Origin of the sequence: Salmonella sp. SAL-020, assembly GCF_017372215.1 — a bacterium.
In the GTDB taxonomy this organism is placed as follows: domain Bacteria; phylum Pseudomonadota; class Gammaproteobacteria; order Enterobacterales; family Enterobacteriaceae; genus Salmonella; species Salmonella enterica.
In genome coordinates this window covers 3905781-3963451 of record NZ_CP071690.1, presented here as the reverse complement: position 1 = coordinate 3963451, position 57671 = coordinate 3905781, and the positions used below count along the sequence as shown (strand labels likewise).

Annotated in this window: 56 protein-coding genes, 3 tRNA genes and 1 other annotated feature (2 of these 60 cut by a window edge); of the genes, 34 read left to right on the top strand and 25 right to left on the bottom strand. The window is 53.2% G+C overall.

The genetic code is table 11. The features are described from left to right. On the bottom strand, positions 1-109 hold the 5' portion of the coding sequence (locus J1G48_RS19255; protein WP_000211206.1) for a GGDEF domain-containing protein. 956 nt of this gene lie to the left of the window's left edge; the window shows 109 of its 1065 coding nt (coding positions 1-109); the start codon lies at positions 107-109; its stop codon lies off the left edge, out of view. A gap of 250 nt (positions 110-359) precedes the next feature. Between J1G48_RS19255 and J1G48_RS19250 the strand changes: the two genes are divergently transcribed. Further along, on the top strand, positions 360-596 hold the full coding sequence (locus J1G48_RS19250; RefSeq protein ID WP_001679893.1) for a DUF1435 domain-containing protein: 237 nt from the start codon (positions 360-362) through the stop codon (positions 594-596). A gap of 31 nt (positions 597-627) precedes the next feature. Here J1G48_RS19250 and J1G48_RS19245 read toward each other — a convergent pair. From J1G48_RS19245 to rsmC, 4 genes are all read right to left on the bottom strand, one after another. Next, positions 628-714 (bottom strand) — tRNA-Leu (locus J1G48_RS19245). 31 nt (positions 715-745) lie between these two features. After that, positions 746-832 (bottom strand) — tRNA-Leu (locus tag J1G48_RS19240). Positions 833-859: 27 nt separating this feature from the next. Further along, positions 860-946 (bottom strand) — tRNA-Leu (locus tag J1G48_RS19235). Between the two features lie 190 nt (positions 947-1136). After that, entirely contained in the window at positions 1137-2165 is a 1029-nt protein-coding gene (gene rsmC / locus J1G48_RS19230; RefSeq protein WP_001272276.1) for a 16S rRNA (guanine(1207)-N(2))-methyltransferase RsmC, read from the bottom strand. A 102-nt stretch (positions 2166-2267) separates the two neighbouring features. On the opposite strand from rsmC, the gene J1G48_RS19225 reads away from it, so the two are divergent. From J1G48_RS19225 to J1G48_RS19190, 8 genes are all read left to right on the top strand, one after another. Next, positions 2268-2705 (top strand): DNA polymerase III subunit psi, encoded by a 438-nt coding sequence (locus J1G48_RS19225; RefSeq protein ID WP_000203996.1) that lies wholly within the window; start codon positions 2268-2270, stop codon positions 2703-2705. Beyond that, a complete protein-coding gene (rimI, locus tag J1G48_RS19220; protein ID WP_001092431.1) occupies positions 2650-3096 on the top strand; it encodes a ribosomal protein S18-alanine N-acetyltransferase in 447 nt (148 codons plus the stop codon). The genes J1G48_RS19225 and rimI overlap by 56 nt, the downstream gene beginning before the upstream one ends. Positions 3097-3117: 21 nt before the next feature. Further along, on the top strand, positions 3118-3795 hold the full coding sequence (yjjG, locus tag J1G48_RS19215) for a pyrimidine 5'-nucleotidase (protein WP_000870686.1): 678 nt from the start codon (positions 3118-3120) through the stop codon (positions 3793-3795). 91 nt (positions 3796-3886) lie between these two features. Next, positions 3887-5476, top strand: a complete 1590-nt coding sequence (prfC, locus tag J1G48_RS19210) for a peptide chain release factor 3 (RefSeq protein ID WP_000175965.1) — start codon at positions 3887-3889, stop codon at positions 5474-5476. Between the two features lie 401 nt (positions 5477-5877). Continuing rightward, a complete protein-coding gene (gene osmY / locus J1G48_RS19205; protein ID WP_000178963.1) occupies positions 5878-6495 on the top strand; it encodes a molecular chaperone OsmY in 618 nt (205 codons plus the stop codon). Between the two features lie 128 nt (positions 6496-6623). Further along, entirely contained in the window at positions 6624-6785 is a 162-nt protein-coding gene (locus tag J1G48_RS19200) for a DUF1328 family protein (protein ID WP_000490276.1), read from the top strand. Between the two features lie 123 nt (positions 6786-6908). Further along, a complete protein-coding gene (locus J1G48_RS19195; RefSeq protein WP_000531538.1) occupies positions 6909-7982 on the top strand; it encodes a patatin family protein in 1074 nt (357 codons plus the stop codon). Further along, positions 7979-8752 carry a metal-dependent hydrolase gene (locus J1G48_RS19190; RefSeq protein WP_000119020.1) on the top strand — a complete coding sequence of 258 codons (774 nt, stop codon included), beginning with the start codon at positions 7979-7981 and terminating at the stop codon, positions 8750-8752. The genes J1G48_RS19195 and J1G48_RS19190 overlap by 4 nt, the downstream gene beginning before the upstream one ends. 32 nt (positions 8753-8784) lie before the next feature. On the opposite strand, the gene J1G48_RS19185 is transcribed toward J1G48_RS19190, so the two are convergent. Together J1G48_RS19185 and J1G48_RS19180 are read right to left on the bottom strand one after the other, a co-directional pair. Beyond that, positions 8785-9648, bottom strand: coding sequence for a YjjW family glycine radical enzyme activase (locus J1G48_RS19185; RefSeq protein ID WP_001064947.1), 864 nt, complete (start codon positions 9646-9648; stop codon positions 8785-8787). After that, positions 9620-11170 carry a YjjI family glycine radical enzyme gene (locus tag J1G48_RS19180; RefSeq protein WP_001111676.1) on the bottom strand — a complete coding sequence of 517 codons (1551 nt, stop codon included), beginning with the start codon at positions 11168-11170 and terminating at the stop codon, positions 9620-9622. The genes J1G48_RS19185 and J1G48_RS19180 overlap by 29 nt, the downstream gene beginning before the upstream one ends. A 259-nt stretch (positions 11171-11429) precedes the next feature. Here J1G48_RS19180 and deoC point away from each other — a divergent pair, with 259 nt between their 5' ends. The 5 genes from deoC to yjjJ all read left to right on the top strand — a co-directional run bounded on the left by deoC (position 11430) and on the right by yjjJ (position 17366). Continuing rightward, entirely contained in the window at positions 11430-12209 is a 780-nt protein-coding gene (gene deoC / locus J1G48_RS19175) for a deoxyribose-phosphate aldolase (protein ID WP_001519713.1), read from the top strand. Positions 12210-12332: 123 nt separating this feature from the next. Continuing rightward, positions 12333-13655, top strand: a complete 1323-nt coding sequence (gene deoA / locus J1G48_RS19170; protein WP_000477838.1) for a thymidine phosphorylase — start codon at positions 12333-12335, stop codon at positions 13653-13655. A gap of 51 nt (positions 13656-13706) precedes the next feature. Then, complete coding sequence (gene deoB / locus J1G48_RS19165) at positions 13707-14930, top strand: phosphopentomutase (protein WP_000816454.1); 1224 nt, start codon at positions 13707-13709, stop codon at positions 14928-14930. A gap of 209 nt (positions 14931-15139) precedes the next feature. Further along, positions 15140-15859 carry a purine-nucleoside phosphorylase gene (gene deoD / locus J1G48_RS19160; protein WP_000224865.1) on the top strand — a complete coding sequence of 240 codons (720 nt, stop codon included), beginning with the start codon at positions 15140-15142 and terminating at the stop codon, positions 15857-15859. A 178-nt stretch (positions 15860-16037) separates the two neighbouring features. After that, on the top strand, positions 16038-17366 hold the full coding sequence (gene yjjJ, locus J1G48_RS19155; RefSeq protein ID WP_001275365.1) for a type II toxin-antitoxin system HipA family toxin YjjJ: 1329 nt from the start codon (positions 16038-16040) through the stop codon (positions 17364-17366). Positions 17367-17370: 4 nt separating this feature from the next. Here the strand turns inward: yjjJ and lplA are convergent, their stop codons facing one another. Together lplA and J1G48_RS19145 are read right to left on the bottom strand one after the other, a co-directional pair. Continuing rightward, positions 17371-18387, bottom strand: coding sequence for a lipoate--protein ligase LplA (gene lplA / locus J1G48_RS19150; RefSeq protein ID WP_000209763.1), 1017 nt, complete (start codon positions 18385-18387; stop codon positions 17371-17373). Positions 18388-18420: 33 nt separating this feature from the next. Further along, a complete protein-coding gene (locus J1G48_RS19145) occupies positions 18421-19065 on the bottom strand; it encodes a YtjB family periplasmic protein (protein WP_000090067.1) in 645 nt (214 codons plus the stop codon). A 116-nt stretch (positions 19066-19181) separates the two neighbouring features. Here J1G48_RS19145 and serB point away from each other — a divergent pair, with 116 nt between their 5' ends. The 3 genes from serB (at position 19182) to nadR (ending at position 22999) form a co-directional block, all read left to right on the top strand. Then, positions 19182-20150 (top strand): phosphoserine phosphatase, encoded by a 969-nt coding sequence (gene serB, locus J1G48_RS19140; RefSeq protein WP_001132983.1) that lies wholly within the window; start codon positions 19182-19184, stop codon positions 20148-20150. An 83-nt stretch (positions 20151-20233) separates the two neighbouring features. Further along, positions 20234-21616 carry a DNA repair protein RadA gene (radA, locus tag J1G48_RS19135; protein ID WP_001029705.1) on the top strand — a complete coding sequence of 461 codons (1383 nt, stop codon included), beginning with the start codon at positions 20234-20236 and terminating at the stop codon, positions 21614-21616. A gap of 150 nt (positions 21617-21766) precedes the next feature. Continuing rightward, positions 21767-22999: a multifunctional transcriptional regulator/nicotinamide-nucleotide adenylyltransferase/ribosylnicotinamide kinase NadR gene (gene nadR / locus J1G48_RS19130; RefSeq protein ID WP_001519486.1), complete on the top strand. Its 1233-nt coding sequence runs from the start codon at positions 21767-21769 to the stop codon at positions 22997-22999. Positions 23000-23116: 117 nt separating this feature from the next. On the opposite strand, the gene ettA is transcribed toward nadR, so the two are convergent. Next, entirely contained in the window at positions 23117-24784 is a 1668-nt protein-coding gene (gene ettA, locus J1G48_RS19125) for an energy-dependent translational throttle protein EttA (protein WP_000046770.1), read from the bottom strand. Between the two features lie 208 nt (positions 24785-24992). Between ettA and sltY the strand changes: the two genes are divergently transcribed. Together sltY and trpR are read left to right on the top strand one after the other, a co-directional pair. Further along, complete coding sequence (sltY, locus tag J1G48_RS19120) at positions 24993-26930, top strand: murein transglycosylase (RefSeq protein ID WP_000373272.1); 1938 nt, start codon at positions 24993-24995, stop codon at positions 26928-26930. A 57-nt stretch (positions 26931-26987) separates the two neighbouring features. Beyond that, positions 26988-27314 (top strand): trp operon repressor, encoded by a 327-nt coding sequence (trpR, locus tag J1G48_RS19115; RefSeq protein WP_000194249.1) that lies wholly within the window; start codon positions 26988-26990, stop codon positions 27312-27314. Between the two features lie 101 nt (positions 27315-27415). On the opposite strand, the gene yjjX is transcribed toward trpR, so the two are convergent. Next, complete coding sequence (gene yjjX / locus J1G48_RS19110) at positions 27416-27931, bottom strand: inosine/xanthosine triphosphatase (RefSeq protein WP_000554310.1); 516 nt, start codon at positions 27929-27931, stop codon at positions 27416-27418. Positions 27932-27979: 48 nt separating this feature from the next. On the opposite strand from yjjX, the gene gpmB reads away from it, so the two are divergent. Next, positions 27980-28627 (top strand): 2,3-diphosphoglycerate-dependent phosphoglycerate mutase GpmB, encoded by a 648-nt coding sequence (gene gpmB, locus J1G48_RS19105; RefSeq protein WP_000942363.1) that lies wholly within the window; start codon positions 27980-27982, stop codon positions 28625-28627. Here the strand turns inward: gpmB and robA are convergent. Next, positions 28624-29493 carry an MDR efflux pump AcrAB transcriptional activator RobA gene (robA, locus tag J1G48_RS19100; protein ID WP_000371685.1) on the bottom strand — a complete coding sequence of 290 codons (870 nt, stop codon included), beginning with the start codon at positions 29491-29493 and terminating at the stop codon, positions 28624-28626. The two genes, gpmB and robA, sit on opposite strands and share 4 nt — an antisense overlap. 211 nt (positions 29494-29704) lie before the next feature. On the opposite strand from robA, the gene creA reads away from it, so the two are divergent. Genes creA through creD form a run of 4 tightly spaced genes read left to right on the top strand, consistent with a single transcriptional unit; the run spans position 29705 to position 33711 of the window. After that, positions 29705-30178, top strand: coding sequence for a protein CreA (creA, locus tag J1G48_RS19095; protein WP_000875811.1), 474 nt, complete (start codon positions 29705-29707; stop codon positions 30176-30178). Between the two features lie 12 nt (positions 30179-30190). Continuing rightward, positions 30191-30880, top strand: coding sequence for a two-component system response regulator CreB (creB, locus tag J1G48_RS19090; RefSeq protein ID WP_001187046.1), 690 nt, complete (start codon positions 30191-30193; stop codon positions 30878-30880). Continuing rightward, the gene (gene creC / locus J1G48_RS19085) at positions 30880-32304 is read left to right on the top strand and encodes a two-component system sensor histidine kinase CreC (RefSeq protein WP_001219533.1); all 1425 of its coding nucleotides are present in this window, start codon (positions 30880-30882) and stop codon (positions 32302-32304) included. Before creB ends, creC begins: the two co-directional genes overlap by 1 nt. 57 nt (positions 32305-32361) lie before the next feature. Further along, positions 32362-33711, top strand: a complete 1350-nt coding sequence (gene creD, locus J1G48_RS19080; protein ID WP_000920395.1) for a cell envelope integrity protein CreD — start codon at positions 32362-32364, stop codon at positions 33709-33711. A gap of 57 nt (positions 33712-33768) precedes the next feature. Here creD and sthE read toward each other — a convergent pair whose 3' ends face one another. From sthE to arcA, 8 genes are all read right to left on the bottom strand, one after another. Further along, a complete protein-coding gene (sthE, locus tag J1G48_RS19075; protein ID WP_001253766.1) occupies positions 33769-34854 on the bottom strand; it encodes a fimbrial major subunit SthE in 1086 nt (361 codons plus the stop codon). Positions 34855-34894: 40 nt separating this feature from the next. After that, positions 34895-35452: a fimbrial protein gene (locus tag J1G48_RS19070; RefSeq protein ID WP_001056984.1), complete on the bottom strand. Its 558-nt coding sequence runs from the start codon at positions 35450-35452 to the stop codon at positions 34895-34897. 17 nt (positions 35453-35469) lie between these two features. After that, positions 35470-38007 (bottom strand): fimbrial outer membrane usher protein, encoded by a 2538-nt coding sequence (locus J1G48_RS19065; RefSeq protein ID WP_001160707.1) that lies wholly within the window; start codon positions 38005-38007, stop codon positions 35470-35472. 45 nt (positions 38008-38052) lie between these two features. Further along, positions 38053-38736, bottom strand: a complete 684-nt coding sequence (gene sthA, locus J1G48_RS19060; RefSeq protein ID WP_000680522.1) for a fimbrial biogenesis chaperone SthA — start codon at positions 38734-38736, stop codon at positions 38053-38055. 70 nt (positions 38737-38806) lie between these two features. Beyond that, positions 38807-39352 (bottom strand): fimbrial protein, encoded by a 546-nt coding sequence (locus J1G48_RS19055; protein ID WP_000482236.1) that lies wholly within the window; start codon positions 39350-39352, stop codon positions 38807-38809. Between the two features lie 338 nt (positions 39353-39690). Further along, positions 39691-40362, bottom strand: a complete 672-nt coding sequence (locus J1G48_RS19050; protein ID WP_000811635.1) for a winged helix-turn-helix transcriptional regulator — start codon at positions 40360-40362, stop codon at positions 39691-39693. A 384-nt stretch (positions 40363-40746) separates the two neighbouring features. Further along, positions 40747-41061, bottom strand: coding sequence for a hypothetical protein (locus J1G48_RS19045; RefSeq protein WP_000749515.1), 315 nt, complete (start codon positions 41059-41061; stop codon positions 40747-40749). A 266-nt stretch (positions 41062-41327) separates the two neighbouring features. Beyond that, positions 41328-42044: a two-component system response regulator ArcA gene (gene arcA / locus J1G48_RS19040; protein WP_001194357.1), complete on the bottom strand. Its 717-nt coding sequence runs from the start codon at positions 42042-42044 to the stop codon at positions 41328-41330. A gap of 95 nt (positions 42045-42139) precedes the next feature. Between arcA and yjjY the strand changes: the two genes are divergently transcribed. The 6 genes from yjjY to thrC all read left to right on the top strand — a co-directional run bounded on the left by yjjY (position 42140) and on the right by thrC (position 48410). Beyond that, positions 42140-42280, top strand: coding sequence for a protein YjjY (gene yjjY, locus J1G48_RS19035; RefSeq protein ID WP_001541509.1), 141 nt, complete (start codon positions 42140-42142; stop codon positions 42278-42280). Positions 42281-42679: 399 nt separating this feature from the next. Next, a complete protein-coding gene (locus J1G48_RS19030; protein ID WP_001266771.1) occupies positions 42680-43366 on the top strand; it encodes a tRNA/rRNA methyltransferase in 687 nt (228 codons plus the stop codon). 213 nt (positions 43367-43579) lie between these two features. Next, positions 43580-43645 (top strand): thr operon leader peptide, encoded by a 66-nt coding sequence (gene thrL / locus J1G48_RS19025; RefSeq protein ID WP_001575544.1) that lies wholly within the window; start codon positions 43580-43582, stop codon positions 43643-43645. Continuing rightward, positions 43581-43701, top strand: a sequence feature (Thr leader region). Its footprint overlaps the gene before it by 65 nt. Before the next feature lie 25 nt (positions 43702-43726). Beyond that, positions 43727-46189 (top strand): bifunctional aspartate kinase/homoserine dehydrogenase I, encoded by a 2463-nt coding sequence (thrA, locus tag J1G48_RS19020; protein WP_001264677.1) that lies wholly within the window; start codon positions 43727-43729, stop codon positions 46187-46189. A gap of 1 nt (position 46190) precedes the next feature. Next, positions 46191-47120 carry a homoserine kinase gene (gene thrB, locus J1G48_RS19015; RefSeq protein WP_000241685.1) on the top strand — a complete coding sequence of 310 codons (930 nt, stop codon included), beginning with the start codon at positions 46191-46193 and terminating at the stop codon, positions 47118-47120. A gap of 3 nt (positions 47121-47123) precedes the next feature. Continuing rightward, entirely contained in the window at positions 47124-48410 is a 1287-nt protein-coding gene (gene thrC, locus J1G48_RS19010) for a threonine synthase (protein ID WP_000781109.1), read from the top strand. A 93-nt stretch (positions 48411-48503) separates the two neighbouring features. Here thrC and yaaA read toward each other — a convergent pair whose 3' ends face one another. Both yaaA and J1G48_RS19000 read right to left on the bottom strand, forming a co-directional pair. Beyond that, positions 48504-49277 (bottom strand): peroxide stress protein YaaA, encoded by a 774-nt coding sequence (gene yaaA, locus J1G48_RS19005; protein ID WP_000906175.1) that lies wholly within the window; start codon positions 49275-49277, stop codon positions 48504-48506. 78 nt (positions 49278-49355) lie between these two features. Beyond that, positions 49356-50786, bottom strand: coding sequence for a sodium:alanine symporter family protein (locus tag J1G48_RS19000; protein WP_001113812.1), 1431 nt, complete (start codon positions 50784-50786; stop codon positions 49356-49358). Positions 50787-51054: 268 nt separating this feature from the next. Here J1G48_RS19000 and tal point away from each other — a divergent pair, with 268 nt between their 5' ends. Together tal and mog are read left to right on the top strand one after the other, a co-directional pair. Then, positions 51055-52008 (top strand): transaldolase, encoded by a 954-nt coding sequence (gene tal, locus J1G48_RS18995; RefSeq protein WP_000130175.1) that lies wholly within the window; start codon positions 51055-51057, stop codon positions 52006-52008. Positions 52009-52118: 110 nt separating this feature from the next. Next, complete coding sequence (gene mog, locus J1G48_RS18990) at positions 52119-52709, top strand: molybdopterin adenylyltransferase (protein WP_000380373.1); 591 nt, start codon at positions 52119-52121, stop codon at positions 52707-52709. 56 nt (positions 52710-52765) lie between these two features. On the opposite strand, the gene satP is transcribed toward mog, so the two are convergent. The 3 genes from satP to J1G48_RS18975 form a co-directional block, all read right to left on the bottom strand. Then, positions 52766-53332, bottom strand: a complete 567-nt coding sequence (satP, locus tag J1G48_RS18985; protein ID WP_000528525.1) for an acetate uptake transporter — start codon at positions 53330-53332, stop codon at positions 52766-52768. 149 nt (positions 53333-53481) lie between these two features. Continuing rightward, on the bottom strand, positions 53482-54195 hold the full coding sequence (msyB, locus tag J1G48_RS18980; protein ID WP_001103477.1) for an acidic protein MsyB: 714 nt from the start codon (positions 54193-54195) through the stop codon (positions 53482-53484). 35 nt (positions 54196-54230) lie between these two features. Beyond that, on the bottom strand, positions 54231-54635 hold the full coding sequence (locus J1G48_RS18975) for a DUF2541 family protein (protein WP_001258084.1): 405 nt from the start codon (positions 54633-54635) through the stop codon (positions 54231-54233). Positions 54636-54983: 348 nt separating this feature from the next. On the opposite strand from J1G48_RS18975, the gene dnaK reads away from it, so the two are divergent. Together dnaK and dnaJ are read left to right on the top strand one after the other, a co-directional pair. Next, the gene (gene dnaK, locus J1G48_RS18970; RefSeq protein ID WP_000516128.1) at positions 54984-56900 is read left to right on the top strand and encodes a molecular chaperone DnaK; all 1917 of its coding nucleotides are present in this window, start codon (positions 54984-54986) and stop codon (positions 56898-56900) included. An 85-nt stretch (positions 56901-56985) separates the two neighbouring features. Continuing rightward, positions 56986-57671: the 5' portion of a molecular chaperone DnaJ gene (gene dnaJ, locus J1G48_RS18965; protein ID WP_001119009.1), read on the top strand. It continues 454 nt past the right edge of the window; 686 of the gene's 1140 nt are visible here — the first part of the coding sequence; it begins with the start codon at positions 56986-56988; its stop codon lies beyond the right edge, outside the window.

The following is a 57671-nucleotide window of genomic DNA, read 5'->3' as shown; positions in this document are numbered from 1 at the left end:
GGGGGAAAACGAGAGTAAATAGCGCCGACACGGCGTTGAGAAACAAGAAAAGACGTAAAGAAAACTGATACTTCTTAATACGAAGCGACCGCCAGGATGGTGTTGTCATGGGTAATTGTCGTTATTTATCGGTGATATACACGGAATCGGGCGCCAACATGAAAATAACGTATGAGAAAAGGTCGCCTAAAGCGAGGTGTTGTTGTTTTTACGTTAACAGTCGGACAATTTATCACCTTACTGAATACGTGTCATCAACCGTTAAGTAAAACTCATCTCTTTAGCTTTCACTCTGGCTGACAAATGAGAAAATATATCATATGATATTGGTTATCATTATCAATTCCAGAGGTGAAACCATGTTGCAGCGGACGTTAGGCAGCGGATGGGGCGTATTATTGCCTGGAGTGATTATCGTTGGACTGGCGTTTATCGGCCTGTCAGCTGATGCGCTGAAGCTGTTGATTGTATCAGGATTGCTACTGTCTGCGCTGATGTTGTATCACAAACAATTACGGCATTTTGTACTGCTGCCATCGTGTATAGCGCTTATTGGCGGCATGATGTTGGCAATGACGAACTGGAATCAGGGATGAAAATGAAGAGACAAAGGAAGGATAAGATAATTGGTGCGAGGGGGGGGACTTGAACCCCCACGTCCGTAAGGACACTAACACCTGAAGCTAGCGCGTCTACCAATTCCGCCACCTTCGCACAGTTATCTTACTTTTTGATATCGCCTCGTTGGTGCGAGGGGGGGGACTTGAACCCCCACGTCCGTAAGAACACTAACACCTGAAGCTAGCGCGTCTACCAATTCCGCCACCTTCGCCCAGTGCGAGCAATATCAACGTGGTTTTGGTGCGAGGGGGGGGACTTGAACCCCCACGTCCGTAAGGACACTAACACCTGAAGCTAGCGCGTCTACCAATTCCGCCACCTTCGCATACCATCGATTCTTGAAAAGAATCACTACCACGGAGGCGCATTCTAGTGGTTTTCAGCTATTCGTCAATAGTTAATTGCATGGGATAGATTGATTGCTGCAAAAATGGGCGCGAGACGTAGGTTGGATAAGACGCTTTGCGTCGCCATCCGGCACATGCAACCAGATGGCGCTGCGCTTATCAGGCCAACTATTTCTTCGCCTGACGGGTCATCACGGTACGATAAACCTTAAAGCGCCCGGTTTGCGCGATGACTTCATGGAAGCCAAAAGTCTCATCCAGAATCTTAGGATAGGGCAGAAAGGCGTTCGCCACGATGCGTAACTCCCCGCCGCTGTTCAGATGGCGCACTGCGCCGCGAATGAGCGTTTGCGCCGCATCGAGGCTGGTTTGCATTCCGTCGTGGAACGGCGGGTTGGAGATGATCATGTCAAAACGTCCTTTGACTTCCGAAAAGACGTTGCTGGCGAATACCTCGCCTTCAAGACCATTAGCGGCAAGCGTGGCGCGGCTGGCTTCCACCGCCGGAGCGCTGACGTCACACAGCGTCAGGCGCACTTTCGGCGAATGGCTGGCCAGCGCGGCGGAAAGCACGCCAGCGCCGCAGCCGACATCCAGCACTTTACCTTTGGTGTGCGGCGTCAGCGTAGACAGCAGCAGTTGGCTACCAACATCCAGTCCGTCGCGGCTGAATACGCCCGGCAACGTTTTGATGGTCAGCCCGTCGATGTTGTACTCGGCCCACCAGGATTCAAGACTAAACTGCGGCTGCTTTTCCAGACGGCCATGGTAAAGGCCGCAACGTCGCGCGCTATCTACTTTGTTCAGCGGCGCATAGTCCGCCAGCATCGGTTCGGCGCTACGCACGCCGCTGCGGTTTTCTCCCACGACGAAAACATCGACGCCCGACGGCATCAGCGACAAAATATTCATCAACTGGAACTGCGCTTCGGGTTTATTTTTCGGCCAGTAGTAGATCAGCGTATCGCAGTCGGCGACATCGCTGGCTTGCGCGACCAGGCTAAAACGGACGTTATCGCCCATCTGGCGGCTTAATACCTGCCAGTGGTGAAACTGTTGCGTATGCGCGCGGCTGGCGGCGCATTCAAAGCGCGCGGGCAGGTCATCCTGCAAATCTCCGGCAAAAAGAATACGGCTTTGTTCGAAATCATCACTGTGGCGCAGCAAGACTTCACTTGCCGGGGTAAAAGCAGACATGGAATGCTCCTTAATTCAGACTGGCGGCGATTATAGTAGTTTGATGGCGGAGATTCGACAGATTTGCTATATTTGCGCCCCTGATTACAGGAGCGTTTCGCTATGACATCCCGACGAGACTGGCAGTTACAGCAACTGGGTATTACGCAGTGGGCGCTGCGACGTCCTGGCGCGCTACAGGGCGAGATTGCGATTTCCCTTCCCGCGCACGTTCGTCTGATCGTGGTTGCAGAGGAATTACCCGCGCTGAACGAGCCGCTAATGCGCGATATTTTACGCGCGTTGACCGTGAGTCCCGATCAGGTTTTACCCCTGGCGCCTGAGCGCGTCGCCATGCTGCCGCAGGGCAGCCGTTGTAATAGCTGGCGGTTAGGAACTGACGCGCCGCTCCAACTCGAAGGCGCTCAGGTCACGACGCCGGCGTTTAATGAACTCCGGGCAAACCCGGCGGCACGCGCCGCACTATGGCAACAAATCTGCGAACATGAACACGATTTCTATCCTCAGCACGACCGATCTCCCCGCAGCCTGGCAGATTGAGCAACGCGCTCATGCGTTTCCGTGGAGCGAAAAAACGTTTTTCGGCAACCTGGGTGAACGGTATCTCAACCTTAAGCTGACCGCTGATGACAGAATGGCCGCGTTTGCCATTACACAGGTGGTGCTGGACGAAGCGACGCTGTTCAATATTGCCGTCGATCCGGATTTTCAGCGTCGGGGGCTGGGGCGTATGCTGCTTGAGCATCTGATTGATGAACTGGAAAAACGTGGGGTTGTAACGCTATGGCTGGAGGTACGCGCCTCTAACGCTGCCGCCATCGCGCTGTATGAAAGTCTGGGGTTTAACGAGGCGACGATTCGCCGCAATTACTATCCCACGGCACAAGGGCATGAGGACGCCATCATCATGGCGTTACCGATAAGCATGTAATAAAAGAGGCAAGGTGTAATGATGAAGTGGGACTGGATTTTCTTTGATGCCGATGAAACGCTGTTTACGTTTGATTCTTTCACCGGCTTACAGCGGATGTTCCTTGACTATAGCGTCACCTTTACCGCTGAGGATTTCCAGGATTACCAGGCCGTGAATAAGCCGCTATGGGTAGATTATCAGAACGGCGCGATTACCTCATTACAATTGCAGCACGCGCGTTTTCAAAGTTGGGCTGAACGGCTAAACGTTGCGCCGGGGCTGCTGAATGACGCTTTTATTAGTGCGATGGCGGAGATCTGTTCTCCTTTGCCGGGCGCCGTTTCGCTACTTAATGCGATTCGCGGGCAGGCTAAAATCGGTATTATTACTAACGGTTTTACCGCGCTACAACAAACTCGTCTGGAGCGCACCGGGCTGCGCGAGTATTTCGATCTGCTGGTGATTTCCGAGCAGGTTGGCGTCGCGAAGCCCGATCCGAAAATCTTTAACTACGCCCTGGAGCAGGCGGGGAATCCTGACCGCTCGCGCGTATTAATGGTTGGCGATACCGCGGAATCCGATATTCTTGGCGGCATTAACGCCGGGCTGTCGACCTGCTGGCTTAACGCGCATCATCGCGAGCAGCCCGCGGGTATTCATCCAACCTGGACTGTGGCGTCATTAAGCGAACTGGAGCAGCTCCTGTGTAAACACTGATTGCCTCCCCCAGGTTGATGGGTAAAATAGCCGCATTTTTCGTATTCAACATGCGTGGTCAAACGCCGCGCTTACTCAAGAAGATTTGACTATGACGTTGTCTCCTTATTTGCAAGAGGTGGCCAAACGCCGCACTTTTGCCATTATTTCTCACCCGGACGCCGGTAAAACCACCATTACCGAAAAAGTGTTGCTGTTCGGACAGGCGATTCAGACCGCCGGTACGGTAAAAGGCCGTGGCTCCAGCCAACATGCAAAATCTGACTGGATGGAGATGGAAAAACAGCGTGGTATCTCCATCACCACCTCGGTGATGCAGTTCCCATATCACGACTGTCTGGTGAACCTGCTGGACACCCCGGGGCACGAAGACTTCTCCGAAGATACCTACCGTACCCTGACGGCGGTGGACTGCTGTCTGATGGTGATCGACGCCGCAAAAGGCGTTGAAGACAGGACTCGTAAGCTGATGGAAGTTACCCGTCTGCGCGATACGCCGATCCTGACCTTTATGAACAAACTCGACCGTGACATCCGCGACCCGATGGAGCTGCTGGATGAAGTGGAAAATGAGCTGAAAATCGGCTGCGCGCCGATCACCTGGCCGATTGGCTGCGGCAAGCTGTTTAAGGGCGTTTATCACCTTTATAAAGATGAAACTTATCTGTATCAGACCGGTAAGGGCCACACCATTCAGGAAGTGCGCATCGTTAAAGGGCTGAATAACCCGGATCTGGACGCCGCCGTCGGTGAAGACCTGGCGCAACAGCTGCGCGACGAGCTGGAACTGGTGCAGGGCGCGTCTAACGAGTTTGATGAAGAGCTGTTCCTGGCAGGGGAAATTACCCCGGTATTTTTCGGTACCGCGCTGGGTAACTTTGGCGTTGACCATATGCTGGATGGTTTAGTGGCGTGGGCGCCCGCGCCGATGCCGCGTCAAACCGATACCCGCACAGTGGAAGCCTCGGAAGAGAAATTCACCGGTTTTGTCTTTAAAATTCAGGCCAATATGGACCCGAAACACCGCGACCGCGTGGCGTTTATGCGCGTGGTTTCCGGTAAGTATGAGAAGGGCATGAAGTTACGCCAGGTCCGTACCGGCAAAGATGTGGTGATTTCCGACGCGTTAACATTTATGGCGGGCGATCGTTCGCACGTTGAAGAAGCGTACCCGGGCGATATTTTGGGTCTGCATAACCACGGCACCATTCAGATCGGCGATACCTTCACCCAGGGCGAGATGATGAAGTTTACCGGTATCCCGAACTTTGCGCCGGAACTGTTCCGTCGTATTCGCCTGAAAGATCCGCTCAAGCAGAAGCAGCTACTGAAAGGGCTGGTGCAGCTTTCTGAAGAGGGGGCGGTTCAGGTATTCCGTCCCATCTCCAACAACGATCTGATTGTCGGCGCCGTGGGCGTTTTGCAGTTTGACGTTGTTGTCGCGCGCCTGAAAAGCGAATACAACGTTGAGGCGATTTATGAATCCGTCAACGTGGCGACGGCGCGCTGGGTGGAAAGCGCCGATGCGAAGAAATTCGAAGAGTTTAAGCGTAAGAATGAAACGCAGCTGGCGCTGGATGGCGGCGACAACCTCACCTATATCGCCCCCACGATGGTTAACCTGAACCTGACCCAGGAACGTTACCCTGACGTTCAGTTCCGTAAAACGCGCGAACACTGATCCCTTTCCGGGCGCGGCATCCGCCGCGCCTTCGTACTTTCCCTGCCTTTTTAACCGCTTACGGAATGTTCTTAAATCCCGCGTTTTTTCTCCGATCTGCCTGTTTTTTATACGCACCGACAAGCGATTTTAAAATTGTGATCTATATTTAACAAAGTGATGACATAAATGTCGGCTTTAATGCCTGTTCAATGCGTGAATATGAGAGCTTAAAGCTGAGATTTGTTTCAGTCACGATATTAATAACTGAAACGGAAGGGTGGCAGGCGACGCGTCGTTACAAATTCACGAATGTGATGCCAGTCATTGACTTCAGAAACCGGTGAGTTTCACCGCATTCAGCAATGCAACCTCGTGTTGCCTGAGCTCAAATTACGAGCAAACTATACAGGACAAAATCGATGACTATGACAAGACTGAAGATTTCTAAAACTCTGCTGGCCGTAATGTTGACCTCTGCTGTTGCGACAGGTTCTGCCTTTGCAGAAAACGCAACAACGGACAAGGCGCAAAGCGGAACCGAAACCGCAGGGCAAAAAGTCGATAGCTCTATGAATAAAGTCGGTAACTTCATGGATGACAGCGCCATCACTGCGAAAGTAAAAGCTGCGCTGGTAGACCATGACAATATTAAAAGCACCGATATTTCTGTCGAAACCAATCAGAAAGTCGTCACCCTGAGCGGCTTTGTAGAAAGCCAGGCGCAGGCTGAAGCCGCCGTGAAAGTGGCGAAAGGCGTAGAAGGCGTGACCTCCGTTAGCGACAAACTTCACGTTCGCGACAATAAAGAAGGTTCCGTGAAAGGCTATGCCGGCGATACGGCCACGACCAGTGAAGTCAAAGCCAAGTTGCTGGCGGACGATCTTGTCCCTTCCCGTAAAGTGAAAGTAGAAACGACCGATGGCGTCGTACAGCTCTCCGGTACCGTTGAAACTCAGGAACAAAGCGACCGCGCTGAAAGCATCGCGAAAGCCGTTGATGGCGTAAAAAGTGTTAAAAACGATCTGAAAGTTCAGTAATTCGTCGTAATTCGTCCTCCCGACGTTTGTCGGGAGGCGTAATGTGCACCACACTAAAAATATCGCGAATGAGTAGCCTGAGCGCTCATATTTAGCGGTCGACATTAACTATGGTAAAGGAGAGGCTTATGTTTCGTTGGGGCATTATATTTCTGGTTATCGCGTTAATTGCCGCCGCATTGGGTTTTGGTGGACTGGCTGGTACGGCTGCCGGCGCGGCGAAAATCGTCTTCGTCGTCGGGATCGTGCTCTTCCTGGTCAGCCTGTTCATGGGCCGTAAACGACCCTAGCAGGCATCTGTAAAGATATATTGCTATCAAGCCAGTCCAGCGGACTGGCTTTTACGGTTTTAGCCGTTAACGTTTTGCGTTACCTTGTCAGCCTGGAAAAAAATGAAAAATAGGAAGGCAGAGGTGGGCCAGCGAATACCGGTTACGCTCGGCAATATTGCGCCGTTATCATTAACACCGTTCCGGCCAGGCCGTATGGCGCTGGTCTGTGAGGGCGGGGGGCAGCGGGGTATCTTTACCGCAGGCGTGCTGGATGAGTTTATGCGTGCGCAGTTTAATCCTTTCCATCTCTACTTCGGCACATCAGCCGGTGCGCAAAATCTCTCGGCGTATCTCTGCAACCAGCCCGGCTACGGGCGTAAAGTCATTATGCGCTATACCACCAGGCGCGAATTTTTTGATCCGCTGCGATTTGTACGCGGAGGAAACCTTATCGACCTCGACTGGCTGGTGGAATCCACCGCCGCCCGGATGCCGCTGCAAATGGATACCGCAGCGCGCCTGTTTGACAGCGGAAAATCCTTTTATATGTGCGCCTGCCGGGGGGATGATTACACGCCGGGCTATTTCTCGCCGACAAAACAAAACTGGCTTGATATCATTCGCGCCTCCAGCGCCATACCGGGTTTCTACCGTACCGGCGTTACGTTAGAGGGCATCAACTATCTGGACGGTGGCATTAGCGACGCCATTCCGGTTCAGGAGGCGGCAAAGCGGGGGGCGAAAACCATTGTGGTGATCCGCACCGTACCCTCGCAAATGTATTACACGCCGCAGTGGTTTAAGCGTATGGAGCGCTGGCTGGGAGAGAGCAGTCTACAGCCGTTGGTCAACCTGGTGCAGCATCATGAAACGTCCTACAGCGCGATCCAACAATTTATTGAAAAGCCGCCGGGTAAGCTGCGGATCATTGAAATTTATCCGCCGAAACCGCTGCACAGCATGGCGCTGGGCAGCCGTATCCCGGCGCTGCGTGAGGATTACAAAACCGGGCAATTATGCGGGCGTTATTTCCTTGCCACCGTTGGTAAATTGCTCGCCGCAACGCCGCCTCTCTTGCGCCATTCGTCGCGGATTGCCGTGCCGGAAACGGTGGTCGTGCCTCCGGCGCCGGTGGCCAATGATACGCATGTGGCGGAGGTCATTAGCGCGCCGCAGGCAAACGACACCACATTTACCGACGAGGATCTGGCGTGAGCTGGCGCTTTATCGATACGCATTGCCATTTTGATTTCCCGCCCTTTACGGGCGATGAGCGCGCCAGTATTCAGCGTGCCTGTGAGGCGGGCGTTGAAAAAATCATCGTGCCGGCGACCGAGGCGGCTCACTTTCCCCGCGTGCTGGCGCTGGCGGCGCGTTTCCCGTCGCTTTATGCTGCGCTGGGATTATACCCCATTGTGATTGAGCGTCATGCCGATGACGATCCTGATAAGCTGCAACAAGCGCTGGCGCAACAACAGAACGTCGTGGCGGTAGGCGAGATCGGGCTCGATCTTTATCGCGACGATCCGCAGTTTGCCAGGCAAGAGCGATTTTTAGACGTGCAACTGCAACTGGCAAAACGCTACGATCTGCCGGTGATCCTGCACTCGCGGCGCACGCATGACAAACTGGCGATGCACTTAAAGCGCCAGGATCTGCCGCGAACCGGTGTGGTGCATGGTTTTGCCGGCAGTCTGCAGCAGGCCGAACGCTTTGTGCGACTGGGCTATAAAATCGGCGTCGGCGGCACCATCACCTACCCGCGCGCCAGTAAAACCCGTGATGTTATGGCGCGGTTGCCGCTGGACGCGCTGTTGCTGGAGACCGATGCGCCGGATATGCCGCTAAAGGGGTTTCAGGGGCAGCCGAACCGCCCGGAGCAGGCGGCGCGCGTATTTGATGCGCTCTGCGAATTACGTCCGGAGCCCGCAGAGGTGATAGCCGATACGCTGTATCGCAATACCATTACCTTGTTTCGGCTCTGATGGCATCGCAGCCGCCGTCCGGCAGGCGACGCTTACAAATATAGCGCCGGCAAAATCAGCTTCGCCACCCCACGCGCGCGCAATCCGTCAGCCAGCCGTTCCACCTCTTGCGGCGTCGCGCCTGGCCAGGCCTTCGCTTCGCCATAGACGCCATGCGCATGAAAGGCATTCAAACGCACCGGAACCTCGCCCAGCGAAGTAATAAACGCCGCCAGTGAATCAATATGCGCCGCATAGTCCACCTGATTCGGGATAACCAGCAACCGCAGCTCCGCCAGTTTTCCCCGCGCAGCAAGAAAGCGGATACTGTGCTTAATATGCGTGTTATCACGTCCGGTCAGACGGTGATGACACTCGCTCTTCCAGGCTTTCAGATCGAGCATTACGCCGTCGCAAACCGGCAGTAGTTTTTGCCAGCCGGTCTCGCTTAACTGACCATTACTGTCCACCAGACAGGTCAGCCGTTGTAACTGCGGATCGGCTTTGATCGCCGTAAATAGCGCCACAATAAACGGTAATTGCGTGGTCGCCTCTCCGCCGCTGACGGTAATACCTTCAATAAACAGCGATGCTTTACGAATATGACGCAGCACATCGTCAACGCTCATGGTCTGCGCCATTGGCGTTGCCTGCTGTGGGCACATTTTCAGGCAGGTATCGCACTGCTCGCAGACGTCCGACCGCCATACCACTTTCCCGCCATCAACGCTGAGGGCGTGATGCGGACACTGCGATACGCATTCCCCGCAGTCGTTACAGCGTCCCATCGTCCACGGGTTATGGCAATTCTTGCAGCGCAAATTGCAGCCCTGTAAGAATAATGCCAGGCGGCTGCCTGGCCCATCGACGCAGGAAAACGCAATGATCTTACTGACTAAAGCGCATCTGTTGTTCATGGCTGACTACGCGTGGCTGTCGTTCCAGGATGCGGGTATTACGTGCGGCTTCTTCTCCCAGCCAGGTGGTATTCGTGCGCGAGCCTTCGGCGCGAAATTTCGCCAGATCCGACAGGCGCACCATATAACCGGTGACGCGCACCAGATCGTTGCCGCTGACATTGGCAGTAAATTCCCGCATCCCGGCTTTGAACGCGCCAAGACAAAGCTGAACCAGCGCCTGCGGATTACGCTTGATGGTTTCGTCCAGCGTCAGAATGTCGCTGATCCCGGCATGGTAAAAGGCATGGTGCGGCGCGACGGTTTGCAAATGGGTGATAGGGTCCGGTTCATCGCCATACGGCAGACGCGCGCCCGGCGTAGTGCCGATATCGGAACTGATGCCAGACTGGGCATGGAGCAGCGCCCGTTGCTTCCAGCCATACTTCACTGGCGTATTTTCGACGAAATCCGCCAGTTGGGCGCTGATACGGTAGCCCAGCTCGTTCGCCGTTTCATTCTTGCCGTAACGGGCGTTCAGGCCCGCGTTTTCGCACAGCAGATTCACGGCTTCCGCCAGCCCGTACATACCGAACATCGGCGCAAAACGTTCGGGATCGATCAAACCTTCCTGTACAAGAAAGCTATTCTCAAAGAAATGTGACTTTTCATAGAGGAATTCACATCGTGAATTAATGATGGCGATCTGCTGTCGGCAGTAGTGCGGTAGCGTGCGTGAAAAGAAGTCATCGACAGACGTACTGCGTTCTGCCACGGCTTTCAGGTTGAGACGTACCAGCGTACTGCCGCCGCCGCCAAGCGGTAGCGAGTTATAACAACTGACGATGCCATAATGCCCTTTTGTGAAAATTTTATCATTTACAGGGCCGTTGGAAATGTGTGGCTTACTGCATTCGCAAATGTTTTTGGCGACCTCCAGCAGCAGATCGTCCGGCGTAATTTCCGCATCGTAGATAAACGTCAGGTTAGGCGTCACCTGCTTTAGCTCGGCATCAGCGCGCAAAATCGCTCGTGTGACAGGCGTATCGGCAGGGCCAATATTGGCATGCATAAAGGCGTCTGGCAGCGTTCTGTCGAGATAACGCCAGAAACGTTTTATTCGAATATCGATCGCATCTTGTGTTAGAATTCTAACATATGGTTGCAGCAACGCATCAAGCTGGCCGAGATAAACCGGCATGGACGTCACGGAAGGAACGTGATGATACAGAATGGTGAGTAGGGATAACGCATCATCCAGATCTTTCGCGCCTTCCAGTTCCAGCCACTGTGAACCGTTAGCCAGAAATCGGGCGTAATCGGGCAACACGTAGCGCGGTTTGAAGGGGGCGTGCCCCTCAAACATATCGCAAATGACACCTTCATCCAGCGCCTGGCGGGCATCTTCCGGCAGGGGGGGATAAGGCAGGGCGTTTTCAGCTTCCAGCGCCAGAAAATGGCGTTTTTGTTCAGGCGTGAGCACCGGGCTGGTCACAATTTGCTGGCAACGCTGCTGGAGCGCAGTTTCGCATGAGGCAGGCATCTTCGTTTCCTCTTTATGCCGGGACGATGCGCTATTGTAGAAAATGGCGGCAAACCGACTTTGATCCTGATGCGCTTATCGCTCGAAGAACAGACGGTGACGGCGGGATAATTTGATTCAGATCTCATTACAGTAATGCAAATTTGTACGTAGTTTTCATTAACTGTGATGTATATCGAAGTGTAAACGCGAGTGAATGTTAGAATATTAACAGACTCGCAAGGTGAAATTTTATACGGCAATGCCGTTGGAGAATGTCATGACTGATTTAAAAGCAAGCAGCCTGCGTGCGCTCAAACTGATGGATCTGACCACTCTGAACGATGACGACACCAATGAAAAAGTGATCGCGTTGTGTCATCAGGCAAAAACTCCGGTCGGGAATACGGCGGCGATTTGTATTTACCCGCGTTTTATCCCGATTGCGCGTAAAACTCTGAAAGAACAAGGTACGCCGGACATCCGCATTGCAACGGTGACTAACTTCCCGCATGGCAATGATGACATCGATATTGCGCTGGCGGAAACCCGTGCGGCGATCGCCTACGGCGCTGACGAAGTGGACGTGGTATTCCCGTACCGCGCGTTGATCGCCGGTAACGAGCAGGTGGGTTTTGACCTGGTAAAAGCCTGTAAAGACGCTTGTGCCGCAGCGAACGTATTGCTGAAAGTGATCATCGAAACTGGCGAGCTGAAAGAAGAGGCGCTGATTCGTAAAGCCTCTGAAATCTCCATTAAAGCCGGTGCGGATTTCATCAAAACCTCTACCGGTAAAGTGCCGGTAAACGCTACGCCGGAAAGCGCGCGCATCATGATGGAAGTGATCCGCGACATGGGCGTTTCCAAAACCGTTGGCTTCAAACCGGCGGGCGGCGTACGTACGGCGGAAGACGCGCAGAAATTCCTCGCGATTGCAGACGAACTGTTTGGCGCTGACTGGGCAGATTCTCGTCACTACCGCTTTGGCGCATCCAGCCTGCTGGCAAGCCTGCTGAAAGCGCTGGGTCACGGCGACGGTAAGAGCGCCAGCAGCTACTAAGCTCTGATTTGCCGGATGGCGCTGCGCTTATCCGGCCTACAAATCCAGGCCTGTAGGCCGGATAAGGCGTTAGCCGCCATCCGGCGATGTAAGCCTTCTACTCTTTTCCCTCAGGAGGGTACCGTGTTTCTCGCACAAGAAATTATTCGTAAAAAGCGTGATGGTCATGCGTTGAGTGACGAAGAAATTCGTTTCTTTATTAATGGTATTCGTGACAATACTATCTCTGAAGGGCAGATTGCCGCCCTGGCGATGACCATCTTCTTCCACGATATGACCATGCCGGAGCGTGTTTCGCTGACCATGGCGATGCGGGATTCCGGTACTGTCCTTGACTGGAAAAGCCTGAATCTCAATGGCCCGATTGTCGATAAGCATTCGACCGGCGGCGTAGGGGACGTGACGTCTCTGATGTTGGGGCCAATGGTAGCGGCCTGCGGCGGTTATGTGCCGATGATCTCCGGTCGCGGTCTCGGACATACCGGCGGTACGCTCGACAAACTGGAAGCGATCCCGGGCTTCGACATCTTCCCGGACGACAACCGTTTCCGCGAAATTATTCAAGACGTGGGTGTGGCGATTATTGGGCAAACCAGCTCGCTTGCACCGGCGGACAAACGTTTTTACGCCACCCGCGATATTACCGCGACGGTGGACTCTATTCCGCTGATCACTGGTTCCATCCTCGCCAAGAAACTGGCCGAAGGGCTGGATGCGCTGGTAATGGACGTCAAAGTCGGCAGTGGCGCGTTTATGCCAACCTATGAACTTTCTGAAGCCCTTGCTGAAGCGATTGTTGGCGTGGCAAACGGCGCGGGAGTTCGCACTACGGCTTTGTTAACCGATATGAACCAGGTGCTGGCTTCGAGCGCCGGTAACGCGGTGGAAGTGCGTGAAGCCGTGCAGTTCCTGACCGGAGAATACCGCAATCCGCGCTTGTTTGACGTTACCATGGCGCTATGCGTGGAGATGCTGATCTCCGGCCAGCTGGCGAAAGACGACGCCGAAGCGCGTGCGAAATTACAGGCGGTGCTGGATAACGGTAAAGCGGCAGAAGTCTTTGGTCGTATGGTGGCCGCGCAGAAAGGGCCAAGCGATTTCGTTGAGAACTACGATAAATACTTGCCGACCGCCATGTTGAGCAAAGCGGTATATGCTGATACCGAAGGGTTTATCAGCGCAATGGATACGCGTGCGCTGGGGATGGCGGTCGTCTCGATGGGCGGCGGCCGTCGTCAGGCGTCAGATACCATTGATTACAGCGTTGGCTTTACCGACATGGCCCGTCTGGGCGACAGCATCGACGGGCAGCGCCCGCTGGCGGTGATTCATGCCAAAGACGAAGCCAGTTGGCAGGAAGCGGCGAAGGCCGTCAAAGCGGCAATTATCCTTGACGATAAAGCGCCAGCAAGCACACCTTCGGTCTATCGTCGAATTACTGAATAGTTGTATACTGATCTGATCAATTATTTTTGAAGCACTAAGTACGGAGAAGATATGAAACGTGCATTTATTATGGTGCTGGACTCATTCGGCATCGGCGCTACTGAAGACGCGGATCGTTTTGGCGACGTAGGTTCCGACACTCTGGGCCACATCGCAGAAGCTTGCGCCAAAGGCGAAGCTGACAATGGCCGTAAAGGCCCGTTGAATCTGCCTAACCTGACTCGTCTGGGGCTGGTGAAAGCGCATGAAGGCTCTACCGGTAAAATTGCCGCCGGCATGGACGGCAACGCGGACGTTATTGGCGCATACGCATGGGCGCACGAACTGTCCTCCGGCAAAGATACGCCGTCAGGCCACTGGGAAATCGCCGGTGTGCCGGTACTGTTCGACTGGGGCTATTTCAGCGACCACGAAAACAGCTTCCCGCAGGAACTGCTGGATAAGCTGGTGAAACGCGCCAACCTGCCGGGCTATCTCGGTAACTGCCACTCTTCCGGCACCGTTATTCTGGACCAGCTCGGCGAAGAGCACATGAAAACCGGCAAGCCGATTTTCTACACCTCCGCTGACTCCGTGTTCCAGATTGCCTGCCACGAAGAGACCTTTGGCCTGGATAAACTCTACGAGCTGTGCGAAATCGCCCGTGAAGAGCTGACCGAAGGCGGCTATAACATTGGCCGCGTGATCGCGCGTCCGTTTATCGGCGACAAGGCCGGTAACTTCCAGCGTACCGGTAACCGTCACGACCTGGCCGTTGAACCGCCAGCGCCGACCGTGCTGCAGAAACTGGTCGATGAAAAACAGGGCCACGTGGTGTCCGTCGGTAAGATTGCCGACATCTACGCCAACTGCGGCATCACTAAGAAAGTGAAAGCGACCGGTCTGGACGCGCTGTTCGACGCGACCCTCAAAGAGATGAAAGAAGCGGGCGATAAAACCATCGTTTTCACTAACTTCGTTGACTTCGACTCTTCCTGGGGCCACCGTCGCGACATCGCGGGCTACGCCGCAGGTCTGGAGCTGTTTGACCGCCGTCTGCCGGAGCTGATGGAGCTGGTGGGTGAAGATGACATTCTGATCCTGACCGCTGACCACGGCTGTGACCCGAGCTGGACCGGTACTGACCATACCCGTGAGCACATTCCGGTGCTGATCTACGGTCCGAAAGTCAAACCGGGCTCTTTAGGTCACCGTGAAACCTTCGCGGATATCGGCCAGACGCTGGCGACCTACTTTGGCACATCGCCGATGGACTACGGTAAAAACATGCTGTGATACCTGTTGTCTTTCGCGCTGTAGATGCGTTGACTTCATTCGCTCACCCCGGTCACATAGTTAATCTATGCTCCCGGGGATTCACGAATTCGTCGCCTTCCTGCAACGCGAAATCCTTAGGGTATTTCACTGTTTTGACACACGTTTTGTAGGCCTGATAAGGCGTAGCCGCCATCAGGCAATAACAACAAATTTAAAGGGAACTGAAGATGGCAACTCCACATATTAATGCAGAAATGGGTGATTTCGCTGACGTCGTATTGATGCCGGGCGACCCGCTGCGTGCGAAGCACATTGCTGAGACTTTCCTCGAAGATGTTCGCGAAGTGAACAACGTTCGCGGCATGTTAGGTTTCACCGGGACTTACAAAGGACGTAAGATCTCCGTGATGGGCCACGGTATGGGTATCCCGTCCTGCTCCATCTACACCAAAGAGCTGATCACCGATTTCGGCGTGAAGAAAATCATTCGCGTCGGCTCCTGCGGCGCTGTGCGCATGGACGTCAAACTGCGCGACGTGGTGATCGGTATGGGTGCCTGCACCGACTCCAAAGTGAACCGTATCCGCTTTAAAGATCATGACTTTGCGGCTATCGCTGACTTCGACATGGTACGTAACGCAGTTGATGCGGCAAAAGCGCTGGGCGTTGACGCGCGCGTAGGCAACCTGTTCTCCGCTGACCTGTTCTACTCTCCGGACGGCGAAATGTTCGACGTGATGGAAAAATACGGCGTACTGGGCGTAGAGATGGAAGCGGCGGGTATCTACGGCGTTGCGGCTGAATTTGGCGCGAAAGCGCTGACTATCTGCACCGTGTCCGACCATATCCGTACCCACGAGCAGACCACTGCCGCTGAGCGACAGACGACCTTCAACGACATGATCAAAATCGCGCTGGAATCTGTGCTGCTGGGCGACCAGGAGTAAGCAGCAAATCGACCCGGACGAGGTGCGTCAAGGCCTGGTCCGGGTAATGCCAGCGTTATATCCACTCTCTTCTGATAATCTATTCATCTTTCCTCTCGCTCTCTCTTTGTTTGTATTGACAATCAAAGGGCTGTGTCCTTAAATCCATTCAAGTATCTATTCATTAATCTATTCATCTATGAGCGCATTAACCGATTTGCTCTTACAGGGGCCGAGTTCCGCCGCTGAATTAAGATCATCGCTGGCCGTTAGTCAGGCGACGTTCTCTCGTCTGGTTTCCGCGCATCAGGACGTCATCCAGTTTGGTAAAGCTCGTGCTACGCGCTACGCGCTTGTTCGGCCTGTTCGCGGCGTCGCGGCCTTTCCCCTCTGGCAGGTCAATGCACAAGGACAGGCCGCTAAGTTTGGCGTTCTTTATCCGTGTTGGCCTCAGGGGAGTTGCCTGGTTGCGCTTGATACAGGTGAATGGCAATGGTTTGACAGCCTGCCATGGTATCTGACCGATCTTAGGCCACAAGGATTCCTTGGGCGAGCCTGGGGAAGGACCGTGGCTGGGTATGCGCATCTGCCTGATGACATCCGGTTGTGGCAAGAGGATGAAGTCCTGTATGCGCTGCGGGCGTATCAGGGTGAAAATGCGGGCGGCTGGATCGTGGGTGAGGAGAATTACCAGCGTTGGGTGACCGCGCCGGATGCGACGGCGATTACGCAGTCCGAAAAACTCAATCGCTATCAGCAATTGGCGGAAGACGCGCTCGCAGGTGAGGTCATCGGCTCTTCAGCTGGTGGTGAGCAGCCTAAATTTGCCTGTTTTGCAGAAACAAGATGGGGCAATCAGAACGTACTGGTGAAATTCAGCGCGCGTGCAAGGAACACCGTTTCTGAACGCTGGAGCGACCTCTTGATTGCCGAGTCCATCGCATTAGCCGTGCTTTCTGCCGCCAGCATCAACGCCAGCTTAGCCACGGCTATTTGCAGCGAGGGAGGACAGGTCTTTCTGGAAAGCATTCGCTTCGACTGCACCGGGATACGTGGTCGTCGGCAAATTGTTTCCCTGGAGGCGTTGCAAGGCGAGTATGCATCTTCGCCAGGCATCTGGCCGGTGGTCACGCATCGGCTTGCCGGGCAGGGCATTATAGATGCTGTTGCCCATCAGCAAATTGAGAAAATTTGGGCGTTTGGTCGGCTTATCGCCAACAGCGATATGCATGCGGGTAACCTCTCGTTTTATTACTCCGATGCCCCGATGGCGCTCGCGCCTGTCTATGATATGTTGCCGATGGCTTACGCTCCGGCGGCATCGGGCATGTTGCGCTACGCGCCTGTCGACATTCGTGTGGAGGCCACAATCGATAAGAAAGCGTGGGAATTTGCCTTGCCGTTGGCCGAGCGCTTTTGGGTGCTGGTCGCTGATGATAAACGCATCAGCGCGGGCTTTCAGGAGATTGCCCGCGCGATGGTGGGAAAATTGAAGTTAGCCGCGCAGACCATCGGGCGGCTGGCGTAGACGCTTAGCGTACAGCTTGAGCCATCCACGCAGCCAGTTCCCGCAGCTCACCTTTCTGAGCCGGGAATTCAGCAATTAAAGATTCGCAGGCCTGCTCCAACACATCCACTCGATACTGGCAGCCTTGTAAACGCTCGCCTAAGGCTTCCAGCGGTGCCGGGTTCAGGCTATCGGTAAACACCTGCGCACGGGTAATCACACCTTTCTCGACGTCAAAATGCAGCTCGACGCCGCCCCAGGTGAAACGTTCGTCCAGTAGATGGCTGAACGCCGGTGCCTGGCCGAAATTCCACTCCCAACTGCTCTGGCGCGCAAAGGTTTCGGCAAAATTCGGCAGATCCGGCGTTTTATCCGGTGAAATCACTTCCGCGTCGACGCGTTCGCCGTAATGGGCGAAAAAGGCTTCCGTCACCGCCTGGCAGACCTGTTCATGGGTGATACCCGGTAATAGCTCGGTAAGATTGGCCACGCGGGAGCGAACGGAGGTGATTCCTTTCGCCGCAAGCTTCTTTTTATCGGGATTCAGATAGTTTGCCAGACGGCTGAGGTCTGCATTCAGCAGCAGCGTACCGTGATGGAAGCCGCGATCTTTGGTTTCGCGATAGGCTGAACCGGAGACTTTGCGATCGCCGTCCGGCGTTTTTACGACCAGATCGTTGCGTCCCGAAGCATCGGCCATGACCCCCAGCGAATTCAGCGCCGCGAGCACAATATGGGTGGAGATGGTTTTATCGTATTCCGGTTTACCGGCCATAAAGGTAAAACAGGTATTACCGAGGTCATGGAATACCGCGCCGCCGCCGCTGCTACGGCGGGCCAGACGGACATTATCTTCTTCCATACGCCGCGTATTACACTCTTTCCACGGGTTTTGCGCGCGTCCAATGACCACCGTATCCGCGTTGCGCCACAGGAACAGCACGCGCTGGGTGGCGGGCATCTGGCGGAAAATGCACTCCTCGACCGCCAGGTTAAACCAGGGATCGTAAGAGTCAGAAATAAGCAGGCGTAATGTTGTCATAGTGGTTTTCCTTACCTTTATTAAGCCGTCATTTTACTCTTTTTCCTCACGCTCTTCCTCTTCCGGAACAGGCTTGCTGGCCGTTAGCAGGAAGGGCGACTGCTGCCAGCGGGTGCGTTTACCTTGTAGCAAGGTGCGCGTCAGCACCACGCCTATCGCCAGCGAGAGTAGCAGCATCAGGCGTAGAATGTTGGTGGTGTTATCGACCTGCTTTGCTTCGGTGGCCAGCGTGTGGGTATCCAGCGTCAGACGCAGGTAGCCCAATGGGCCGTTTTTCCCCTGGATAGGCTCGACAATTTGTTGGTTAAAATAGCTGCCCGCTTTTTTGCCATCCAGCGCCAGCCTGTCGCGCACGTTGACGCTTTCGCCAGCGCGAGTAATAAGATCGCCCTGTTCATCATAGACGCCGGCATCCAGAATACGGCTCTCTTGCGTGAGCTGACGCAGCACGGCGTTGATGCGATTTTCATCCGGTGTTTCGCTGCGCATCAGCGGGGCGATGTTGAGCGTCACCTGGCGCGCTAGCGTGCGGGCCAGCTCTTCCAACTGCGGATTGCGCTGTCGCTGGTGGTTTTGACTAAACCATGAAGCGCCCTGCATGAGCGCGACGAGCAGTGTGAGACAGAACAATACAATGACTGCACGATGCAGCCGAAATTTCAGTTTTGCGCGAGCCATATTCCACCTGCTGAAAATTTGAGGCTTAATGTTGCCAGAAGCGATGGTTACAAGGTAGCCTCATGCGTTATTTTCCGCGGGGCGGTTACCGGCCTGAACGATTTACAGGAGCTTTAATGCCTAACATTACCTGGTGCGATCTGCCTGAAGATGTCTCTTTATGGCCTGGTTTGCCTCTTTCTTTAAGCGGCGACGAGGTGATGCCTCTGGATTACCATGCAGGCCGCAGCGGTTGGCTGCTGTATGGGCGCGGGCTGGATAAGCAGCGTTTAACTCAATATCAGACCAAACTGGGCGCCGCAATGGTGATTGTCGCCGCCTGGTGCGTGGAGGATTATCAGGTCATTCGTCTGGCGGGGTCGCTGACGCCGCGTGCGACGCGGCTGGCGCATGAGGCGCAGCTGGATGTTGCGCCGCTGGGTAAAATTCCGCATCTGCGCACGCCGGGGCTGCTGGTCATGGATATGGATTCCACGGCGATCCAGATTGAGTGTATCGATGAAATCGCGAAGCTGGCCGGTACCGGTGAGAAGGTGGCTGAAGTGACGGAGCGCGCGATGCGCGGCGAGCTTGATTTTACCGCCAGCCTGCGCAGCCGCGTGGCGACGCTGAAAGGCGCGGATGCCGATATTTTGCGCCAGGTGCGCGGGAATCTGCCGCTAATGCCAGGATTAACGCAGTTGGTGCTAAAACTGGAAGCGCTCGGCTGGAAAATCGCTATCGCCTCCGGCGGCTTCACTTTCTTCGCCGACTATCTGCGTGACCAGCTACGCCTGACGGCGGCGGTCGCCAATGAGCTGGAGATCATGGACGGTAAATTTACCGGTCACGTTATCGGCGATATTGTGGATGCTGAGTATAAAGCCAATACCTTGCTTCGTCTGGCGCAAGAGCATGACATCCCGCTGGCGCAGACGGTGGCGATTGGCGACGGCGCTAACGATCTGCCAATGATCAAAGCGGCAGGGTTAGGTATTGCCTTCCATGCCAAGCCAAAAGTAAACGAAAAGACGGAGATTACGATCCGCCACGCTGACCTGATGGGCGTGTTTTGCATTCTCTCCGGCAGCATGAACCAGAAATGATTAACCTGCCCAATGGCAAGGCGACCGTAGGCCGGATAAGCGTCAGCGCCATCCGGCAACAGCGTTAACGAAAGAGGTAAAACGTGGCAAAAGCTCCCAAACGCGCCTTTGTTTGTAATGAATGCGGGGCCGATTACCCGCGCTGGCAGGGGCAATGCAGCGCCTGCCATGCCTGGAACACCATTACCGAGGTGCGCCTTGCCGCGTCGCCGACGGTGGCGCGTAACGAACGTCTGAGCGGATACGCCGGCAGTGCGGGCGTATCAAAAGTGCAGAAACTGTCTGACATCAGTCTTGAGGAACTGCCGCGCTTTTCTACCGGTTTTAAAGAGTTTGACCGCGTGCTGGGCGGCGGGGTGGTACCCGGCAGCGCCATTTTGATTGGCGGTAACCCCGGCGCGGGCAAATCAACGTTGCTGCTGCAAACGCTGTGCAAGCTCGCCGAGCAGATGAAAGCACTGTACGTCACCGGCGAAGAGTCGCTACAGCAGGTGGCGATGCGCGCGCACCGTCTCGGCCTGCCGACCGCTAATCTGAATATGCTCTCCGAAACCAGCATCGAGCAGATCTGCCTGATAGCGGAAGAAGAACAGCCGAAACTGATGGTGATCGACTCCATACAGGTGATGCATATGGCGGACATCCAGTCGTCGCCAGGCAGCGTCGCCCAGGTCCGCGAAACGGCAGCCTACCTGACGCGCTTCGCCAAAACGCGCGGCGTGGCGATCGTGATGGTCGGCCACGTCACCAAAGACGGGTCGCTGGCCGGGCCGAAAGTGCTGGAACACTGTATCGATTGCTCAGTATTGCTCGACGGCGACGCCGATTCTCGTTTTCGCACGCTGCGCAGCCACAAAAACCGCTTTGGCGCAGTCAATGAGCTGGGCGTCTTCGCCATGACCGAACAGGGGTTGCGCGAAGTGAGCAATCCGTCCGCCATCTTTTTAAGCCGCGGCGATGAGGTCACTTCCGGCAGTTCAGTGATGGTCGTCTGGGAAGGCACGCGACCGTTGCTGGTGGAGATTCAGGCGCTGGTCGATCACTCGATGATGGCGAACCCCAGACGCGTGGCGGTCGGTCTGGAACAAAACCGTCTGGCTATCCTGCTGGCGGTGCTGCACCGACACGGCGGTCTACAAATGTCGGATCAGGACGTCTTCGTCAACGTGGTCGGCGGCGTGAAAGTCACCGAAACCAGCGCGGATCTGGCTTTACTGCTGGCGATGGTCTCCAGCCTGCGTGACAGGCCGTTGCCGCAGGATCTGGTGGTGTTTGGCGAAGTGGGGCTGGCAGGCGAGATTCGTCCGGTGCCGAGCGGGCAGGAGCGTATTTCCGAGGCGGCGAAACACGGTTTTCGTCGGGCGATTGTGCCTGCCGCCAACGTACCGAAAAAGCCGCCGGAAGGAATGCAGGTGTTCGGTGTTAAAAAGCTCGCAGATGCGTTAAGCGTGTTTGACGACTTATAATTCTCTGTATGTAGTGATGTTGTATAATTTGCCGGATGGCGACGCAATGCGTCTTATCCGGCCTACGGATTGATACGGATTGATGTTGTAGGCCTGATAAGCGAAGCGCCATCAGGCAGTGTTATGCGATTTTTCCAGCAGGAGGCTCTTGTGTCATCGTTCGACTATCTCAAAACCGCGATTAAGCAGCAAGGTTGCACTCTGCAACAGGTGGCTGACGCCAGCGGTATGACCAAGGGGTATCTGAGTCAGTTACTTAACGCCAAAATCAAAAGCCCCAGCGCGCAAAAACTGGAGGCGCTACACCGTTTTCTCGGGCTGGAGTTTCCCCGCCGACAGAAAAACATTGGCGTGGTGTTCGGTAAATTTTATCCATTGCATACCGGACACATCTACTTGATCCAGCGCGCCTGTAGCCAGGTGGATGAGTTGCATATCATTATGGGATATGACGATACGCGCGACCGCGGGCTGTTTGAGGATAGCGCCATGTCGCAGCAGCCCACCGTGTCGGATCGCCTGCGCTGGTTGCTGCAAACCTTCAAATACCAAAAAAATATTCGCATCCACGCCTTTAATGAAGAGGGGATGGAGCCTTATCCGCATGGCTGGGACGTCTGGAGCAACGGCATTAAAGCGTTTATGGCAGAGAAGGGAATACAGCCGAGCTGGATCTACACTTCCGAAGAGGCTGATGCGCCGCAGTATCTTGAGCATTTAGGGATTGAGACGGTGCTGGTCGATCCTGAACGCACGTTTATGAATATCAGCGGGGCGCAAATCCGCGAAAATCCGTTTCGTTACTGGGAATATATTCCTACAGAAGTGAAGCCGTTTTTCGTGCGTACCGTCGCGATTCTGGGCGGGGAATCAAGCGGCAAGTCTACGCTGGTCAATAAGCTCGCCAATATTTTTAATACCACCAGCGCCTGGGAATATGGCCGCGACTATGTTTTTTCGCATCTGGGCGGCGATGAGATGGCGTTACAGTATTCCGACTACGATAAAATTGCGCTGGGCCATGCGCAATATATTGATTTCGCAGTGAAATATGCGAATAAAGTGGCGTTTATCGATACCGATTTCGTCACCACCCAGGCATTTTGCAAAAAATACGAAGGGCGCGAGCATCCCTTTGTCCAGGCGCTGATCGACGAGTATCGCTTCGACCTGGTGATTTTGCTGGAGAATAATACGCCGTGGGTAGCTGACGGACTGCGAAGCCTGGGCAGTTCAGTGGATCGTAAAGCGTTCCAGAGCCTATTGGTCGAGATGCTGAAAGAGAACAACATTGAGTTCGTTCACGTTAAAGAGGCTGATTACGATGGCCGCTTTTTGCGCTGTGTGGAACTGGTGAAAGAGATGATGGGCGAGCAGGGATAAGAACCAATGCCTGATGCGACGCTTACCGCGTCTTATCAGGCCTACAGTTTCACAACGTATTGGAATCGCTGGTTTTGTAGGCCGGGTAAGCGCAAGCGCCACCCGGCATTCAGACGTTTATTTGGCAATACGCTTGTACTTGATACGCTTCGGCTCCAGCGCCTCGGCGCCCAGCGTGCGTTTCTTGTACTCTTCGTATTCGGTAAAGTTGCCTTCGAAGAATTCCACCTTACCTTCATCCTGATAATCCAGAATGTGGGTGGCGATACGGTCAAGGAACCAACGGTCGTGCGAGATAACCATCGCGCAGCCAGGGAACTCCAGCAGGGCGTTTTCCAGCGCGCGCAGGGTTTCGATATCCAGGTCGTTCGTCGGTTCGTCGAGCAGCAGGACGTTACCGCCCACCTGCAGCAGCTTCGCCAGATGCAAACGACCGCGCTCACCGCCGGACAGTTCGCCAACGCGTTTGCCCTGATCGACGCCTTTGAAGTTGAAGCGGCCTACATAGGCGCGGCTTGGCATTTCAGTGTTGCCGATCTTCATGATATCCAGCCCGCCGGACACTTCTTCCCAGACGGTTTTGCTGTTGTCCATCGCGTCGCGGAACTGATCGACCGAGGCCAGCTTGACGGTTTCACCCAGCGTAATGGTGCCGCTATCAGGCTGCTCCTGACCGGACATCATGCGGAACAGGGTCGATTTACCCGCGCCGTTTGGCCCGATGATCCCGACGATAGCGCCTTTCGGTACCGAGAAGCTCAGGTCATCGATCAGTACGCGGTCGCCGTAGGATTTACGCAGGTTGCTGACTTCAATGACTTTGTCGCCCAGACGCGGTCCTGGTGGAATAAACAGTTCGTTGGTTTCGTTACGTTTCTGATACTCAACGCTGTTCAGTTCTTCAAAGCGAGCCAGACGCGCCTTACCTTTCGACTGACGGCCTTTCGCGCCCTGACGCACCCACTCCAGCTCTTTCTCAATGGATTTACGGCGCGCCGCTTCGGCAGACGCTTCCTGCGCCAGACGCTGATCTTTCTGCTCCAGCCAGGAGGAGTAGTTGCCTTCCCACGGAATACCTTCGCCGCGGTCAAGTTCCAGAATCCAGCCGGCGACGTTATCGAGGAAGTAACGGTCGTGGGTAATCGCCACGACGGTACCTTCGAAGTCGTGCAGGAAACGTTCCAGCCACGCAACAGATTCGGCATCCAGGTGGTTGGTGGGTTCGTCGAGCAGCAGCATGTCCGGCTTTTCCAGCAACAGACGGCACAGCGCCACGCGACGGCGCTCGCCGCCGGACAGTTTTTCGACTTTGGCATCCCAGTCCGGCAGACGCAGAGCGTCAGCAGCGCGCTCAAGCTGCACGTTCAGATTATGACCGTCGTGCGCCTGGATAATCTCTTCAAGCCGGCCCTGCTCTGCGGCCAGCTTGTCGAAGTCGGCATCCGGATCGGCGTACAGCGCGTACACTTCATCCAGACGTTTGAGGGCGTTAACCACTTCCGAAACGGCCTCTTCAATCGACTCGCGTACCGTGTGTTCCGGGTTTAGCTGAGGTTCCTGCGGCAGGTAGCCAATCTTAATGCCGGGCTGCGGGCGCGCTTCGCCCTCGATATCTTTATCGAGACCCGCCATGATGCGCAGCAGGGTAGACTTACCGGCGCCGTTAAGGCCCAGCACGCCGATTTTGGCGCCAGGGAAGAAGCTCAGCGAGATGTTTTTCAGAATATGACGTTTCGGCGGAACCACTTTGCCGACACGATGCATGGTATAAACGAATTGAGCCACGTTGGACTTCGCCTCTATGTTTATCGTGATGGTGAATAGATGTCAAAGGCGAAGTGTAGCCTTTTTCCCTGCCTAAGCCCAGCCAGCAGATCGCACTCGCAATAAAAGTAAAAAAGTGTCCGTAACGTGGCGCAAATGGCTATGACTGGTTAGCATAAATTCATTACGCGGCATGATGCTGCATTGGATAACAATTGAGGAAGTGCTTGTGGATAGAGCCAAACCATTTGTCTGGCGTCTCGTCGCCGCCAGCGTATGCCTGCTGACCTTTTGTCACCTCGCGCGGGCCGACTCACTGGAAGAGCAGCGTAACCGCTATGCGCAGATTAAGCAGGCCTGGGACAACCGCCAGATGGATGTGGTAGAGCAGATGATGCCGGGTCTGAAAGATTATCCGCTCTACCCGTATCTGGAATACCGTAAGATCACCGACGATTTGATGAACCAACCGGCGATTGCCGTCACGCAGTTTGTGCGCGCCAATCCTACGCTTCCGCCTGCGCGTACGCTGCAATCACGCTTCGTCAATGAGCTGGCGCGTCGTGAAGACTGGCGCGGCTTGCTGGCGTTTAGCCCGGAGAAACCCGGCACCACGGAAGCGCAATGTAACTATTACTACGCGAAATGGAGTACCGGGCAAACGGAAGCGGCCTGGCAGGGCGCGAAAGACCTTTGGCTGACCGGCAAAAGTCAGCCGAATGCCTGCGATAAACTGTTCAGCGTCTGGCGGGCCTCCGGCAAGCAAGACCCGCTGGCGTACCTGGAACGTATTCGGTTGGCGATGAAAGCCGGAAATACGGGTCTGGTTACGGTGCTGGCCGGACAGATGCCGGCGGAATATCAAACGATCGCCTCAGCGATCATTACCCTCGCTAATGACCCTAATAACGTGTTGACCTTCGCACGCACCACCGGCGCCACCGATTTTACCCGCCAGATGGCGGAAGTCGCGTTTGCCAGCGTCGCCCGCCAGGACGCGGAAAATGCGCGTCTGATGATCCCCTCGCTGGTACAGGCGCAGAAACTTAATGAGGAACAAACGCAGGCGCTGCGCGATATCGTTGCCTGGCGACTGATGGGCAACGATGTGACCGATGCGCAAGCGAAATGGCGCGATGACGCGATTATGCGCTCGCAATCGACGTCGCTTATCGAGCGGCGCGTGCGTATGGCGCTGGGGATGGGCGATCGTCGCGGTCTCAATACCTGGCTTGCCCGACTGCCAATGGAGGCGAAAGAGAAAGACGAGTGGCGTTACTGGCAGGCGGATTTATTGCTGGAGCGCGGTCGTGACGCCGAAGCGAAAGAGATCCTTCATGCTTTAATGCAGAAGCGCGGTTTTTATCCGATGGTCGCGGCGCAGCGTTTAGGCGAAGAGTACACGCTTAAAATCGATAAAGCGCCCGCCAACGTAAACAGCGCGTTGACGCAGGGGCCGGAGATGGCGCGTGTACGGGAGCTGATGTACTGGAACCTGGATAACACGGCGCGCAGCGAATGGGCGAATCTGGTAAAAAGCCGTAGTAAATCTGAACAGGCGCAGCTGGCGCGCTATGCGTTTAACCAGCACTGGTGGGATCTGAGCGTACAGGCGACGATCGCCGGAAAACTGTGGGATCATCTGGAGGAGCGTTTCCCGCTGGCGTATAACGATCTTTTTACCCGCTATACCCGCGGAAAAGATATCTCACAAAGCTATGCCATGGCGATTGCCCGCCAGGAGAGCGCCTGGAACCCGAAAGTAAAATCGCCGGTAGGGGCCAGCGGCTTAATGCAGATTATGCCGGGAACGGCCACCCATACGGTGAAAATGTTTTCGATTCCGGACTACCGCGGCCCCGGCCAACTGCTGGAGCCGGAGACCAACATCAACATTGGCACCAGCTATTTGCAGTATGTCTATCAGCAGTTTGGTAATAACCGTATTTTCGCCTCGGCGGCGTATAACGCCGGGCCGGGGCGCGTGCGCACCTGGCTTGGCAATAGCGCCGGGCGTATCGATGCCGTAGCGTTTGTCGAAAGCATTCCCTTTTCGGAAACGCGCGGCTACGTGAAAAACGTTCTGGCCTATGACGCTTACTATCGCCACTTTATGGGGCAGAAAGAGGCCTTAATGAGCGACTCTGAGTGGCAGCGACGGTATTAATGCAGACGGGTTATGTTATCATTTGTACTCGTGTAACAGTACAAACGGCGGTATAACATGACCCAGCGTTCCCCTTATTCATCGGCTATCGCCGAACAACGTAATCAGGAGTGGCTTCGTTTTGTGGAGTTACTCCGTCAGGCATATGCAGAGGATCTGCATCTGCCTTTATTACAACTGATGCTTACGCCGGACGAGCGTGAAGCGCTGGGAACGCGCGTGCGCATTATTGAGGAGTTGTTGCGTGGCGAAATGAGCCAGCGCGAGTTGAAAACCGAGCTGGGGGCGGGCATCGCCACCATCACGCGCGGGTCAAACAGCCTGAAATCCGCGCCGGTTGAACTGCGTCATTGGCTTGAGAACGTACTGCTGAAAAACGCCTGATTTGCTCGTAGGCCGGATAAGGCGAAGCGGCCATCCGGCAACATCGCCGCGAAATGCCTGATGGCGCTGTGCTTATCAGGCTTACAATATAGCGCAAATAATTATCGATACACCGCGTTATGAAACGGGCTGAGCGCCAGGATCACCGCCTGGTAGTAAACGCTGGAGCGCGTTAATTTTCCGGCGGTAAATACGCCAATGGCGCCCTCTTTGCGACCAATCTCGTCAATACCGGTATAGTGGGACATCACCGGGCCAAGCGCTTCTCCCTGGCGGACTCTGTCGAGAATGACGGCGGGCAGCGGCAGCGTGGCCGATCGCGCTTCACCGCGCTGAACGCCGTTATCAATCACCACCCAACTGAAGGTGGCGTCATCGTCAATTCCGGCTTCAATGGCTACCCAGAAATCAGCTTGTGGATGCAGGCGTCGCGCATTATCCACGCGATTTCGTGCGCCAGCACGCGTTTCCTCGCTTCCGAAGGGCTGCTCCGGTACGCCGCTCTCGACGGCGACGGGCGTAATATGGCACGATCCTTCGCCGAAAATCTCTTCAAATGCCTGTAGAATTGCCTGAATTTTGGCAGGATTGGTGGTCGCAGAGATAACCTGGTGCATAATTAAGCTCAGTTTTAAAAATTTATCGCAGTATAACGGAAAAAAAACATGTTACAGGTATACCTTGTTCGCCACGGTGAAACGCAGTGGAACGCCGAGCGACGCATTCAGGGCCAATCGGACAGTCCCCTGACAGCAAAAGGCGAGCAGCAGGCCATGCAGGTAGGAGAACGCGCCCGCAGCCTCGGCATCACCCATATCATCAGCAGCGATTTAGGCCGCACAAAACGCACGGCGGAGATTATCGCCCAGGCGTGCGGGTGTGATATTACCTTTGACTCCCGCCTGCGCGAGCTGGATATGGGCGTGCTGGAAAAGCGCCAGATCGATTCGCTGACGGAAGAAGAAGAGGGCTGGCGTCGTCAGTTAGTCAACGGCACGCAGGATGGCCGCATTCCCGGTGGGGAATCGATGCAGGAGTTGAGCGATCGCGTTCATGCCGCGCTGGCGTCCTGTCTGGAGCTACCGCAGGGCAGCCGACCTTTATTGGTCAGTCACGGTATCGCGTTGGGCTGTCTGGTCAGTACTATACTGGGACTACCCGCCTGGGCGGAACGCCGGTTACGTTTGCGCAACTGCTCTATTTCCCGCATCGATTACCAGGAAAGCCAGTGGCTGGCGTCTGGGTGGGTGGTAGAAACCGCAGGGGACGTTTCGCATCTGGACGCCCCTGCATTGGATGAGCTACAGCGTTAACGACGAATCGGGATCAGAAATTCGCAGCGCAGGTTGATAGGGCGATCGCCGGTTTTGGTATCTTCTGACGGATAGTATCGCTCTATATCCTGCCCTTTACGACGGGTCAGATTCAGCATTGGCATACAGGTGCCGTAAACGGTCAGGATAAAATCCTGCACGCCGGTTCCTAACCCTTCATAGGTGAACATGACGTATTCACCGCCCTGCAACAGCACAGGATGCGCCGACTGAACATAGCCATCGGCCTGCTCTTGCGGCAGTGCGGTGGTATAGAATACTTCCTGCTCATCGTCTTTCTCCATGCTGGGGCGCGTTTCATTAAGCCCATAAAGCACTGGCGGAATAGTTGGCGAATGACCGAGGAAATCATGCCAGAATTGCACGCGCATTTCGTGGCGGAAGTCGGAAATCTGTTCCAGCGAGCAGGAATAGCTCTGCGTGACGCCAAGGAGCGGCGTATCTTCCAGCGTAACGAACTGATGTTCCGGCACGGTAAACTCGCCCAGCCGTAATGGCGGGCGAATGCCAAAGGCGCTCCATTCCGAGGAGCGACGATACAGCGCTGGCGTCTGGGAAAACTGTTTCTTAAAGGCGCGCGTAAAGGTTTGCTGAGAATCGAAGCGGTACTGAAGAGCAATATCCAGAATTGGACGCGCGGTCAAACGCAGCGCCACTGCTGATTTCGATAAACGACGGGCGCGGATGTAAGCGCCAATGGCGTGGCCCGTCACGTCCTTAAACATTCTCTGCAGGTGCCACTTGGAATAGCCTGCTTTTGCCGCCACATTGTCAAGTGACAGCGGCTGATCCAGATGACCTTCCAGCCAGATTAACAGGTCGCGAATTATGCCAGCCTGATCCATAAAATATCCCCATCCTTTCAACAACGAGCACCCGATATCAGGTAAGAGGATAATAGCATTTTTTGTTCTTTTAGCATTCAGTGTTTTTTTTGAGCTTAAATGCTTTTTTTAGGCAACGTGACAGGTAATTATTCTAATCCTGTGATCTATAACCATTTTATTTTAGAATGTCTAATAATTACGCAACGTAACTTTTATGAATGGTAACAATATGAAATACAAGAGCTTAGTACTTTTCTCAATTTTGTTGCTGCTGGGGCAGAGCGCCCGCGCGGAACAAATTGGTTCAGTCGATACGGTATTTAAAATGTTCGGTCCTGACCATAAAATCGTGGTGGAAGCTTTTGACGATCCTGATGTCAAAAACGTGACGTGCTATGTTAGCCGGGCGAAAACGGGCGGCATAAAAGGCGGATTGGGGCTGGCGGAAGATACGTCTGACGCCGCCATCTCTTGTCAGCAGGTCGGGCCTATTGAACTGAGCGACAAAATTAAGAACGGCAAGGCGCAGGGAGAAGTGGTGTTCAAAAAACGCACCTCATTGATATTTAAGTCATTGCAGGTCGTGCGTTTCTATGATGAGAAACGCAACACGCTGGCGTATCTGGCCTACTCCGACAAAGTAGTCGACGGGTCGCCGAAGAACGCCATCAGCGCGGTGCCGGTCATGCCGTGGCGACAATAATAGGGAAAGAGTATGCAGCAACCGCAGGTCTGGTTAGTCGAGGATGAACAGGGAATCGCCGATACGCTCATCTACACCCTGCAACTGGAAGGGTTTACCGTTGAGCTATTCGCTCGCGGGCTGCCTGCGCTGGAAAAAGCGCGTCAGCAACGGCCGGATGCGGTGATTCTCGATGTGGGACTACCGGATATCAGCGGCTTTGAGCTGTGTCGGCAGTTGCTGGAACGCCATCCTGCGCTGCCGATTCTTTTCCTGACTGCCCGTAGCGATGAAGTGGATCGATTGCTTGGTCTGGAGATCGGCGCAGATGATTATGTCGCCAAGCCATTCTCGCCGCGCGAAGTGAGTGCCCGCGTGCGCACGCTGCTGCGCCGGGTGAAAAAGTTTGCTGCGCCGTCGCCGGTGGTGCGTACCGGACATTTTGAACTCAATGAACCGGCGGCGCAGATCGCCTGGTTTGGTACGCCGCTCTCGCTGACGCGTTATGAGTTTCTGCTTCTTAAAACCCTGCTGCTGTCGCCGGAGCGCGTGTACTCGCGTCAGCAATTGATGGATATTGTCTGGTCTGATGCCCAGGAGACCTTCGATCGGACGGTCGATACACACATCAAAACCCTGCGCGCTAAGCTACGCGCGATCAACCCGGATCTCTCGCCAATTAACACGCATCGTGGAATGGGATACAGCCTGAGGAGCGTCTGATGCGCATCGGAATGCGTTTGCTGCTGGGCTACTTTCTTATTGTCGCCGTCGCCGCCGTGTTTGTGCTGTCTATCTTTGTTCAGGAGATAAAGCCGGGCGTCCGCCGCGCGACGGAAGGGACGCTGATTGACACCGCAACGCTGCTGGCGGCGCTGGCCCGCGACGATCTCCTTTCCGGCAACCCGACTGACGGCCAGCTGGCGAAGGCATTCGCCCAACTGCAACATCGCCCGTTTCGCGCCAATATCAGCGGGATCGTCAAAGTGCGCAATGAATACCATGTCTACATGACGGATGCACAGGGGAAGGTGTTGTTTGATTCGGAAAACAAAGCGGTGGGGCAGGATTATTCTCGCTGGAATGACGTCTGGCTTACGCTGCGCGGACAGTATGGCGCCCGCAGCACGGCAAAAGATTCTGCCGATCCCAATAGCACCGTGATGTACGTAGCCGCGCCGATAATCAGCGATGGACGGATTATCGGCGTCCTGTCTGTCGGTAAACCGAATGCGGCAATGGCGCCGGTGATTAAGCGCAGCGAACGGCGCATTCTATGGGCCAGCGCCGTTTTACTGGGGATTGCGCTGGCGATTGGCGCGGGGATGGTCTGGTGGATTAACCGCTCCATCGCCCGGTTGACGCGCTATGCGGATTCCGTCACCGAAAACCGCCCACTTGCGTTACCTGCATTAGGCAGCAGCGAGCTGCGTAAACTGGCGCAGGCGCTGGAGAGTATGCGCATTAAGCTGGAAGGCAAGAATGACATTGAGCAGTACGTGTATGCGTTGACTCATGAGCTGAAAAGTCCGCTGGCGGCGATACGCGGCGCGGCGGAGATTCTGCGTGAAGGACCGCCCGCGGATGTGGTTACCCGCTTTACAGAGAATATACTGGCGCAAAATACGCGAATGCAGGCGCTGGTAGAGACCCTGCTGCGCCAGGCGCGGCTGGAAAACCGGCAGGATATCCCTCTCGCGCTGGTTGCTGTTGATGAACTATTTACGCAGCTTAGCGAGGCGCGCAGCATTCAGTTGGCGGCAAAAAATATCACCCTTACTCTACGGCCTTCCTCGCTGGTTGTCGTCGCCGACGCGGAGCTTCTGGCGCAGGCGCTGGGCAATGTGTTGGACAATGCTATCGACTTTACGCCTGAAAATGGCGTTATCACATTAAGCGCTCAGCCGATGGGGGAGAAAGCGATCCTGCAGGTGACGGATTCCGGCTGTGGTATTCCTGATTTTGCGCTGCCGCGCATTTTCGACCGATTCTATTCGTTGCCCCGTGAAAACGGACGTAAAAGCAGCGGGCTTGGGCTGGCGTTTGTCAGCGAGGCGGCGCGGCTCCTCAACGGTGAGGTGACGTTGTGCAACCGTCCCGAAGGCGGCGTGCTGGCCTCGTTGACACTTCACCGTCACTTCACATAACTTCAAATTCTCCCCACATCGCGTTCTTACACTGCTGGCATTGCAAAGGAGAACGCTATGTTGAAATCCCCCCTGTTGTGGAAAATGATTACGTTAGGCGGCGCCATGATCCTGCTGTTAATTCCCCTGATGATGGTACGGCACACCATCGTGGAGCGTGCTGATTATCGAAGCCATGTGGAGAATGCTATTCGTCAGAGTACCAGCGGCCCACAAAAGGTTGTCGGCCCGCTGGTGGCGATTCCGGTGACAGAGCTCTATACCGTGCTGGAAGAGGAGAAAGAGGTCCAGTATAAGCGCAGCTATCTCTATTTTTGGCTGCCGGAGTCGCTATTGGTCGAAGGCAATCAAAACGTTGAAGCGCGAAAAATAGGTATTTATCAGGGGCAGGTGTGGCATACCGATATGGCGATAAAGGCGGAGTTTGATGTGGCCCGTCTGCATGAGCTGAACAGACCGAACATTACCCTTGGAAAGCCCTTTATCGTCGTGGGCGTCGGCGATGCGCGCGGTATCAGCGCAGTAAAAGCGCCGCAGGTCAATGGTGAAACGCTCACTGTAGAACCGGGGACCGGCTTACCGGAAAGTAGAGAGGGCATTCATATCCCGCTGCCGGACAGTCAGTGGGCGACGCGCAACCTGACGTTGGCGATGTCGCTAAATTTAAGCGGAACCGGCAGCTTTTCACTGGTTCCCGTCGGGCGTAGCAGTGAAATGACCCTGACCAGCAACTGGCCGCACCCAAATTTTGTGGGGGATTTTCTTCCCGGTAAACGCGAAATCAGCGGTTCAGGATTTCAGGCCCAGTGGCAAACCAGCCGGTTTGCCACGAATCTCGGCGAACAGTTTGCTGATGCGCAAAAGGTGGATTGGGACAACTTACCAGCGTTTAGCGTCGCTGTATCGACGCCAGCCGACCAGTATCAACTGACGGACAGAGCGACGAAATATGCCATTTTGTTGATTACGCTAACGTTTATGGCTTTCTTTGTCTTCGAAACCCTGACGGGGCAGCGGTTACACCCGATGCAGTATCTGCTGGTGGGGTTATCGCTGGTGATGTTCTACCTGCTGTTGCTGGCACTGTCGGAACATATCGGTTTCACGCCAGCCTGGATCGCCGCAAGCCTGGTGGGCGCGTTGATGAATAGCGTTTATTTGCAGGCGGTGCTGAAAGGATGGCGCAATAGCGTACTGTTTACGTTAGCGTTATTGGCGCTGGATGGCGTGATGTGGGGATTGCTGCGTTCGGAAGATAGCTCGTTGCTTCTGGGTACCGGCGTTCTGCTACTGGCGCTTGGCGGCGTGATGTTCCTGACGCGCCATCTGGACTGGTATTCGCTCTCTTGTCAGCAACGTAAGTCATTACCGCCAGTAAAAGATGACGAATTACGTTTGTGGAAATAAATATAACGGGCGCGCGCGTTAACGTTTTCCCGCGCAGCGCCAGAAAATGTGATGCCGTTAGTTATAGGTCAGGTTTAATGTTGCCGTGGCATTCGCTTGCCCGGCCGTTACCGTGGCGGCGGTTTTATAGTAGCGCGCGCTAATTTTCAGGGTGGTCGACATATTCATGGTTCCGCCGTTAACCGTCTGGCTGCCATCGGCATTGGTGGTAATCGTGTGAGTAAAGAGATCAATTTTTTGATTGATTGGCAAACTGTCGGTAAAGAAACCGGCGTCCGGCGCCTGAATACCCAACTGTACGCCAACGCCGGTTGCGCTGGTTGGCGCGCTCGCATTGCTCAACTGGATGACTGAATTATCAGGGTTATTTCCGCTGGCAGGCTGGGCGCTTAACGATGCGGAAATAGCGGTGCCTTGTTCGCAGGTCAATAAGATATCCTGCTCGCCTGTGCCCGCCGTTTGACTGTTAGCGAAACTGCCTAAATTGACGCTGCCTAAATCAACGGTGATGGCAGGTGTTTCTACCCGACATCCCATCGCTTTCATAATCAATTGCGTATTCCCCAAATACAGATGGGTCAGGATATCGCCGCCGGAGTCTTCCGTTGCGCTATCGCGAAAAGATACGCGCGCCAGTGGACTTTGGAATGTCGCGGTACCGGAGGTGATCGGACCGCCTAAGGCGACCAGTTCAACATTGTAGGCGGGAGCCATCGCATGGTGTGTTTTATTGCCATCGCCATTATGGTAGGTATTATCGATTGGCATGACATTATCGTAAGGGCCAGCATTCGTTTGGGTTTTAATCGCAACGCCCACGCCGGAAATCCCGGTGCTAAATACCGGCGTGTTGTTCCCGTCATTCGCATTGATTGTCGCTGATGTATTTGACTGCGCGCTACCGGGTTCATATAAAAATCCGACCTTATAATCGCGACTACAGCCATCCATTGTGACTTCGGAGGTGGAAACCCAGCCCGATTGCCACAACACCTCGCCTGCGGTATAGGCGTGGCTATCCACCACAAGCTGCGACGGCGGGGTGATAGTGATCGCGCCTTCATTACCGGAACGTTTACAGGAGGCGTAACTATGACCGGAATACGCGAACAGCAGAATAAGCGCCAGATATAACCTTCTCATGAAAAATTCCTGCTTTTATACCAGGTGAAATAGAAAGATGTTATTGCCATGCAATAGTGATCGTCACAACGGACGTGAAATCCCCTGCCGTGACTTTTCCATACGGGGTATACATCCTTGCGGCGACAGGCAAATTGGCTTCATGGGTATTACTGTTGATATCCACCGTGTAAGTGACGTTGTTGGCCAGATTGACCAGACTTTTACCGTCCAGGTTAAAAAGCTGTAATCCTAAATCCTGCGCCGGATTGGCCGCGCTGTTTGCATAAATCGCAGAAGCATAATTTGGATCGGGATAAGGTACGCCGTTAAATGAAATCGCGGCTTTTGTGGTCGTTGCCGGGCAATTCGTCATTTTTATGGTGAAAGGAATGGTGGCGGTATTGCCGCCGGCCACGGCGATATCCGCCCGGGCATATTGTCCAAGAGAGAGCGTGTCGGGGACCGTCACGGTACACGGATCGGCATAAATTAATCCCGTAACGTTAATGTCTACGGCATCTGCGGTATTGTATGCCGCGCTGATCGATGGCGACCATAATGCCAGACCCGTGAACGTTAACAGGGCGGCTAATGCAGCAAATCTGTTCATATTCATCTTTTATCCCACCAGAATCACTGGCATTGCTCGTGTAAGATTTCTACGCCAGAAGCGGAGGGGGAGCTCGGTATACGATAAGAGACCTGACACCGGTCTGCTGCTGTTGGTCCCCACTTCACTAATAACCGCCCTTGTTTTTCCAGTCCGGTTAACCAGGCTTGCCCCGCATCACCAACAAAACTGCTGTGATTGTCTGGTTTTGTTAAAGACGAGACGGTCGCGCCAAAAGGAACAGGAAGATTGTTTATGCGGGTTAATACCATCAATGCCTTGTAACCAATATTGGTTTTATATTCAGCCCTGACCACCGCGCCACGGGTAGGCACCAGCGTTTTACTGGTATCAATGAGCTCAATATTTTTTCTAATGCCCGTCGTATCTAAAGAGACTTCATTACGATGGTAAGGCGAAGCATAAGGTACGACGGCATAACCCCGAAAATCGGTGTCCACGCCCGTTTCGTTATTCACGGGGACACCCGCTGCGCCAGGGGCTTTAACCAATATGATGGTGTCGTCCATTGGCTGGGATAGTGTCAGGCCATTTCGATGTAACAGTACGCCGCCCTGAACGCCATAATTCAGGCGACGCATATGATTATCGTAGCTATATCCGCCGTTAATATCCGCATACGTCCCGTTATAGGTTGCGCTCACATTACCGCTGGTGGCTTTCTCTTGAGAGGAATAACCTTCCTGAACGCTCCATGAGAGATTTTTCTGTGCCAGCGCTGTTCCGTTTAAACCGACAGTATGCGTGGTATCGCCGTCTTTCGCGGAGTTCATATTGTAGGTGGCATACGTTGACGGCATAAAGGCATCTAACGGAATGCTAATATTGATTGAAATTTGCTGGTCATTACTGTCTTCCGTATCGTCGTCTTCATCCTGAGAATTATCGGCGTTCAGCGTATAAGAATAGTTAATGCCATAGCTTACGTTATGCCATGTGTTGTTATAGCCAATACCTAATGATGTGGTATGAGTGTCATTCCAGTAATCTTCATTATATAAAGTGAGTGAAATGGAACCGTAGATAATGTCTTGCGATAACGACAGGTCGGTGCGATTACGTACATGATCATAGTGACTATTATCGCTATAGGTATCCAGCACATCCTCAAGAGCGTAGTAATCTTTGGTCGAATAACGGTAGCCGGCGACAGTGAAATTGGTACCTGTTGACTGAATATCTTTGCTGTAACGAATACGCCAGGATTGTCCGGTAAGCGTATCGCTAACCACATCGCCTGCTTTAATTTTTGACCATGAGTTGGTGACGTCTAAAGACAATGCGCCCAGATCGCCAAGGTTTAAGCCTGTCCCGATGAGCGCCGCATGATAAACATCATTGCTCAGCGTACTCTCTATTCCGCCATAGGCGGTTATGCCGCCTGCTAATCCGTATAAGGCCGTCAGTTCAGCGAAGTTCTGTTGCGCGGAATGCGTATCTGATGAACGCGTGCGGCCTACCGTCAGGTCGTATTTCAGGTGGCCTTCACGCTGTAATACCGGAACGCTGGCGTAGGGCACAATGAAATGCTGTTCAGAACCATCGGATTCTTTGATGGTGACGTACAGGTCGCCCGAACCGCCGGTTGGATAAAGATCGTTGATGGCGAATGGACCCGCCGGAACGTTAGTTTTGTAGATGGTATAACCGTTTTGTTCAACGGTTACCTGCGCGCTGCTTTTGGCCACCCCGCGAATGACCGGGGCGAACCCTTTCATACTGTCCGGCAACATATCGTCATCAGAAGAGATCTGTACGCCCTTAAATGAAATACTGTCAAAGACGTCTGCGGGCGTGTTATTTTCCCCGGCGATCAGCTGTCCTTTTAAAAATTCGATATCGCGAGAAACATAGGTGTAGGCAGAATCCCAGCTATTTTGCCCATCGCTATCATGATTCCAGGTTGAGTAGTTACGAAAACGCCATGCGCCAATGTTAATACCAGGGCGCAGGTTAGCGTATTCGCTATTTTCCGTCCGGTTTTCATCAATATCGTGATCCTGCGATCCGGTAAAACTGTAGTTCAGCAAAAAAGCATTAATGCCTTCATCCCATTCGCTGGTAGGGACGAATTCTCGCGGGTCGGCGATCAACGCGATTTGAGGGATCGCTAAATCCAGCCGGTTACCGATGACATTAAACTTTGCTACAGCGCCAGCCAGCAGACTAAGATCGGTACACCCGTTTGGGTCATTTTTAAGCTCGGGGAAGTTTTCTGTTTTTACGCCCCACTGCTTGAGTTGTTCAACGCTAAGACACGGCTGTAGGGAGAGCTTATTATCTGCTGATTTTTTATTTTTAAAGGCAATATTTTTTGTTTCAACACTGGTGTTATTAATATAAATATCAACATTATAGGTGCCTTCTGCCTGCCCCCCCTTTTCGAAAACCGATAGATCGACATTCTCCACGCCCGGTTCATCATTTTCCAACGATAATGGATTAAAATGATCATGCGCTAACGCTGGTTTTATGGAACAGCATATAAAGAGAAACGATAACGCTAATTGAGAACGGGGCTCTACTCTGGAGAATTGCACAGTAAAAGTCCTGAAAGGGTAAAAGTAAAGTGAAGTCGTTAATGGCTAGAATGAACCGGAATGCGGCTCTAAACTCATCCCATAATCGCTGATTAATCGCCACGTTACCGTGCCATGAGGGGCGGCAGTAGAACCCAATTTAAATGACGCTGATGATTTTGGCGGAACGAAGGTCGCTGATTTCACTTCATGGCTGTTAAGCGTCACACTGGCAAAGTTCATATAATAGGGAGTGGGGTTATTTACGGTAATAACATCACCTGCCGTCTGCCATTTTAATTGTTGGCTCTGGCTATCAGGCGTTGATTTTGTTAATGCTGGCGGTCGATATATAAGCTTTATTTGGGTATTAATGGAGATTTCCACGCGGTTCGCGGAGGCATTATCATCAATAGAAGGAATACCCTTAATATTGAGCCAGTACATAGATTCCCGATCTGCAGGTAGGGGGGCGCCAGAGCGAATAACCCGAATACTGTTCTTTTGCCCGGCATCAAGGCGAAAAAGAGGCGGGGTGATAATAAACGCCTGCTTATTTGTGACCTGGGGATCGGCAACCGATAACCATGACTGAACAAGATTCGCTTTGCTGTCTTTATTCTCTACATTGATTGACGACTCATCATTATTGCCGTCGAAAACCAGTCGGGTTCCGCCAACAACAATGCTGGCATGGGCAACATGGCTTGTCAGTAATACGACCAACACGGATTTCTTTATGTGTTTCATTTTTTACTCTGTAAAGATGTTTTACGCTATGGACTGGCATCCTGCCTGTCCACATCAGGATGAGAATGCCTTACTGATACGAAACGGTATACGTAACCTGAGTGCTAACATCTCCACCGGTTACGGTTGCGGAACCATCGTTTGCCATGGCGGCGTAATAGATAAAGTCTGCTTTCGAGCCGTCGGTTGGCAGGTTTACTGCAGCATCATCCGTGTTATCTGTCACATCGCTATGTGAGGCGTTCTGAATAGAAATACCGACACCCGCGGCGCCCGTTTCCGATCCTTCGTCCGCGTTTTTGAAGTACGTTGGGTTGGAATCATCCGTTGCGCCGTGGAAGCGGAACATGGCCTGGGTTGGTACGCCAGTCCCTGCTTCCGGGCAGCTAACCAGGCTTACGGTAAACGGCACGTAATCGGTTGTGGCGCCTTTTTCCGCGATGCGTTCTTTGCTGTAATTGCCTAAATCAATGGTGGTATCCGTGGAGCCATTAACCTGAACCGTACACGCCTGATCGTAAATTTTGCCATTGAACGTAATCGTGTTCTGGGCAAATACCGGTGTGGATGCTACGGCAGTTAACATTGCCAGGATGATAATTTTCTTATTAAACATATTAATTGTTGCCTGATTCTATTCGCTGAAAAATAAAGATAGCTATATAAAATAAAATATTATATTTTACTCTGTATGCGCTTCTTTCTGTTCTGTAGATAAGCAGGCGGCTATTCTACGTATATCAACTATGAACTCAATAAAAATTCTGATGCAATATTGAACGGCAGTCCAGTTTCGGACCCGGTAACAAAGTTTAATAAAATACCACTAAAGAAGTATGGTTGATGACTAGATTTATAGAGCAAGATCTCTTTTTTGATAATAGTTATTATTTCCTGGAGGATTTATTTAACTCTATATTGCTTTATTTTTAAGAATATACGACGCTTGTCCGTTTAAAATGAAACCGGCAGGTTTCGAAGCTCTAACAGTCTTCCATGCAGTATTTTTATATAGTCTCCCGCTTTTAGTTCTGAAAGTACCTGCATGATACGGCTGCGTGAAAGCCCGGTTCTCTGTTGTATGAAGTTCTGTGCGTTGATCTCAAATCGTGAGCTTTCAGGATACGACCACAGTTCAAGTAACAGCGCTTTTATCTGGCTATAGGCGTCCTGCCCGATAAGGTTTCTGTCACGGTTAGTCATGAAAGCAATGCGGTACATCAGGATGTTCGAAATGTCACGCCAGAGATGCTTTTCATCGGCTATTTCCACAAAATCTTTTACTGGGACAGGATAATATTCACAGGTGGTTTCGGCGATAAAAAAGACGTCTGAATTCTCTTCTAACTGGTATAAGTCAGCATAGGCATCTACAAGGCCTAAAATCATTGGTGAGACACCGCAGCCCATTACAATGCTGTCGATACGCCGACATACTTTAATAGCGCCTTTAGTGATTAACAGGATGTGGGATTGATTATCAATCTTGATATCCAGTGTTTTACCGGCCGTAATAGTGACAGGGGAGATGTTTTGAATAACGTGCCGATGAATATTTAAAATGGCTTGCAGGTTTTTTTCTTTCCCTGTGGGACGATACACATTCCCGCCGTTTAACTGCTTCATATCTTCCCCATTATTATGGCTGATAAAGTGGTTGACTATTAAAAGGTAAACATAAATTTAATATTCACTTAAAATTATAATTAAGTAAATTAAAATAGCCAACAAGAATATTTAAGTCAATGTATTCACCTTATCAATGCATGAGCGACAACGCTGTTTGTAAGGTTAACCATAGTAAATGTGATGATTTTATTTGCAATCATTTTATGACAGCTATCATAGGTACCGTGCTTAACGAGCGTGTAGAGCGTACAGGATAGCGAAGCGATGAACATCGCTGTTGTAGGATACGAATGAGAGAAAAGTACAAAATGCAGGCGGGCGGCGTTTTACTGAGCGAAATCGCCGCCTGCCGGAACTCCTCCCGGCGGGAGCCATAAGCGGTTAGCGGTACTGGACGATCAGACTTTGAATCTCCGGATGATCTTTTAACGACACGTGCCGTACCGTGGCGATTCCATTCATCAACGAAATAGCGTTTCCAGACGGTGTGGCGACTGTCTGCAAATGGGGGATATTATTCCGCAAACATGATACCTCGATATTGCGATCGTGAGGCGCAAGATTACAACCATATTCGACAATCTGGCCTTTGAAATGAATAACGCCTGCGGAGACCGGCGCGGTAGCAGCCAGCGCGGCTGATGAAGCTGACATCGCTGCACAAAACAGGTAGCAGCATAATGGTGATTTTTTCATCCTGTGAAACCTCACGTCCTGTGAGCATCCCCTTATTTTTTGGGGACCAACAAATCCCGTATATTACTCTTTAATGTAAATACACAAACTACCTTAACTTTCGCAAGCTGAGATAAACAGCGCTATACGACAATTTTTATGTAAAAGAGTACGTCATAACGGCAGGTCAGGAGGGAAAGCGAGGCCGCTTAGCGGAAGGGGAGCATAAGAAACAGCCAGTAAGAATAACTTACCGGCTGTTTTTACGGTTCGGCGCCTGGGCCGAATTAATCCTGCAGGTCGCCGCAGAAGCGATAACCTTCGCCGTGAATGGTGGCGATGATTTCCGGCGTATCCGGCGTGGATTCGAAATGCTTACGAATACGACGAATGGTAACGTCAACAGTACGGTCATGCGGCTTCAGCTCGCGGCCGGTCATTTTCTTCAACAGCTCTGCGCGCGACTGAATTTTGCCAGGGTTTTCGCAGAAGTGAAGCATCGCGCGGAACTCGCTGCGCGGTAGTTTATACTGCTCGCCGTCCGGGCCGATCAGTGAACGACTGTTGATATCCAGTTCCCAACCGTTGAACTTGTAGCTTTCAACGCTACGACGCTCTTCGCTGGCGGTACCCAGGTTCATGGTACGGGACAGCAGGTTGCGGGCACGGATGGTCAATTCGCGTGGGTTAAACGGTTTGGTGATGTAATCATCCGCGCCGATTTCGAGGCCGAGAATTTTGTCGACTTCGTTATCGCGGCCCGTCAGGAACATCAGCGCAACGTTAGCCTGTTCACGCAGTTCACGCGCTAACAGGAGACCGTTTTTCCCTGGCAGATTGATATCCATGATCACCAGGTTGATGTCATATTCAGAGAGGATCTGATGCATTTCCGCGCCATCTGTCGCTTCGAATACATCATAGCCTTCCGCTTCGAAAATACTTTTCAACGTGTTGCGTGTTACCAACTCGTCTTCAACGATAAGAATGTGCGGGGTCTGCATGTTTGCTACCTAAATTGCCAACTAAATCGAAACAGGAAGTACAAAAGTCCCTGACCTGCCTGATGCATGTCGCAAATTAACATGATCGGCGTAACATGACTAAAGTACGTAATTGCGTTCTTGATGCACTTTCCATCAACGTCAACAACATCATTAGCTTGGTCGTGGGTACTTTCCCTCTGGACCCGACAGTGTCAAAAACGGCTGTCATCCTAACCATTTTAACAGCAACATAACAGGCTAAGACGTACCGGACACCTAATAAAACTACGCTTCGTTGACATATATCAAGTTCAATTGTAGCACGTTAACAGTTTGATGAAATCATCGTAGCTAAATGCTAGCTTTCATCACAAATTTGCAATATTCCAACTAGTTACGTAAGCCAACTAATAAATGTGATGAATCCAAAGAACAGGATCTATTTTAAATTAAATTATCCTAAATAAACAGTAGGATAACGATGTTCTGTTAACATAAACAGCAATAGTACAGATACGCAATAGTGTAGCGTCTTTTACGAAATCAAAAATGCTTTTTCAGTGATATCAGTTAAAATTTTGTAAATTTGCGAAGCGTAATATGCTTACAAACGCCAGCTAATTTCCTGTAAATTAGTCAAAAAGAGTAATGAAATGCGTGTAACAATCGTTCTTGTCGCTCCCGCCAGAGCGGAAAATATCGGCGCAGCCGCCCGGGCTATGAAGACCATGGGATTTACTGACCTGCGTATTGTCGACAGCCAGGCGCACCTGGAGCCCGCCACCCGTTGGGTCGCACATGGATCTGGCGATATTATTGATAATATTGAGGTTTTCCACACCCTTGCTGACGCGCTCCACGATGTGGATTTTACCGTCGCGACGACAGCCCGCAGCCGGGCAAAATTTCATTACTACGCTTCGCCCGCTGAACTGGTTCCCTTATTACAGGAAAAATCACGCTGGATGCGTCATGCCGCGCTGGTTTTTGGCCGTGAGGATTCCGGTCTGACCAATGACGAGCTGGCGCTGGCGGATGTATTGACCGGCGTGCCGATGGCGGCGGATTACCCTTCGCTCAATCTGGGACAGGCAGTCATGGTGTATTGCTATCAATTAGCAGGTTTAATGCAACAGACCACAGAATCCGTTGATATTGCTGATGAATCGCAGTTACAGGCGTTACGCGCGCGCCTTTTACGCCTGCTAACGACTCTGGAGGCGACCGATGACCACAAATTAACCGACTGGCTACAACAGCGAATCGGCCTGCTGGGACAGCGAGATACGGTAATGTTGCACCGTTTGGTCCATGATATTGAAAAAAAACTAACAAAATAACGTGCTGTAATTTTTAAAATAATAAGAGATTACGTCTGGTTGCAAGAGATCATGACAGGGGGAATTGGTTGAAAATAAATATATCGCCAGCAGCACATGAACAAGTTTCGGAATGTGATCAATTTAAAAATTTATTGACTTAGGCGGGCAGATACTTTAACCAATATAGGAATACAAGACAGACAAATAAAAATGACAGAGTACACAACATCCATGAACCGCATCAGCACCACCACCATTACCACCATCACCATTACCACAGGTAACGGTGCGGGCTGACGCGTACAGGAAACACAGAAAAAAGCCCGCACCTGAACAGTGCGGGCTTTTTTTTCGACCAGAGATCACGAGGTAACAACCATGCGAGTGTTGAAGTTCGGCGGTACATCAGTGGCAAATGCAGAACGTTTTCTGCGTGTTGCCGATATTCTGGAAAGCAATGCCAGGCAAGGGCAGGTAGCGACCGTACTTTCCGCCCCCGCGAAAATTACCAACCATCTGGTGGCGATGATTGAAAAAACTATCGGCGGCCAGGATGCTTTGCCGAATATCAGCGATGCCGAACGTATTTTTTCTGACCTGCTCGCAGGACTTGCCAGCGCGCAGCCGGGATTCCCGCTTGCACGGTTGAAAATGGTTGTCGAACAAGAATTCGCTCAGATCAAACATGTTTTGCATGGTATCAGCCTGCTGGGTCAGTGCCCGGATAGCATCAACGCCGCGCTGATTTGCCGTGGCGAAAAAATGTCGATCGCGATTATGGCGGGACTTCTGGAGGCGCGTGGGCATCGCGTCACGGTGATCGATCCGGTAGAAAAACTGTTGGCGGTGGGCCATTACCTTGAATCTACCGTCGATATCGCGGAATCGACTCGCCGTATCGCCGCCAGCCAGATCCCGGCCGATCACATGATCCTGATGGCGGGCTTTACCGCCGGTAATGAAAAGGGTGAACTGGTGGTGCTGGGCCGTAATGGTTCCGACTATTCCGCCGCCGTGCTGGCCGCCTGTTTACGCGCTGACTGCTGTGAAATCTGGACTGACGTCGATGGCGTGTATACCTGTGACCCGCGCCAGGTGCCGGACGCCAGGCTGCTGAAATCGATGTCCTACCAGGAAGCGATGGAACTCTCTTACTTCGGCGCCAAAGTTCTTCACCCTCGCACCATTACGCCCATCGCCCAGTTCCAGATCCCCTGTCTGATTAAAAATACCGGTAATCCGCAGGCGCCAGGAACGCTGATCGGCGCGTCCAGCGACGATGATAACCTGCCGGTTAAAGGGATCTCTAACCTTAACAACATGGCGATGTTTAGCGTCTCCGGCCCGGGAATGAAAGGGATGATTGGGATGGCGGCGCGTGTTTTCGCCGCCATGTCTCGCGCCGGGATCTCGGTGGTGCTCATTACCCAGTCCTCCTCTGAGTACAGCATCAGCTTCTGTGTGCCGCAGAGTGACTGCGCGCGTGCCCGCCGTGCGATGCAGGATGAGTTCTATCTGGAGCTGAAAGAGGGGCTGCTGGAGCCGCTGGCGGTTACGGAGCGGTTGGCGATTATCTCTGTTGTCGGCGACGGTATGCGCACGCTACGCGGCATTTCAGCGAAATTCTTCGCCGCGCTGGCGCGGGCTAATATCAATATCGTGGCGATCGCTCAGGGATCTTCTGAGCGTTCCATTTCTGTGGTGGTGAATAACGACGATGCCACCACCGGCGTGCGGGTAACGCACCAGATGCTGTTCAATACCGATCAGGTGATTGAAGTATTTGTCATTGGCGTCGGCGGCGTCGGCGGCGCGCTACTGGAACAGCTTAAACGTCAGCAAACCTGGTTGAAGAACAAGCACATCGATCTACGCGTGTGCGGCGTGGCGAACTCAAAGGCGTTGCTAACCAATGTGCATGGCCTGAATCTGGACAACTGGCAGGCGGAACTGGCGCAAGCGAACGCGCCGTTCAATCTGGGACGCTTAATTCGCCTGGTGAAAGAATATCATCTACTCAATCCGGTGATTGTTGATTGTACCTCCAGTCAGGCGGTGGCCGACCAGTATGCCGACTTCCTGCGTGAAGGATTCCATGTGGTGACGCCAAACAAGAAAGCGAACACCTCGTCGATGGACTACTACCATCAGCTACGTTTCGCCGCCGCGCAATCACGGCGCAAATTCTTGTATGACACCAACGTCGGCGCCGGTTTGCCGGTAATCGAAAACCTGCAAAACCTGCTGAATGCGGGTGATGAACTGCAAAAATTTTCCGGCATTCTTTCCGGGTCGCTCTCTTTTATTTTCGGTAAACTGGAAGAGGGGATGAGTCTCTCACAGGCGACCGCCCTGGCGCGCGAGATGGGCTATACCGAACCCGATCCGCGCGACGATCTTTCCGGTATGGATGTGGCGCGGAAACTGTTGATCCTCGCCCGCGAGACGGGCCGCGAGCTGGAGCTTTCCGATATTGTGATTGAACCGGTGTTGCCGGACGAGTTTGACGCCTCCGGCGATGTGACCGCCTTTATGGCGCATCTGCCGCAGCTTGACGACGCGTTTGCCGCCCGTGTGGCGAAAGCTCGTGATGAAGGTAAGGTATTGCGCTATGTGGGCAATATCGAAGAGGATGGCGTGTGCCGCGTGAAGATTGCCGAAGTTGATGGTAACGATCCGCTCTTCAAAGTGAAAAACGGTGAAAACGCGCTGGCGTTCTACAGCCACTATTATCAGCCCTTGCCGTTGGTGCTGCGCGGCTACGGCGCAGGCAATGATGTGACGGCGGCGGGCGTGTTTGCCGATCTGTTACGGACCCTCTCATGGAAGTTAGGAGTTTAACATGGTGAAAGTGTATGCCCCGGCTTCCAGCGCGAACATGAGCGTCGGTTTCGACGTGTTGGGCGCAGCCGTCACACCCGTTGACGGCACGTTGCTGGGCGATGTGGTATCCGTTGAAGCAGCGGACCATTTCCGTCTGCATAACCTGGGGCGATTTGCCGATAAACTGCCGCCGGAGCCGCGTGAAAATATTGTTTATCAGTGCTGGGAACGTTTTTGCCAGGCATTGGGGAAAACCATCCCGGTGGCGATGACGCTGGAAAAAAATATGCCGATTGGTTCCGGGTTAGGGTCCAGCGCCTGTTCCGTCGTCGCCGCGCTGGTCGCGATGAATGAGCACTGCGGCAAACCGTTAAACGACACGCGTCTGTTGGCGCTGATGGGCGAGCTGGAAGGCCGTATCTCCGGCAGCATCCATTACGATAACGTCGCGCCGTGCTTTCTTGGCGGTATGCAGTTGATGATTGAAGAAAACGGCATTATTAGTCAGCAGGTGCCGGGCTTTGATGAGTGGCTATGGGTACTGGCTTATCCGGGCATTAAAGTTTCTACCGCAGAAGCACGGGCCATTTTGCCTGCGCAGTATCGCCGTCAGGATTGCATTGCGCATGGACGGCATCTGGCCGGTTTTATTCACGCCTGTTACTCGCGGCAGCCGCAGCTTGCCGCCGCGCTGATGAAAGATGTTATTGCCGAACCATACCGCGCGCGTTTACTGCCGGGCTTTAGCCAGGCGCGACAGGCGGTGTCGGAGATCGGCGCGCTGGCGAGCGGGATTTCCGGATCGGGGCCGACGCTGTTTGCGCTATGCGATAAACCGGAGACGGCGCAGCGCGTCGCGGACTGGCTGAGCAAACATTATCTGCAAAATCAGGAAGGCTTCGTTCATATTTGCCGGCTGGATACGGCGGGCGCACGAGTAGTGGGATAATCAATGAAACTCTATAATCTGAAAGACCATAATGAGCAGGTCAGCTTTGCGCAGGCCGTCACGCAAGGGCTGGGCAAACAGCAGGGACTTTTTTTTCCGCACGAACTGCCGGAGTTTAGCCTGACGGAAATTGATGAGATGCTCAACCAGGACTTTGTCAGCCGTAGCGCAAAGATCCTCTCGGCATTTATTGGCGATGAAATACCGCAGCAAATTCTGGAAGAGCGCGTCCGCGCGGCGTTTGCTTTCCCGGCGCCGGTAGCGCAGGTAGAAAGCGATGTCGGCTGCCTGGAGCTGTTCCATGGTCCGACGCTGGCCTTTAAAGACTTCGGCGGGCGTTTTATGGCGCAAATGCTGACGCATATCAGCGGCGACAAACCGGTGACGATTCTGACCGCAACGTCAGGCGATACCGGCGCGGCGGTGGCTCACGCGTTCTATGGCCTGGAAAATGTGCGGGTCGTCATTCTCTATCCGCGCGGTAAAATCAGTCCGTTGCAGGAAAAACTGTTCTGTACTCTGGGCGGCAACATTGAAACCGTAGCGATCGACGGCGATTTCGACGCTTGCCAGGCGCTGGTGAAACAGGCATTTGATGACGAAGAACTGAAAACGGCGCTGGGGCTGAATTCAGCTAATTCGATTAATATCAGCCGCCTGCTGGCGCAAATTTGCTACTACTTTGAAGCCGTGGCGCAACTGCCGCAGGGGGCGCGTAACCAACTGGTGATCTCCGTACCCAGCGGCAACTTTGGCGATTTGACGGCAGGACTGCTGGCGAAGTCGTTAGGCCTACCGGTGAAACGCTTTATCGCCGCCACCAACATTAACGATACGGTGCCGCGTTTCCTGCAGGACGGGAAGTGGGCGCCAAAAGCGACGCAGGCGACCCTGTCGAATGCGATGGATGTCAGCCAGCCGAATAACTGGCCGCGTGTGGAGGAGCTATTCCGCCGTAAAATCTGGCGTCTGACTGAGCTGGGCTATGCGGCGGTGGATGACACTACGACACAACAGACGATGCGCGAGCTGAAAGCGAAAGGTTATATCTCGGAACCTCATGCGGCGGTAGCGTATCGGGCATTACGCGACCAGTTAAACCCTGGCGAGTATGGCTTGTTTCTCGGAACGGCGCATCCGGCGAAGTTTAAAGAAAGCGTGGAGTCCATTCTGGGAGAAACGCTGGCCTTGCCTGAAGCGCTCGCCGAACGCGCCGACCTGCCGCTGCTTTCACATCATCTGCCTGCGGATTTTGCCGCCCTGCGTAAGCTGATGATGACCCGCCAGTAACCATTGCGCCCGGTGGCGCTGTCGCTTACCGGGCCTATGGGGTGGTGTCGATTTGTAGGCCGGATAAGGCGTAACCGCCATCCGGCGATGCCGTTACTGCTCGTAGCGTTTAAAGACCAGCTCGTCTTGTGTGGAGGTTTCTTCATCAAAGAAATACCCTTCACGGTCAAACGCGGTAAGCTGTTCCGGCTTCGTTAAGCGGTTTTCAATAATAAAACGGCTCATCAGTCCGCGCGCTTTTTTGGCGTAGAAGCTTACCACCTTAAACTTGCCGTTTTTCTCATCAAGGAACACGGGCTTAATCAGTTCGGCATTCAGTTTCTTCGGCTTCACCGATTTAAAATATTCCTCAGAGGCCAGATTCACCACCACCCGATCGCCCTGCGCCTCAAGCGCTTCGTTGAGCTTATCGGTAATGATATCGCCCCAGAATTGATAAAGATCTTTGCCGCGCGGATTCTCCAGGCGAATCCCCATCTCCAGACGATAAGGCTGCATTAAATCCAGCGGGCGCAATACGCCATACAAGCCAGAGAGCATACGCAGATGTTGTTGAGCAAAATCAAAATCCGCGTCGTTGAACGTTTCCGCCTGTAGGCCGGTATAAACATCGCCTTTGAACGCCAGAATCGCCTGGCGTGCATTATCCGGCGTAAAATGAGGCTGCCAGTCATGAAAACGCGTGGCGTTGAGATCCGCCAGTTTGTCGCTAATTCCCATCAGCCTGGAAATTTGCGGCGCCGAAAGCTGGCGGGCCTGTTGAATAAGCTGCTGGCTGTGATCCAACAGCTCCGGCTGGGTATAGCGGGTCGTGGCCAGCGGGCTTTGATAATCAAGCGTTTTTGCAGGTGAAATCAGAATCAGCATATTCAGTCCTTGCAGGGAATTTTCTGCGACTTTAGCAAAAAAACGCCGCAGAGTTGACCGATGGTTGCGATTGTCGGCTTAATCGCGCGATGCCGCATCCCAGGTATCTGGCGCCAGTTGTGGTTCGATATCCGGGAAGCGCCGCGGATCGAACTGCGGTCTTACGCCCAGTTTCCGTTGTCGCAGATAATCGCCGGCGAGGGTATACACCACCGGTGAGAGCAACAAAATCGCCGTCAGATTGGTAATAGCCATACAGGCCATGATCATGTCAGCGAGCTGCCATATCAGCGGAAAACTGATGAGCGTACCGGCGATGACCATGCCAAGCGTCGCAAGGCGTAATAGCCAGATGGCCTTTGCGTTATGTAACCGCAGAAAAAACAGATTGTTCTCGGCGTAAATATAGTTGGCGACGATAGAACTGAACGCGAACAGAATGACGATAAGCGCGACAAAACTGGCGCCCCATTCACCGGTCAACGAAACCATTGCATGTTGGAGAAGCTGAATGCCTTCTGTTGACGAATGGGACGCGTGATTCCCCGCCAGCAGGATAATCATCGCGCTGGCGGTACAGATGATAATGGTGTCGCTGAATACGCCAATCATTTGCACAATCCCCTGCGCGACAGGATGAGGTGGATACGACGTTGCCGCTGCGGCCGCATTAGGCGTTGACCCCATTCCCGCTTCATTAGAGAACATCCCACGCTGAAAACCGCTGGTAATAGCCTGGGTGAGCGTATATCCGGCTGCGCCTGCCGCGGCTTCCTGCCAGCCAAATGCGCTTTTGACTATCGAGGCGATAACGCCAGGCATTTGCTCAATATGCCAGAGGCAAATGAATACGCTGCCGGCGACCCACAATAACGCGATGATGGGAATCAGCCATTGCATCAGACGGGCGACGCCTTTGATGCCGCGAATGATAATTAACAGGGCACAGAACGCCAGAGCAATGCCGGAGATAAGCGGCGGAATGTTGAAGGCGAAATGGAGCGCGCGTGAGACGGCATTCGCCTGCACGCTATTAAAAATCAACCCGTAGGCGACGAGCAGAAAGAGGGCGAAAACCACGCCCATCCAGCGCATTCCCAGCCCACGCGCCATATACCACGCCGGGCCGCCGCGGAACTGGCCTGTCGGGTCACGTTCTTTATAAAGCTGGGCAAGCGAACACTCGGCGAAGGAGGTCGCCATGCCAATGATGGCCGAGACCCACATCCAGAATACCGCGCCGGGACCGCCTGCGGCGATAGCCAGCGCCACGCCGGCCAGATTACCGCTGCCAATCCGCGCCGCGAGGCTGGTACACAGTGCCTGAAATGACGTCAGGCCGCCTGGCTGCGGGCTAAGGCTGCCTTTCAGACTGCGGCTAAATTGGCGAATATAACGAAATTGAATGAATCCGGTACGCCAGGTAAACCAACATCCTGCGCCGAGCAGCAGGTAAATCATTACCGAGCCCCAGAGTATTTCGTTAATAAAACTGAAAAACTCAGGCATTAACGTCCCTCTTGTTGATGCCGTCACGCTTTGATGATCCTGTATAAGCGTGACCCATGATGTAGATGACCTTGTCAGACTAATATTAACGGCAGTTTATCATAAATACGGCGGTATCCTTTAATTGCGCATCAACCGTCGGCAGATACGCAAACAGTGCACAAGGGCAGCCAGGTGCATGTAGGCGGTTGCGCTGTGAGTGCGTCGTGTTATCATCAGGGTAGACCGGTTACATCCCCTAACAAGCTGTTTAAAGAGAAACTCTATCATGACGGACAAATTGACCTCCCTTCGTCAGTTCACCACCGTAGTGGCTGATACCGGAGATATCGCGGCAATGAAGCTGTACCAGCCGCAGGATGCTACAACTAACCCTTCTCTCATTCTTAACGCAGCGCAAATCCCGGAATATCGTAAGCTGATTGACGATGCTGTCGCCTGGGCGAAGCAGCAGAGCAGCGACCGCGCGCAGCAGGTTGTTGACGCGACCGATAAGCTGGCGGTGAATATTGGCCTGGAAATCCTGAAGCTGGTGCCGGGGCGTATTTCTACCGAAGTTGACGCGCGTCTGTCTTATGACACTGAAGCGTCTATCGCCAAAGCAAAACGTATCATTAAACTCTACAATGATGCGGGTATCAGCAACGATCGTATCCTGATCAAGCTGGCGTCCACCTGGCAGGGCATTCGCGCAGCCGAACAGCTGGAAAAAGAAGGCATCAACTGTAACCTGACGCTGCTGTTCTCCTTCGCGCAGGCGCGTGCGTGCGCCGAAGCGGGCGTCTACCTGATCTCGCCGTTCGTAGGTCGTATTCTTGACTGGTATAAAGCCAATACCGACAAGAAAGACTATGCGCCAGCTGAAGATCCGGGCGTGGTTTCCGTAACGGAAATCTACGAGTACTACAAACAGCATGGTTACGAAACCGTCGTTATGGGCGCAAGCTTCCGTAACGTAGGCGAAATTCTGGAGCTGGCGGGCTGCGACCGCCTGACTATCGCACCGGCATTGCTGAAAGAACTGGCGGAAAGCGAAGGGGCGATTGAGCGTAAGCTCTCTTTCTCCGGCGAAGTCAAAGCGCGCCCGGAACGCATTACCGAAGCCGAGTTCCTGTGGCAGCATCACCAGGACCCCATGGCGGTGGACAAACTGGCGGATGGTATCCGTAAGTTTGCGGTAGACCAGGAAAAACTGGAAAAAATGATCGGCGATCTGCTGTAATCATTAACGCGTGGCCCTGATATGGGTCACGCTACCTCTTCTGAAACCTGTCTGTCCTTCCCTTCGCAGTGTATCATTCTGTTTAACGAGACTGTTTAAACGGAATAATCATGGATACCTTACGTATTGGCTTAGTTTCTATCTCCGACCGCGCTTCAAGCGGCGTTTACCAGGATAAAGGCATTCCTGCGCTTGAGGAGTGGCTCGCTTCTGCGCTGACCACGCCTTTCGAGGTCCAGCGGCGCTTAATTCCTGATGAACAGGAAATTATCGAGCAAACGTTGTGTGAACTGGTTGATGAGATGAGCTGTCATCTGGTGCTGACCACTGGCGGTACCGGTCCGGCGCGTCGCGACGTCACGCCGGACGCGACCCTTGCCATCGCCGACCGTGAAATGCCAGGTTTTGGCGAACAGATGCGCCAGATCAGCCTGCGCTTTGTGCCGACCGCCATTCTTTCCCGCCAGGTGGGCGTTATCCGTAAACAGGCGTTAATTCTTAATCTGCCTGGACAGCCAAAATCGATCAAAGAAACGCTGGAAGGCGTAAAAGCGGACGATGGCAGCGTTAGCGTGCCGGGCATTTTTGCGAGCGTGCCGTATTGCATACAGCTGCTTGACGGGCCGTATGTCGAAACCGCGCCGGAAGTGGTTGCCGCTTTCCGTCCAAAGAGCGCCAGACGTGAGAATATGTCGTCCTGACCGGGAGATACTGATAGTAGGGTTATTCCTCCCGGTGCGGGAGGAATAAAAGAGATTTAGTGCGCCTCGCCGATTGGCAGAATAGTGCGGCCAAATTGCTCGTTTAGCACTTCACCCATCGCCAGATAAATAGCGCTGGCGCCGCAAACCAGACCAACCCAGCCTGCGATATGGATAATGGCTTCGTTACCGGTGATATTGCCGACCGCCAGCAGAGCGAACAGTACGGTCAGGCTCAGGAAAACAAATTGCAGCGCGCGGGCGGCTTTCAGCGTACCGAAGAACATAAACAGCGTGAACACGCCCCACAGACCTAAATAAGCGCCGAGTAGCTGAGCGTCAGGCGCATCCGTCAGGCCCATTTTCGGCATCAGCAGGATAGCGACCAGCGTCAGCCAGAACGAACCGTAAGAGGTAAAGGCCGTTAAACCAAAGGTATTGCCTTTTTTGTACTCCAGCAGACCGGCAAAAATTTGCGCGATACCGCCGTAGAAAATCCCCATCGCCAGAATAATACCGTCCAGGGCGAAAAAACCGGCATTGTGCAGGTTAAGCAGAATGGTGGTCATGCCGAAGCCCATCAGGCCCAGCGGTGCCGGATTAGCCAACTTAGTGTTGCCCATAATTCCTCAAAATCATCATAATTGAATGGTGAAATAGTTTCCCAGAATAACGAGTTCCGTATTCGGGGCGCGGCATAATAATCAGGGGGAAGAGGACTGTCTATGATCTAATAAGGGGGAAAAGAAAATATTTCCCCCAGTGAGGGCATTCACGCCTGAACGGCTGCCATCATTCGTCGCAGGCAGGCTATTTGCAACACTGCCGGAATAGTCACGCGATACGCGCTGCCGCTCATCGCTTTGACGCCGTTTAACGCCGCGCCGACCGGGCCGCCAAGACCTGCGCCGCGCAGCAATCCGTGGCCCAGGATGCTCATTGCGGCATGGGTACGCAAAATGCGGGTAAGCTGGGTGGAAAGCAGGTGGGAGACCCCTTTTGCCAGACTGCGATCTTTCATGAGCAGCGGCAGCAGTTCTTCCAGTTCAGAAACTTTGGCGTCTACGGCTTGCAGAAATTCCTGCTTATGCGCCGCGTCCATCTTCTGCCAGGTATGACGTAAAAAATGCTCCAGCAGTTGCTGTTCTATTTCAAACGTCGACATGCTTTTATCTGCTTTGAGTTTTAGCCGTTTTGCGACATCCAGCAGAATCGCGCGGTACTGTTTTCCGTGCCCGCGCAATTTGTTGGCGATACTGTCGCCGCCGTAATGCTGAAACTCGCCGGCAATGAGCTGCCAGTTACGGCGGTGTTGCTCCGGGTGACCTTCCATCGCTTTGAACAGCTCGTTATGACTAAGGACGCTTGACAAGCGAGCCTTGCCCTTTTCGTTATGCGTCAGCAAACGGGCGAAATCGGCGAGTTGTTCTTCGCTACAATGCTGAAGAAAGTCTAAATCCTCGTCGTGTAAATAAGTGACGTTCATTTTCAGTCTGGCTTTTGGAATAGAAATAACAGCGATTAATCGTCGCCAATGACTTTAAGTCTCGCCATATCGGAAGAATTTACCGTATGGCCTGAGAAGGTAATCTTTGATACGCAGCGTTTGTTGTCGTTATCGCTATTAATATTGATCCAGCCTGTCGTCTGGCCTTCTTTGATTGAGGAAGGGACGTTCAGGCTTTGGCTGGCGCTACGCGCAGTTTTAAAATAGACGGATGCGCCGCTAAGTTCGATGTCGCCGTGATCCGCCGTGAGTTGAATGCGCTTCACGATGCGGCAGACGGGAATTTTTAGCGCGAGATCGTTCGTTTCATTTCTGGGCATGGCAATAACACCCAGTATTTTATGGTCGTTCGCGTGCGCGACGCTACTTAACGCCAGGCCGAAAAGCAGGCCGGCGGAAATCGTTAACACAGATCGCATGGAATTTCTCTTTGACGGGTTCAATAAGCAATTACCGTCTATCATACTCTGCTCATGACAACGATTCAGTTTTGTAATCTTTTCTTTTTATTACAATTTTTCTGTGAATAGTATTCGTTGTTTAATTTATTTCATGAATGTTTGTTTGTCTGGTTTTCCATCGCGCCCTCTCGTCACTAAAAAATTTTTTCATCTCCCCCTTGATGACGTGGGTTACGACCCCATCTTGTAGTCAACCGCAGTGGTGAGTCTGAAAAAAAACGATTCAGGGTAGTTGAAACCGCACGTTTCGCCCTTATTACAGATTCACAACCACATGATGACCGAATTTTTAGTGGAGACGTTTAGATGGGTAAAATTATTGGTATCGACCTGGGTACTACCAACTCTTGTGTAGCGATTATGGATGGAACGCAGGCACGCGTGCTGGAGAACGCCGAGGGCGATCGCACTACGCCTTCTATCATTGCTTATACCCAGGATGGTGAAACTCTGGTTGGTCAGCCGGCTAAACGTCAGGCAGTGACAAACCCGCAAAACACCCTGTTTGCGATTAAACGCCTGATTGGCCGCCGCTTCCAGGACGAAGAAGTTCAACGTGACGTTTCTATCATGCCGTACAAAATCATCGGCGCCGACAACGGCGACGCATGGCTTGATGTGAAAGGTCAGAAAATGGCGCCGCCGCAGATTTCTGCCGAAGTGCTGAAGAAAATGAAGAAAACGGCTGAAGATTATCTGGGCGAACCGGTAACTGAAGCGGTTATCACCGTACCGGCTTACTTTAACGATGCGCAGCGTCAGGCTACCAAAGATGCTGGTCGTATCGCGGGGCTGGAAGTTAAACGTATCATCAACGAACCGACTGCCGCAGCGCTGGCTTACGGTCTGGATAAAGAAGTCGGCAACCGTACTATCGCGGTTTACGACCTCGGTGGTGGTACTTTCGATATCTCTATTATCGAAATCGACGAAGTTGATGGCGAAAAAACCTTTGAAGTTCTGGCAACCAACGGTGATACCCACTTGGGTGGTGAAGACTTCGATACCCGCCTGATCAACTACCTCGTTGACGAGTTTAAGAAAGATCAGGGCATTGACCTGCGTAACGATCCGCTGGCCATGCAGCGCCTGAAAGAAGCCGCAGAAAAAGCCAAAATCGAGCTGTCTTCTGCGCAGCAGACCGACGTGAACCTGCCGTACATTACCGCAGATGCCACCGGTCCGAAACACATGAACATCAAAGTGACTCGTGCAAAACTGGAAAGCCTGGTTGAAGATCTGGTGAACCGTTCTATCGAGCCGCTGAAAGTCGCACTGCAGGACGCTGGCCTGTCCGTGTCTGATATCAACGACGTGATCCTCGTCGGCGGTCAGACCCGTATGCCAATGGTGCAGAAAAAAGTGGCTGAATTCTTTGGTAAAGAGCCGCGTAAAGACGTTAACCCGGACGAAGCTGTGGCTATCGGCGCAGCGGTACAGGGCGGCGTGTTGACCGGTGATGTGAAAGACGTACTGCTGCTGGACGTTACCCCGCTGTCTCTGGGTATCGAAACGATGGGTGGCGTGATGACTCCGCTTATCACCAAAAACACCACCATCCCGACCAAGCACAGCCAGGTGTTCTCTACTGCGGAAGACAACCAGTCTGCGGTAACCATCCATGTGCTGCAGGGTGAGCGTAAACGTGCGTCTGATAACAAATCTCTGGGTCAGTTCAACCTGGATGGCATCAACCCGGCGCCGCGCGGTATGCCGCAGATCGAAGTCACCTTCGATATCGATGCTGACGGTATCCTGCACGTCTCCGCGAAAGATAAAAATAGCGGTAAAGAGCAGAAGATCACTATCAAGGCGTCTTCTGGTCTGAACGAGGAAGAAATTCAGAAAATGGTTCGCGATGCAGAAGCGAACGCTGAATCCGACCGTAAGTTCGAAGAGCTGGTTCAGACCCGTAACCAGGGCGACCATCTGCTGCACAGCACCCGTAAGCAGGTTGAAGAAGCAGGCGATAAACTGCCGGTTGATGACAAAACCGCTATCGAGTCTGCGCTGAACGCGCTGGAAACTGCCCTGAAAGGCGAAGATAAAGCCGCTATCGAAGCGAAAATGCAGGAACTGGCGCAGGTTTCCCAGAAACTGATGGAAATCGCTCAGCAGCAACATGCGCAGCAGCAGGCTGGCTCCGCTGACGCTTCTGCAAACAACGCGAAAGATGACGACGTTGTCGACGCTGAGTTTGAAGAAGTAAAAGATAAAAAATAATCGCCCTTTGAACGGGTAATTACTGGCACGGGCGAAGAGGTTTCCTCTCCGCCCGTGTATGCATGTTAAGGGCAGATAAAAAGAGATGGCGAAAAGAGATTACTACGAGATTTTAGGCGTTTCCAAAACAGCGGAAGAGCGTGAAATCAAAAAGGCGTATAAGCGCCTGGCCATGAAATATCATCCGGACCGCAATCAGGGTGATAAAGAGGCCGAAGCTAAGTTTAAAGAGATTAAAGAAGCCTACGAAGTGCTGACCGATGCGCAAAAACGCGCAGCCTACGATCAGTATGGTCACGCCGCGTTTGAACAAGGCGGTATGGGCGGCGGATTTGGCGGCGGCTTTAATGGCGGCGCTGATTTCAGTGATATCTTTGGTGACGTTTTTGGCGATATCTTTGGCGGCGGGCGTGGTCGCCAACGTGCGGCGCGTGGGGCTGATTTGCGTTATAACATGGATCTCACCCTGGAAGAAGCGGTGCGTGGCGTGACCAAAGAGATCCGTATTCCGACGCTGGAGGAGTGCGACGTTTGCCACGGCAGCGGCGCGAAAGCTGGTACGCAACCGCAAACCTGTCCGACCTGTCATGGTTCTGGTCAGGTACAGATGCGCCAGGGATTCTTTGCTGTACAGCAGACCTGCCCACACTGTCAGGGCCGCGGTACGCTGATCAAAGATCCGTGCCATAAATGTCACGGTCATGGGCGTGTTGAAAAGAGTAAAACTCTGTCCGTTAAAATCCCGGCGGGCGTGGATACCGGCGATCGTAT

Bases quoted from the DNA above. Each gene is read 5' to 3' on its own strand.
- tal (WP_000130175.1), top strand. From the start codon at position 51,055: ATGACGGACAAATTGACCTCCCTTCGTCAGTTCACCACCGTAGTGGCT.
- J1G48_RS19225 (WP_000203996.1), top strand. From the start codon at position 2,268: ATGACATCCCGACGAGACTGGCAGTTACAGCAACTGGGTATTACGCAG.
- robA (WP_000371685.1), bottom strand. From the start codon at position 29,493: ATGGATCAGGCTGGCATAATTCGCGACCTGTTAATCTGGCTGGAAGGT.
- dnaK (WP_000516128.1), top strand. From the start codon at position 54,984: ATGGGTAAAATTATTGGTATCGACCTGGGTACTACCAACTCTTGTGTA.
- msyB (WP_001103477.1), bottom strand. From the start codon at position 54,195: ATGAACGTCACTTATTTACACGACGAGGATTTAGACTTTCTTCAGCAT.
- satP (WP_000528525.1), bottom strand. From the start codon at position 53,332: ATGGGCAACACTAAGTTGGCTAATCCGGCACCGCTGGGCCTGATGGGC.
- osmY (WP_000178963.1), top strand. From the start codon at position 5,878: ATGACTATGACAAGACTGAAGATTTCTAAAACTCTGCTGGCCGTAATG.
- yjjX (WP_000554310.1), bottom strand. From the start codon at position 27,931: ATGCACCAGGTTATCTCTGCGACCACCAATCCTGCCAAAATTCAGGCA.
- yjjG (WP_000870686.1), top strand. From the start codon at position 3,118: ATGAAGTGGGACTGGATTTTCTTTGATGCCGATGAAACGCTGTTTACG.
- creC (WP_001219533.1), top strand. From the start codon at position 30,880: ATGCGCATCGGAATGCGTTTGCTGCTGGGCTACTTTCTTATTGTCGCC.
- J1G48_RS19050 (WP_000811635.1), bottom strand. From the start codon at position 40,362: ATGAAGCAGTTAAACGGCGGGAATGTGTATCGTCCCACAGGGAAAGAA.
- J1G48_RS19185 (WP_001064947.1), bottom strand. From the start codon at position 9,648: ATGAACAACAGATGCGCTTTAGTCAGTAAGATCATTGCGTTTTCCTGC.
- creA (WP_000875811.1), top strand. From the start codon at position 29,705: ATGAAATACAAGAGCTTAGTACTTTTCTCAATTTTGTTGCTGCTGGGG.
- J1G48_RS19045 (WP_000749515.1), bottom strand. From the start codon at position 41,061: ATGAAAAAATCACCATTATGCTGCTACCTGTTTTGTGCAGCGATGTCA.
- deoB (WP_000816454.1), top strand. From the start codon at position 13,707: ATGAAACGTGCATTTATTATGGTGCTGGACTCATTCGGCATCGGCGCT.
- yjjY (WP_001541509.1), top strand. From the start codon at position 42,140: ATGACTAAAGTACGTAATTGCGTTCTTGATGCACTTTCCATCAACGTC.
- sthE (WP_001253766.1), bottom strand. From the start codon at position 34,854: ATGAGAAGGTTATATCTGGCGCTTATTCTGCTGTTCGCGTATTCCGGT.
- J1G48_RS19055 (WP_000482236.1), bottom strand. From the start codon at position 39,352: ATGTTTAATAAGAAAATTATCATCCTGGCAATGTTAACTGCCGTAGCA.
- J1G48_RS19145 (WP_000090067.1), bottom strand. From the start codon at position 19,065: ATGGCTCGCGCAAAACTGAAATTTCGGCTGCATCGTGCAGTCATTGTA.
- mog (WP_000380373.1), top strand. From the start codon at position 52,119: ATGGATACCTTACGTATTGGCTTAGTTTCTATCTCCGACCGCGCTTCA.
- J1G48_RS19200 (WP_000490276.1), top strand. From the start codon at position 6,624: ATGTTTCGTTGGGGCATTATATTTCTGGTTATCGCGTTAATTGCCGCC.
- sthA (WP_000680522.1), bottom strand. From the start codon at position 38,736: ATGAAACACATAAAGAAATCCGTGTTGGTCGTATTACTGACAAGCCAT.
- yaaA (WP_000906175.1), bottom strand. From the start codon at position 49,277: ATGCTGATTCTGATTTCACCTGCAAAAACGCTTGATTATCAAAGCCCG.
- lplA (WP_000209763.1), bottom strand. From the start codon at position 18,387: ATGACAACATTACGCCTGCTTATTTCTGACTCTTACGATCCCTGGTTT.
- J1G48_RS19180 (WP_001111676.1), bottom strand. From the start codon at position 11,170: ATGCCTGCCTCATGCGAAACTGCGCTCCAGCAGCGTTGCCAGCAAATT.
- J1G48_RS19250 (WP_001679893.1), top strand. From the start codon at position 360: ATGTTGCAGCGGACGTTAGGCAGCGGATGGGGCGTATTATTGCCTGGA.
- trpR (WP_000194249.1), top strand. From the start codon at position 26,988: ATGACCCAGCGTTCCCCTTATTCATCGGCTATCGCCGAACAACGTAAT.
- creB (WP_001187046.1), top strand. From the start codon at position 30,191: ATGCAGCAACCGCAGGTCTGGTTAGTCGAGGATGAACAGGGAATCGCC.
- serB (WP_001132983.1), top strand. From the start codon at position 19,182: ATGCCTAACATTACCTGGTGCGATCTGCCTGAAGATGTCTCTTTATGG.
- rsmC (WP_001272276.1), bottom strand. From the start codon at position 2,165: ATGTCTGCTTTTACCCCGGCAAGTGAAGTCTTGCTGCGCCACAGTGAT.
- prfC (WP_000175965.1), top strand. From the start codon at position 3,887: ATGACGTTGTCTCCTTATTTGCAAGAGGTGGCCAAACGCCGCACTTTT.
- J1G48_RS19000 (WP_001113812.1), bottom strand. From the start codon at position 50,786: ATGCCTGAGTTTTTCAGTTTTATTAACGAAATACTCTGGGGCTCGGTA.
- arcA (WP_001194357.1), bottom strand. From the start codon at position 42,044: ATGCAGACCCCGCACATTCTTATCGTTGAAGACGAGTTGGTAACACGC.
- thrC (WP_000781109.1), top strand. From the start codon at position 47,124: ATGAAACTCTATAATCTGAAAGACCATAATGAGCAGGTCAGCTTTGCG.
- J1G48_RS18975 (WP_001258084.1), bottom strand. From the start codon at position 54,635: ATGCGATCTGTGTTAACGATTTCCGCCGGCCTGCTTTTCGGCCTGGCG.
- creD (WP_000920395.1), top strand. From the start codon at position 32,362: ATGTTGAAATCCCCCCTGTTGTGGAAAATGATTACGTTAGGCGGCGCC.
- deoD (WP_000224865.1), top strand. From the start codon at position 15,140: ATGGCAACTCCACATATTAATGCAGAAATGGGTGATTTCGCTGACGTC.
- yjjJ (WP_001275365.1), top strand. From the start codon at position 16,038: ATGAGCGCATTAACCGATTTGCTCTTACAGGGGCCGAGTTCCGCCGCT.
- J1G48_RS19070 (WP_001056984.1), bottom strand. From the start codon at position 35,452: ATGAATATGAACAGATTTGCTGCATTAGCCGCCCTGTTAACGTTCACG.
- deoC (WP_001519713.1), top strand. From the start codon at position 11,430: ATGACTGATTTAAAAGCAAGCAGCCTGCGTGCGCTCAAACTGATGGAT.
- gpmB (WP_000942363.1), top strand. From the start codon at position 27,980: ATGTTACAGGTATACCTTGTTCGCCACGGTGAAACGCAGTGGAACGCC.
- thrA (WP_001264677.1), top strand. From the start codon at position 43,727: ATGCGAGTGTTGAAGTTCGGCGGTACATCAGTGGCAAATGCAGAACGT.
- thrB (WP_000241685.1), top strand. From the start codon at position 46,191: ATGGTGAAAGTGTATGCCCCGGCTTCCAGCGCGAACATGAGCGTCGGT.
- J1G48_RS19030 (WP_001266771.1), top strand. From the start codon at position 42,680: ATGCGTGTAACAATCGTTCTTGTCGCTCCCGCCAGAGCGGAAAATATC.
- rimI (WP_001092431.1), top strand. From the start codon at position 2,650: ATGAACACGATTTCTATCCTCAGCACGACCGATCTCCCCGCAGCCTGG.